This is a genomic window from Nocardia sp. NPDC060249 (assembly GCF_042728755.1).
Lineage (GTDB): Bacteria > Actinomycetota > Actinomycetes > Mycobacteriales > Mycobacteriaceae > Nocardia.
This window is the reverse complement of sequence record NZ_JBHXAQ010000003.1, coordinates 115,344-173,014: the sequence shown is the minus strand read 5'-3', so window position 1 is coordinate 173,014 and position 57,671 is coordinate 115,344. Positions and strand designations below refer to the sequence as shown.

50 protein-coding genes and 1 pseudogene (2 of these 51 cut by a window edge) are annotated in these 57,671 nt (G+C 66.8%); 30 read left to right on the top strand and 21 right to left on the bottom strand.

Translation table 11 applies throughout. The annotated features are described in order from the left end of the window. The 3 genes in view from nbtC to ACFWFP_RS14620 are tightly spaced (at most 43 nt apart) and all read left to right on the top strand, a layout consistent with a single transcriptional unit that may run on beyond the window. Positions 1-2,635, top strand: the 3' portion of a protein-coding gene (nbtC, locus tag ACFWFP_RS14630) for a nocobactin polyketide synthase NbtC (RefSeq protein ID WP_379295249.1). The gene continues 494 nt to the left of window position 1, outside the view; the window shows 2,635 of its 3,129 coding nt (coding positions 495-3,129); the start codon falls outside the window, past its left edge; it ends in the stop codon at positions 2,633-2,635. Positions 2,636-2,648: 13 nt separating this feature from the next. After that, the gene (locus ACFWFP_RS14625) at positions 2,649-7,790 is read left to right on the top strand and encodes an amino acid adenylation domain-containing protein (protein WP_379295248.1); all 5,142 of its coding nucleotides are present in this window, start codon (positions 2,649-2,651) and stop codon (positions 7,788-7,790) included. A 43-nt stretch (positions 7,791-7,833) separates the two neighbouring features. Further along, positions 7,834-12,564 carry a condensation domain-containing protein gene (locus ACFWFP_RS14620; protein ID WP_379295247.1) on the top strand — a complete coding sequence of 1,577 codons (4,731 nt, stop codon included), beginning with the start codon at positions 7,834-7,836 and terminating at the stop codon, positions 12,562-12,564. An 86-nt stretch (positions 12,565-12,650) separates the two neighbouring features. Here the strand turns inward: ACFWFP_RS14620 and ACFWFP_RS14615 are convergent, their stop codons facing one another. Further along, positions 12,651-13,481: an NAD(P)-dependent oxidoreductase gene (locus tag ACFWFP_RS14615; RefSeq protein WP_379295246.1), complete on the bottom strand. Its 831-nt coding sequence runs from the start codon at positions 13,479-13,481 to the stop codon at positions 12,651-12,653. Positions 13,482-13,494: 13 nt separating this feature from the next. On the opposite strand from ACFWFP_RS14615, the gene ACFWFP_RS14610 reads away from it, so the two are divergent. Continuing rightward, complete coding sequence (locus ACFWFP_RS14610) at positions 13,495-13,878, top strand: MerR family transcriptional regulator (RefSeq protein WP_379295245.1); 384 nt, start codon at positions 13,495-13,497, stop codon at positions 13,876-13,878. Between the two features lie 49 nt (positions 13,879-13,927). On the opposite strand, the gene ACFWFP_RS14605 is transcribed toward ACFWFP_RS14610, so the two are convergent. The 10 genes from ACFWFP_RS14605 to ACFWFP_RS14560 all read right to left on the bottom strand — a co-directional run bounded on the left by ACFWFP_RS14605 (position 13,928) and on the right by ACFWFP_RS14560 (position 25,251). Beyond that, positions 13,928-14,308, bottom strand: coding sequence for a VOC family protein (locus ACFWFP_RS14605; protein ID WP_379295244.1), 381 nt, complete (start codon positions 14,306-14,308; stop codon positions 13,928-13,930). Between the two features lie 29 nt (positions 14,309-14,337). Beyond that, positions 14,338-14,571, bottom strand: coding sequence for a hypothetical protein (locus ACFWFP_RS14600; protein WP_379295243.1), 234 nt, complete (start codon positions 14,569-14,571; stop codon positions 14,338-14,340). Positions 14,572-14,639: 68 nt separating this feature from the next. Next, entirely contained in the window at positions 14,640-14,915 is a 276-nt protein-coding gene (locus ACFWFP_RS14595; protein WP_379295242.1) for a hypothetical protein, read from the bottom strand. After that, on the bottom strand, positions 14,912-15,655 hold the full coding sequence (locus tag ACFWFP_RS14590) for a TNT domain-containing protein (protein WP_379295241.1): 744 nt from the start codon (positions 15,653-15,655) through the stop codon (positions 14,912-14,914). Before ACFWFP_RS14590 ends, ACFWFP_RS14595 begins: the two co-directional genes overlap by 4 nt. An 18-nt stretch (positions 15,656-15,673) precedes the next feature. Continuing rightward, positions 15,674-15,922 carry a hypothetical protein gene (locus tag ACFWFP_RS14585; protein ID WP_379295240.1) on the bottom strand — a complete coding sequence of 83 codons (249 nt, stop codon included), beginning with the start codon at positions 15,920-15,922 and terminating at the stop codon, positions 15,674-15,676. Positions 15,923-16,066: 144 nt separating this feature from the next. After that, entirely contained in the window at positions 16,067-21,952 is a 5,886-nt protein-coding gene (locus ACFWFP_RS14580) for a glycohydrolase toxin TNT-related protein (RefSeq protein ID WP_379295239.1), read from the bottom strand. Next, positions 21,952-22,272 (bottom strand): hypothetical protein, encoded by a 321-nt coding sequence (locus ACFWFP_RS14575; protein WP_379295238.1) that lies wholly within the window; start codon positions 22,270-22,272, stop codon positions 21,952-21,954. The genes ACFWFP_RS14580 and ACFWFP_RS14575 overlap by 1 nt, the downstream gene beginning before the upstream one ends. Beyond that, the gene (locus ACFWFP_RS14570) at positions 22,269-22,784 is read right to left on the bottom strand and encodes a YbaB/EbfC family DNA-binding protein (protein WP_379295237.1); all 516 of its coding nucleotides are present in this window, start codon (positions 22,782-22,784) and stop codon (positions 22,269-22,271) included. The genes ACFWFP_RS14575 and ACFWFP_RS14570 overlap by 4 nt, the downstream gene beginning before the upstream one ends. A gap of 100 nt (positions 22,785-22,884) precedes the next feature. Next, positions 22,885-24,234, bottom strand: coding sequence for a SagB family peptide dehydrogenase (locus ACFWFP_RS14565; RefSeq protein ID WP_379295236.1), 1,350 nt, complete (start codon positions 24,232-24,234; stop codon positions 22,885-22,887). Positions 24,235-24,273: 39 nt separating this feature from the next. Further along, complete coding sequence (locus ACFWFP_RS14560; protein ID WP_379295235.1) at positions 24,274-25,251, bottom strand: ABC transporter substrate-binding protein; 978 nt, start codon at positions 25,249-25,251, stop codon at positions 24,274-24,276. Between the two features lie 173 nt (positions 25,252-25,424). Between ACFWFP_RS14560 and ACFWFP_RS14555 the strand changes: the two genes are divergently transcribed. The 5 genes from ACFWFP_RS14555 to ACFWFP_RS14535 all read left to right on the top strand — a co-directional run bounded on the left by ACFWFP_RS14555 (position 25,425) and on the right by ACFWFP_RS14535 (position 29,007). Continuing rightward, positions 25,425-27,296 carry an ABC transporter ATP-binding protein/permease gene (locus tag ACFWFP_RS14555; protein ID WP_379295234.1) on the top strand — a complete coding sequence of 624 codons (1,872 nt, stop codon included), beginning with the start codon at positions 25,425-25,427 and terminating at the stop codon, positions 27,294-27,296. A gap of 267 nt (positions 27,297-27,563) precedes the next feature. Then, positions 27,564-27,932, top strand: a complete 369-nt coding sequence (gene rplN, locus ACFWFP_RS14550; protein ID WP_056818394.1) for a 50S ribosomal protein L14 — start codon at positions 27,564-27,566, stop codon at positions 27,930-27,932. A 2-nt stretch (positions 27,933-27,934) separates the two neighbouring features. After that, positions 27,935-28,252 (top strand): 50S ribosomal protein L24, encoded by a 318-nt coding sequence (gene rplX, locus ACFWFP_RS14545; protein WP_056818391.1) that lies wholly within the window; start codon positions 27,935-27,937, stop codon positions 28,250-28,252. Position 28,253: 1 nt separating this feature from the next. Next, positions 28,254-28,817, top strand: a complete 564-nt coding sequence (gene rplE / locus ACFWFP_RS14540) for a 50S ribosomal protein L5 (RefSeq protein WP_056818389.1) — start codon at positions 28,254-28,256, stop codon at positions 28,815-28,817. 4 nt (positions 28,818-28,821) lie between these two features. Beyond that, entirely contained in the window at positions 28,822-29,007 is a 186-nt protein-coding gene (locus ACFWFP_RS14535) for a type Z 30S ribosomal protein S14 (RefSeq protein ID WP_056818387.1), read from the top strand. 226 nt (positions 29,008-29,233) lie between these two features. Here ACFWFP_RS14535 and ACFWFP_RS14530 read toward each other — a convergent pair whose 3' ends face one another. Further along, complete coding sequence (locus ACFWFP_RS14530; RefSeq protein ID WP_379295233.1) at positions 29,234-29,668, bottom strand: YbaB/EbfC family nucleoid-associated protein; 435 nt, start codon at positions 29,666-29,668, stop codon at positions 29,234-29,236. Between the two features lie 69 nt (positions 29,669-29,737). On the opposite strand from ACFWFP_RS14530, the gene ACFWFP_RS14525 reads away from it, so the two are divergent. From ACFWFP_RS14525 to ACFWFP_RS14505, 5 genes and pseudogenes are all read left to right on the top strand, one after another. Beyond that, complete coding sequence (locus tag ACFWFP_RS14525; RefSeq protein WP_379295232.1) at positions 29,738-30,061, top strand: hypothetical protein; 324 nt, start codon at positions 29,738-29,740, stop codon at positions 30,059-30,061. Continuing rightward, complete coding sequence (locus ACFWFP_RS14520; protein ID WP_379295231.1) at positions 30,058-31,269, top strand: WXG100 family type VII secretion target; 1,212 nt, start codon at positions 30,058-30,060, stop codon at positions 31,267-31,269. Before ACFWFP_RS14525 ends, ACFWFP_RS14520 begins: the two co-directional genes overlap by 4 nt. A 54-nt stretch (positions 31,270-31,323) precedes the next feature. Then, positions 31,324-31,818, top strand: coding sequence for a hypothetical protein (locus ACFWFP_RS14515; RefSeq protein WP_379295230.1), 495 nt, complete (start codon positions 31,324-31,326; stop codon positions 31,816-31,818). A 91-nt stretch (positions 31,819-31,909) separates the two neighbouring features. After that, positions 31,910-32,227: pseudogene (gene rplE / locus ACFWFP_RS14510) on the top strand (50S ribosomal protein L5); the annotation flags it as partial. Positions 32,228-32,231: 4 nt separating this feature from the next. Beyond that, positions 32,232-32,417: a type Z 30S ribosomal protein S14 gene (locus tag ACFWFP_RS14505; RefSeq protein ID WP_056818387.1), complete on the top strand. Its 186-nt coding sequence runs from the start codon at positions 32,232-32,234 to the stop codon at positions 32,415-32,417. A gap of 88 nt (positions 32,418-32,505) precedes the next feature. Here the strand turns inward: ACFWFP_RS14505 and ACFWFP_RS14500 are convergent, their stop codons facing one another. Both ACFWFP_RS14500 and ACFWFP_RS14495 read right to left on the bottom strand, forming a co-directional pair. Continuing rightward, positions 32,506-34,074 carry a protein kinase gene (locus tag ACFWFP_RS14500; RefSeq protein WP_379295229.1) on the bottom strand — a complete coding sequence of 523 codons (1,569 nt, stop codon included), beginning with the start codon at positions 34,072-34,074 and terminating at the stop codon, positions 32,506-32,508. Between the two features lie 79 nt (positions 34,075-34,153). Further along, positions 34,154-35,986: a sensor histidine kinase gene (locus ACFWFP_RS14495; RefSeq protein WP_379295228.1), complete on the bottom strand. Its 1,833-nt coding sequence runs from the start codon at positions 35,984-35,986 to the stop codon at positions 34,154-34,156. A gap of 125 nt (positions 35,987-36,111) precedes the next feature. Here ACFWFP_RS14495 and ACFWFP_RS14490 point away from each other — a divergent pair, with 125 nt between their 5' ends. Further along, entirely contained in the window at positions 36,112-36,351 is a 240-nt protein-coding gene (locus tag ACFWFP_RS14490; protein WP_379295227.1) for a hypothetical protein, read from the top strand. Here ACFWFP_RS14490 and ACFWFP_RS14485 read toward each other — a convergent pair. Continuing rightward, on the bottom strand, positions 36,344-37,903 hold the full coding sequence (locus ACFWFP_RS14485) for an alpha/beta hydrolase (RefSeq protein WP_379295226.1): 1,560 nt from the start codon (positions 37,901-37,903) through the stop codon (positions 36,344-36,346). The genes ACFWFP_RS14490 and ACFWFP_RS14485 overlap by 8 nt on opposite strands. 459 nt (positions 37,904-38,362) lie before the next feature. Between ACFWFP_RS14485 and ACFWFP_RS14480 the strand changes: the two genes are divergently transcribed. The 10 genes from ACFWFP_RS14480 to map all read left to right on the top strand — a co-directional run bounded on the left by ACFWFP_RS14480 (position 38,363) and on the right by map (position 44,821). Then, on the top strand, positions 38,363-39,019 hold the full coding sequence (locus tag ACFWFP_RS14480; RefSeq protein ID WP_379295979.1) for a YoaK family protein: 657 nt from the start codon (positions 38,363-38,365) through the stop codon (positions 39,017-39,019). 267 nt (positions 39,020-39,286) lie between these two features. Beyond that, on the top strand, positions 39,287-39,685 hold the full coding sequence (gene rpsH, locus ACFWFP_RS14475) for a 30S ribosomal protein S8 (RefSeq protein WP_056818383.1): 399 nt from the start codon (positions 39,287-39,289) through the stop codon (positions 39,683-39,685). A 15-nt stretch (positions 39,686-39,700) separates the two neighbouring features. Next, positions 39,701-40,240 (top strand): 50S ribosomal protein L6, encoded by a 540-nt coding sequence (gene rplF / locus ACFWFP_RS14470; RefSeq protein WP_378632260.1) that lies wholly within the window; start codon positions 39,701-39,703, stop codon positions 40,238-40,240. Between the two features lie 2 nt (positions 40,241-40,242). Then, entirely contained in the window at positions 40,243-40,650 is a 408-nt protein-coding gene (rplR, locus tag ACFWFP_RS14465) for a 50S ribosomal protein L18 (protein ID WP_067448254.1), read from the top strand. Positions 40,651-40,681: 31 nt separating this feature from the next. Further along, positions 40,682-41,341 carry a 30S ribosomal protein S5 gene (gene rpsE, locus ACFWFP_RS14460; RefSeq protein ID WP_378598341.1) on the top strand — a complete coding sequence of 220 codons (660 nt, stop codon included), beginning with the start codon at positions 40,682-40,684 and terminating at the stop codon, positions 41,339-41,341. Between the two features lies 1 nt (position 41,342). After that, positions 41,343-41,522: a 50S ribosomal protein L30 gene (gene rpmD / locus ACFWFP_RS14455; RefSeq protein WP_056819257.1), complete on the top strand. Its 180-nt coding sequence runs from the start codon at positions 41,343-41,345 to the stop codon at positions 41,520-41,522. Positions 41,523-41,524: 2 nt separating this feature from the next. Then, complete coding sequence (rplO, locus tag ACFWFP_RS14450) at positions 41,525-41,968, top strand: 50S ribosomal protein L15 (protein ID WP_101464424.1); 444 nt, start codon at positions 41,525-41,527, stop codon at positions 41,966-41,968. A gap of 164 nt (positions 41,969-42,132) precedes the next feature. Next, complete coding sequence (gene secY, locus ACFWFP_RS14445; protein WP_101464423.1) at positions 42,133-43,455, top strand: preprotein translocase subunit SecY; 1,323 nt, start codon at positions 42,133-42,135, stop codon at positions 43,453-43,455. Beyond that, positions 43,452-43,997: an adenylate kinase gene (locus ACFWFP_RS14440; protein ID WP_379295225.1), complete on the top strand. Its 546-nt coding sequence runs from the start codon at positions 43,452-43,454 to the stop codon at positions 43,995-43,997. Before secY ends, ACFWFP_RS14440 begins: the two co-directional genes overlap by 4 nt. Positions 43,998-44,023: 26 nt before the next feature. Continuing rightward, the gene (map, locus tag ACFWFP_RS14435) at positions 44,024-44,821 is read left to right on the top strand and encodes a type I methionyl aminopeptidase (protein WP_379295224.1); all 798 of its coding nucleotides are present in this window, start codon (positions 44,024-44,026) and stop codon (positions 44,819-44,821) included. A gap of 224 nt (positions 44,822-45,045) precedes the next feature. Here map and dtd read toward each other — a convergent pair whose 3' ends face one another. Next, positions 45,046-45,489 carry a D-aminoacyl-tRNA deacylase gene (gene dtd, locus ACFWFP_RS14430; RefSeq protein WP_379295223.1) on the bottom strand — a complete coding sequence of 148 codons (444 nt, stop codon included), beginning with the start codon at positions 45,487-45,489 and terminating at the stop codon, positions 45,046-45,048. A 147-nt stretch (positions 45,490-45,636) separates the two neighbouring features. On the opposite strand from dtd, the gene ACFWFP_RS14425 reads away from it, so the two are divergent. Beyond that, complete coding sequence (locus ACFWFP_RS14425) at positions 45,637-45,849, top strand: hypothetical protein (RefSeq protein WP_379295222.1); 213 nt, start codon at positions 45,637-45,639, stop codon at positions 45,847-45,849. A 52-nt stretch (positions 45,850-45,901) separates the two neighbouring features. Here the strand turns inward: ACFWFP_RS14425 and ACFWFP_RS14420 are convergent, their stop codons facing one another. Next, positions 45,902-47,437: a hypothetical protein gene (locus ACFWFP_RS14420; protein WP_379295221.1), complete on the bottom strand. Its 1,536-nt coding sequence runs from the start codon at positions 47,435-47,437 to the stop codon at positions 45,902-45,904. Between the two features lie 220 nt (positions 47,438-47,657). On the opposite strand from ACFWFP_RS14420, the gene ACFWFP_RS14415 reads away from it, so the two are divergent. The 3 genes from ACFWFP_RS14415 to ACFWFP_RS14405 all read left to right on the top strand — a co-directional run bounded on the left by ACFWFP_RS14415 (position 47,658) and on the right by ACFWFP_RS14405 (position 50,855). Then, a complete protein-coding gene (locus ACFWFP_RS14415) occupies positions 47,658-49,613 on the top strand; it encodes a hypothetical protein (protein ID WP_379295220.1) in 1,956 nt (651 codons plus the stop codon). Then, a complete protein-coding gene (locus ACFWFP_RS14410) occupies positions 49,610-50,410 on the top strand; it encodes an ESX secretion-associated protein EspG (protein ID WP_379295219.1) in 801 nt (266 codons plus the stop codon). Before ACFWFP_RS14415 ends, ACFWFP_RS14410 begins: the two co-directional genes overlap by 4 nt. 124 nt (positions 50,411-50,534) lie before the next feature. Next, the gene (locus ACFWFP_RS14405; protein WP_301904962.1) at positions 50,535-50,855 is read left to right on the top strand and encodes a WXG100 family type VII secretion target; all 321 of its coding nucleotides are present in this window, start codon (positions 50,535-50,537) and stop codon (positions 50,853-50,855) included. 12 nt (positions 50,856-50,867) lie between these two features. On the opposite strand, the gene ACFWFP_RS14400 is transcribed toward ACFWFP_RS14405, so the two are convergent. Genes ACFWFP_RS14400 through ACFWFP_RS14385 form a run of 4 tightly spaced genes read right to left on the bottom strand, consistent with a single transcriptional unit; the run spans position 50,868 to position 53,314 of the window. Next, a complete protein-coding gene (locus ACFWFP_RS14400; protein WP_379295218.1) occupies positions 50,868-51,314 on the bottom strand; it encodes a hypothetical protein in 447 nt (148 codons plus the stop codon). Next, positions 51,311-51,796: a DUF6301 family protein gene (locus tag ACFWFP_RS14395; RefSeq protein ID WP_379295217.1), complete on the bottom strand. Its 486-nt coding sequence runs from the start codon at positions 51,794-51,796 to the stop codon at positions 51,311-51,313. Before ACFWFP_RS14395 ends, ACFWFP_RS14400 begins: the two co-directional genes overlap by 4 nt. Continuing rightward, positions 51,793-52,902, bottom strand: a complete 1,110-nt coding sequence (locus ACFWFP_RS14390) for a hypothetical protein (RefSeq protein ID WP_379295216.1) — start codon at positions 52,900-52,902, stop codon at positions 51,793-51,795. The genes ACFWFP_RS14395 and ACFWFP_RS14390 overlap by 4 nt, the downstream gene beginning before the upstream one ends. A 28-nt stretch (positions 52,903-52,930) precedes the next feature. Continuing rightward, a complete protein-coding gene (locus tag ACFWFP_RS14385) occupies positions 52,931-53,314 on the bottom strand; it encodes a hypothetical protein (RefSeq protein WP_379295215.1) in 384 nt (127 codons plus the stop codon). A gap of 376 nt (positions 53,315-53,690) precedes the next feature. Here ACFWFP_RS14385 and ACFWFP_RS14380 point away from each other — a divergent pair, with 376 nt between their 5' ends. After that, positions 53,691-57,671 carry the start of a hypothetical protein gene (locus ACFWFP_RS14380; protein WP_379295214.1) on the top strand. It continues 12,639 nt past the right edge of the window, so the window shows 3,981 of its 16,620 coding nt (coding positions 1-3,981); the start codon lies at positions 53,691-53,693; its stop codon lies off the right edge, out of view.

Sequence of the window (57,671 nt, the reverse complement as noted above, 5' to 3'; positions counted from 1 at the left end):
GCCCGCGTTGATGTTCCACATGACGGGGCTGGCCGCGGTGTGGCGAGCGGCGGGTGTGGAGCCGCACGCGACCGTCGGCCACAGTCAGGGCGAGCTCGCCGCGGGCGCGGTCTCCGGCGTGATGACGCTGCGTGACTCGGTGCTCGCGGTGACCCATCGCGCCTTGCTCGCGGACCGGCTGTCCCCGCGCGGCTATTCGATGGCGGTCTTCGGTATGGACCGCGAGAGTGTGGAAGCGCTGATGGCGCGGCATTCGGGGTGGGCCGAGCTCGCGGTCGTCAACTCGCCGCACATCATCGCCATCTCCGGTGAACGCGGCGCCGTCGTGGATCTGGTGGCAGCCGCGACCGCGCGCGGCCAGTTCGCGCGGGAGATCCGGGTGGCCTTCCCGGCGCACACCTCCATCGTGGCCGAGGTACGGACCGAGTTCGAAGGCTTCCTCGGCGACGAGATGAGCGCACCGACCTTCTCGGCCTCCGAGATCCCTTGCTACGGAGCGACTCTCGGCGAGATGATCACGCCCGACCTCAAGCAGGAGGAGTACTGGTACTGGAACCTGCGCAACCGCGTCCGGTTCGACCGGGCCGTGGTCAGCGCGGGCAGTGACGGCGTCGACCTGCTGATCGAGGTCGCCGAGCACCCCGTGCTGCAACTGGCCATCCAGGAAAACCTCAGCCTGGTCCCGAACCGTCCCGGCCTGCCCGCGCGGGACTTCCGTGTCCTCGGCACGTCGCTGCGCACCGCGGACGGGCTCTCGGAGTTCACCCGCAATCTCGCCCAGGTTGCCGTCCTCGACATCGACTACCGCTGGGACGCACTGCGAGTCGACGACTCGGTCACCCTCCCGCTGCGTGACTTCCCGCATACCGTCACCAATGCCAAGCGCCTGTGGGCTCCCCTCGGCGCCCATGAAACCCCCGCCGAACTCGTGGTCACCACCCCGAAACCGCAACGGCTGGTGGAACAGTGGATTCCGGTGCAGCGTCGCGCGCTGACCGCGCCGCGCAGTCTGCTCGTCGTCGACCACACGGGCGAATGCGCCGAGCTGGCCGCCGCACTGGTGGCCGCCGCGGACCGCCACGGCGCCGACGCGCGTGTCATCGGAGCCGTGGACACGACTTCGGCCCAGGACGACCGCGCTGTGGGGACCGCTGACTCCGTGGTCGTGCTGTTGCCCGCTGCCGCCGACGACGACAGTGCCGACGCGATCGACGCGCTGGCGCGGTTCTACGCCGAACGTGCGTGGGCTCCGGCCTTGTCCGCGCTGCGTCCCGGTGGCGAATGCTGGCTGCTGACCGTCGGCGGCGAGACCGTCCACGACGGCGACCCGATTCCCGGGCTGTTCCAGTCGGGCGTCAGCGCCGGATTCCGCAGTGTGGGTGTCGAGAACCCGGGAATCCTGTTCCGGCACCTCGATCTCGCCGCGAACGAATCCGCTCCCGCGCAGGCCGCCAAGATCGTCGGTGCGGTGCACTCCAGCGGTGAAGCCGAGCTGGCCCTGCGCGCGGGCAAGCTGTTCGTCAAGCGCCTGGTTGTCGACACGACCGGTGAAACCGGTTCGTTCGGAACAGATCTCGATCACGTGGTGATCGTCGGTGGAACCGGTCAGCTGGGACTGCGATTCGCCGATCAGCTGGCGCGCACGGGCGCGGGCCGCGTCACGCTGCTGAGCCGCAGGGGCGAAACCGAGGCGCTGGCACCGGAACTGGCCCGGTTGCGCGGTATCGGCGCGACCGAGATCGTGGTGCGCGCGTGTGATGTCAGCGAGGCCGACGCGGCGAAGGCGTTCGGCGCCGAGATCGCCGATCGCCCGGTCGACCTGGTGATACACGCCGCGGTCAATTATGTGGACGCCGAACTCGACCAGATCACCGACGATGCCGTGCGCACCGCCGCCGCCGCGAAGCTGCGCGGCCTGGACAACCTGATCGACGCGGTCGCGCTGACCGTGGACTGCCGGGTTCTGCTGTGCTCGTCGATGGCGGCGACACTGGGCGGACGCGGACAGGTGCTGTACGCGGTGACCAACCGCATGCTCGACGTGGCGGCCCGCAGGCTGCGCGCCCGTGGCATCGCCGCCGCGAGCCTGCAGTGGGGACTGTGGAGCGTGGCCGGTCCGCTCGACGACGCCGGGTTCGCCCGGGTCGAAGAGGCGGGCGTGTTCCCGATGGTGCCCGCCGACGCGATCGAGGCCGGGCTCGCCGCGCCGGCGCGCGACGGCATGATCATCGCCGCCGACTGGGACTTCCTGCGCGAGGTGCTCGGCGCGTTCGGCCAGGCCAGCGTGCTCACCGGGCTCGAATCCGCCACGCCCGCACCGCACGTCGCACCGGCGCCCGCCGAGACGGTGAGCGCGGCTCCGGCGGTGGTGGCCGCCGCGGCGCCCACCGACAGTTTCCCGCTCGACCTGCGCATGCGCACCGAACTGCTCAAGGTGATCGGCGGTGACAGCGCCGAAGCCATCGACGCCACCATGCCCCTGGTCGCGCTCGGCCTCGATTCCTTGCAGGCCTTGGATTTCCGCAAGCGCGTGAAGGCGGAACTGGATCGCGATCTGCCGGTCGCGGCGATTCTCGGCGGCGCATCGCTCGACGATGTCGTGCTGCTCATGGCACAGAACACCAACCAGGGCTGAGGGGCCGAAGAACATGTCAGACACCGAAGCCACCCTGTCCGTCGCCGAGCGCCGCAAACTGCTGCTGCAGCAGAAGCTGCGCGAACGCGGCATGTCCGTGGTGACCGCCGAACCCGTGGCCGTACCGCGTATTCCGGTGGGGGAGCGGCGTCCGCTCACCCCCGGCCAGCGCCGCATGTGGTTCCTGCAGACCCGCGATACCGACGACACCGCCCTCAACATCTGTGTCGCCTACCGCCTCACCGGCCCGCTCGACGCCGATCGTCTGCACGCGGCGTTCGATCAGGTGGTGGCTCGCCACGACATCCTGCGCACCACCTACGGCGCGGACGTCGACGGCACTCCGTACCAGGTGTTCGCCGCCGACGCGCGGGCCGAATGGTCGACCCACGACCTCATCGAGCTCGCGGAGGCGGGCCGTGACCTGCGGGTGGAAGTGCTGGCCCAGCGGGAGTTCGGTCGTCCCTTCGCGCTCGGCACCGAACTGCCGCTGCGCGCGACGCTGATCCGCACCGGGACCGACGAGCACGTCGTCCTGCTCGCCATCCACCACATCGCCTGGGACGACGACTCCTGGGCGGTGTTCTTCGCCGAACTGAACGCCGCGTACCGGGCCGGGCAGCCCAGCGCCTCGCCCGACGAAGCGAACGCGGCAGGCGATGCCACCGGCCGTGACACGGTGCAGTTCGCCGCCATCGCGTCGACCGCGGAACCCGCCGAGACCGACGTGGCGTTCTGGCGCGACGCCCTGCGCCCGCTGCCCGAACCCCTCGAACTGCCCGGCTCCGCCTCGGCCACCGCGGGCCGCAACGCCCAGCGCCGAACCCTGCGTCTCCCGGCCGAGCTCGTCACCCGCACCGAGCAGTTCGCCCGCGAACAGTCCGCGACCCCGTTCATGGTGCTGCTCGCCGGTTTCGACGCGCTGATCCACCGCTACACCGCGGCCGACGACTTCCTCGTCTCCATCCCGGTGACCGACCGCCCCGCGGGCACCGAACAGCTCATCGGCTACTTCGGCAACACCCTGCTGCTGCGCGCCACCATGGGCGACCACGCCGACTTCGCCCAGCTCGTCGCCTCGGTCCGCGACACCTGCACCGGCGCCTTCGCCCACCGCGGTGTCGGCATCGATCGTGTTGTCCGCGAAGCGAACCCGGATCGGGTGGCCGGCCGCGACGGCTTGGATCAGCTGGTCCGCCTCGGCTTCTCGGTGCGCAAGAGCGCCGACGGTTTCGCCATCGACGGCGTGCGCTCCACCCAGCTCGAACTCGGCGCGGCGAGCGCGCAGGTGCCGTTGGCGCTGGCCATCGTGCTCGAGGCCGACGGCACCGCGGTAGTGGAGGCCGAGTACCAGACCGAGGTGCTCGCCGAGGCCCTCATCGACCAGTTGCTCGCGCACTTCGGTCAGCTCCTCGACAGCGCGTTGCGCGAGCCGCGGCGCAGGCTCGCCAACCTCGACATGCTCGGTGCCACCGACCGCGCGGCCCTGCTCGATCGCTCGCACGGCGCCCTCGTCGACGAACCGGCGACCACCCTGGTCGCGCTGCTGGAATCGGCCGCGGCCGCCGCCCCCGACGCGCTCGCCCTGCTCTCCGACGACACCGAGCTCACCTACGGCGCGCTGCACGCGCGCGCGAATCGCCTGGCCCACTGGCTGATCGGGCAGGGCATCGGGACCGAGGACATCGTCGGCCTCCGCTTCGGCACCTCGGTGGAATTCATCGTCGCCGTGCTCGCCGTGCTGAAGGCCGGTGGCGCCTATCTCCCGATCGATCCGGCCTACCCGCAGGATCGCATCGAGTACCTGGTCGAAGACGCGAACCCTCGATTATTGCTCGGCGCAGTCGAATTGGCCGCCGCCGAGGAGATGGCGGCCGGGCTCTCCGCGACCGCGCCCACCGATGCCGAGCGCCTGCGTCCGCTGTTGCCCGCGAACCTGGCCTATGTCATCTACACCTCCGGCTCCACCGGCAAGCCCAAGGGTGTTCCGGTGCCGCACAACGCGATCGCCGAGCACATCGTCTGCTTCACCGCCGACTGGAACATGACCGCCGCCGACCGCCTGATGCAGTCGTCGTCGGTGAGCTTCGACGCCTCCCTGGTCGACATCGCGATCACCCTCACGGTCGGCGCGCAGCTGATCGTGCCCAAGCCCAACGCTTTCCGCGATATCCGCTACGTCGCCGACCTGATCACCCGCCGCCAGGTGACGGTGCTGCACATGGTGCCGTCCATGCTGAGCACGTTCCTGCTGCTGCCCGAGATCAGTGAATGGCAGTCGCTGCGCCAGATTCCCGTCGGTGGCGAGGCGCTGCCCGGCGAGGTCGCCGACCGGTTCTTCAACACCCTCGAGGCCGAACTCCGCAATCACTACGGGCCGACCGAGGCCGTGGTCTGCTCGACCCACATGCCGGTCGCGGGCCCGCAGGGCACCGGTGTGGTGCCGATCGGCATTCCCAACCGCAACGTCTACACCTATGTCCTCGACGAGGCATTGCAGCTGGTGCCCGACGGCGTTGTCGGCGAGCTCTACCTCGGTGGCGATCAGCTCGCCCGCGGCTACCTGGACCGTCCCGCGCTGAGCGCGCAGCGTTTCGTCGCCGACCCGTTCGCGGCGGCCGAGGGCGGCCCGGCGGTGGGCGCCCGCATGTACCGCTCCGGTGACCTGGTGCGCCGCAACACCTTCGGCGAACTCGAGTTCGTCGGCCGCGCCGACGAGCAGGTGAAGGTGCGCGGTTTCCGCATCGAACTCGGCGAGGTCGAGGCCGCGATCGCCGCGCATCCCGCCGTCGCCCACTGCGTCGTCGTGGTGACCGAGGACCCTGCCATCGGCGCGATGCTCGCCGCGTATGTGGTGCCCGCCGAGGGCACCGTCGACCTCGAACAGGTCCATGCCTTCGCGGCGGGCGGACTGCCGGAATACATGGTGCCCAGCGCGTTCGCGGTGATCCCCGAGATCCCGCTCACCGTCAACGGCAAGCTCGACAAGCGCGCCCTGCCCGCGGCGACCCCCGCCGTGGTGCGCACCCACCGCGCCCCGGCTACGGCGACCGAACGCAAGGTGTGCGCCCTGTTCGGCGCGCTGTTCAGCCTGGACGAGGTCAGCGCCGAGGACTCCTTCTTCGAGCTCGGCGGGCACTCGCTGCTCGCTGCCCGCCTGGTGGCGCAGGTCCGCGCGGAATTCGGCATCGAACTCGACGTGCGCGTCGTCTTCGACAGCCCGACCCCCGCCGCGCTGGCCGCCAACCTGGTCGCCCGCTTCCTGGCGGAGTTCGATATCGACCTCGACGCCGTCGACAACGAATTCGACGAGGCCCCCGCCGAGCACGCGACCGCGGACGTGGTGCCCGCGGAAACCGCGGCCGCCGGACCGGGCCGGGCCGCTCGCCCCGCGATCGGCGGACGCCCGCGCGGCGAGCGCGTTCCGCTGTCGTACTCGCAGCTGGCGATGTGGTTCCAGTACCGGATGGAGGGTGCGGGCTCGGTCGGCAACCTGCCGCTGGCCCTGCGTTTCGACGGCGCACTCGACATCGCGGCCCTGCGTGCCGCGCTCGATGACGTGGTCGCCCGGCACGAGTCGCTGCGCACCACCTTCCCCGAACACGACGGCGTGCCCTACCAGGTGGTGCACCCCGCGACTCCGGTCCCGCTGCCGGTGCGCGAGATCGCCGCCGACCACCTCACCGAGGCGCTCGCCGAGATCGCCGGCTACCACTTCACCCTCGACGGTGAGCCGCTGATCCGCGCCGAACTGCTCGTGCTCGACGCGGACACCCACGTGCTCTCGCTGCTGGTGCACCACATCGTCGCCGATCACGCGTCCTTCGGGGTGTTGCTCGACGACCTCACTGCCGCCTACCGGGCACGCGGTGAACAGGGCGGCGCCCCGAACTGGGCGCCGCTACCGGTCCAGTTCGCCGACTACGCGCTGTGGCAGCGTGAACTGTTCGACCAGGCCGCACCGAGCGCGTTCGCCACCGACCAGATCGAGTACTGGCGGGCCACGCTCGCCGGCGTTCCCGAGGAGATCGCGGTCGCCCACGATCGGCAGCGTCCGCCGGTGCTCGGCAAGCGCGGTGAAGTGGTGACCTTCTCGTTGCCCGCCACCGTGCGCTCCGGGCTCGAATCGCTCGCGGTCCGCAGCGGCGCCACCGAATTCATGGTGTGCCAGGCCGCGGTGGCCACCCTGCTGCACGCTCTCGGTGGTGGCACCGACATCACCCTCGGCACTCCCGTCGCGGCGCGCACCGATCCGGCCACGACCACCCTGATCGGGTTGTTCGCCAACATGGTGGTGCTGCGCAACGACCTGTCGAACGCGCCGACGTTGCGCGACACCGTGATTCGCGCACGCAATGTGGTGCTCGACGCGAACGCTCATCAGGAGCTGCCGATCGAGCGCCTGGTCGAAGCGCTCAACCCGCGCCGCTCGCGTTCGCGCAACCCGTTGTTCCAGAGCATGGTCCACTTCCGTGGCGCCGACTGGGCACCCGCCACGCTCCCGTTCGCGACCTCGGGGGACAGCACTGTCACCGTGCTGCCCGCCGACTTCGACGTCTCGTTCCTGGATCTGAACCTGAGCCTGAACGTGACCGCCGACGGCGGCATGGACGTCCGCGTCGTCGTCAACGCCGATCTCTACGACCCGGCCACGGCCGCGCTGATCGCCGACGCGCTCGCCGCCACGCTGCGCGCCTTCGCCGAAACGCCGGACCTGGCGGTCGCCGACCTGCGCGTGCTGCCCGCCGCGGATCTCGAGCGCCTGCTGGCCGCGCCCGCCCCGGTGGTCGCGAGCGCCGTCGCCGCCGGTGCGGCGACCGACTCCGACACCGAGCGCACCCTGATCGCGCTGATCGAGGAACTGCTGGAAATCGACGATGTCGAGGGTGATGACAACTTCTTCGCCCTCGGCGGTGACAGCGTCATCTCCATCCAGTGGTCGGCTCGCGCCGATGCCCTCGGCCTGCCGCTGTCGCCGCAGATGGTGTTCGAATGCGCCACGATCACCGAACTGGCCGCCGCCGTCGACGCGGCCGCCGGTGGCGCGACGCAAGCCGATGAGCCCGAACAGGTTTCGCACGCGCCGATGAGCGCGTCGGGCCTGGAATCCGACGCCCTCTCCGCGCTGACGGCCGCCTGGTCCGCGCAGGGATGAGCACGAACGTCGCCGAAGACCAGCAGTTAGGAAGGGACGCAGCATGAGTGCGCCGCAGATCGAAGACGTACTCGCGCTGAGCCCGCTGCAGGAGGGGCTGTTCTCGCTGTCCCGGCTGACGGGCACCGAGATCGACCTGTACACGATGCAGTTCGTGGTCGATATCGACGGCCCGCTCGACACCGGCCTGCTGCGTCGTAGCGCGCAGGCCATGCTGGACCGGCATCCGAACCTGCGCGCCGCGTTCTGGGACACCGATGTGCCCAAACCGGTGCAGATCATCCCCTCGCGCGCGGAGTTGCCGTGGGCCGAACGGGCCGCGCTCGCCACGGAATTCGACGCGATCGCCGAATCCGAGCGCCGCGTCCCGTTCGCGCTGAGCCGTGGTCCCGCGCTGCGGGTGCTGCTGCTCGACGTCACCGACGCACCCGAGCCGCGCAAGCGGATGATCCTCACCGCCCACCACATCCTGATGGACGGCTGGGCGGTCGCGGTGTTCTTCACCGAGCTGCTCGCCGTCTACCGGGCGGGCGGCACCCTCGACGGTCTGCCCGCGCCCCGTCCCTACCGTGACTACATCGGCTGGCTCGGCGCGCAGGACCACGACGCCGCGGCCCGCCGCTGGGCCGAGTACCTACAGCAGGTGAGCGCGCCGCTGGTGTTGGCCGACGGCACCGGCGATCGTGGCTCCGCCGTGCCGGAGACCACGCGACTGCGGCTGTCCGCCACCGAGACCGGGCAATTGCAGCAGTGGGCGCGCACCAACGGGATGACGCTGAACACCGCCGTCCAGTTCGCCTGGACGCTGCTGCTCGGCCGCATCACCGACCGTCGTGATGTCGTCTACGGCACCACCATCTCCGGCCGCCCCGAGAAGCTCACGGGCGTCGAAGGCATGGTCGGGCTGTTCATCAACACCGTTCCGGTCGTGCACCGCCTCGACTCCGCCGAGCCTGTCGTCGCGCAATGCGCGCGCCTGCAACGTGATTCGGCCACCATGCGCGACATCGGATACCTCAGCCTGTCGACCCTGCAGCGCGCGGCCGGTCACGGCGCCCTGTTCGACACCCTGTTCGTCTTCGAGAACGCCCCCATCGACGACGCCATCCAGACGGTCACCGCCCCCGACGGCGCCCGGTTCCGGCCGATCGAGATGGAAAGCCTCGCGCACTACCCGCTCACGGTCGTCTCCCACCTGAGCGATGGCGAACTGCTTGTCCTCGTCGAAGCGATACCCGCGCTCCTCGGCCATCTCGACCCCGCCGACCTCGGCGCTCGCATGCTCACCATTCTGCGCACGCTGCCCTCGCTCGACGCTGCCGCGACCACCGAGGCGATCGATCTGCTCACCGCCGCCGAGCATGCCGAACTCGTCAGCGCCGCAGCGGATCTCACCGAGGCCCCGACAGCCACCCCGTGGGAACTGTTCGAGCGGCAGGTGACCGCCGACCCGAACGCGATCGCCCTCACCACCACCTCCGGCGAGGTGTACACCTACCGCGCGCTGCACGAGCAGGCCTGCCGGATGGCGGGGGAGTTCGCCGCCCACGGCGTCACCCCGGAAACCGTTGTCGCCCTGATGCTCCCGCGCGGACCGCGCGCGATCATCGCGATCATGGCCACCTTCGCCGCAGGCGCCGCCTATGTGCCGGTGGACATCTCACTCCCGGCCGGACGCATCGAATCGATTCTGCGCCAATCGAACCCGACGCTCGCTGTCATCCTCGGCGCGGATCGCGCGCTGCTGGACGCGACGAACCTCGACATTGTGTCGGTCGACAGCGATGCGCCTCTCGGCGAGAAGATCGTCGAGACCGGACACGGTGACGGCGCGGTCGCGGGCGGCTCCGGAGGTTCGGATGCCGTCGTTCCGTCGCCGGCCGATCGGCGAGCAGTCCAGGTATTGGCGCTCGACCAGCCCGCCGTCCTGGCACGGATCGCGGCCAGGTCGGCCCAGGCACCTACCGTGCGTCGTGAACTCGACCACAGCGCTTACATCATCTTCACCTCCGGCTCCACCGGCGAACCCAAGGGCGTCGTCGGCACGAACGCCGCCCTGGCGGGTTACTTCGCCGATCACCTGGAACGCTTCTACCGTCCGGCGATGCGCAAGCTCGGCCGCCCACTGCGCATCGCGCACGCCTGGTCGCTCGGCTTCGACGCCTCCTGGCAGCCGATGGTCGGGTTCTTCGCCGGGCAGGCGCTGCACCTGTTCGACGCCGAGGAGATGCGTGACGCGCACCGCATCGTCTCCGGCATGGCCAAATTCGGCATCGACATGATCGACACGACCCCGTCGATGCTCGCCCAGCTGGCGGCAGCGGGCCTGCTCGATCGCGCACTACCGGTGCTGGCCCTCGGCGGCGAAGCGATCGACACCGCACTGTGGGCACGGTTGCGCGCGCTCCCCGCAACGGCCGTGTACAACTGCTACGGACCTACCGAGACCACGGTCGAAGCGGTGGTCGCGCCCGTCGCCACCTCCGAAATCCCCACCATCGGCACCGCCAACGGCGGCATGGTCGGCTACGTGCTCGACTCCCGGCTGCGACCGGTCCCGCAGGGCATCGTCGGCGAGCTCTACCTGTCGGGAGTGCAGCTGGCCCGCGGCTACCTCGGCAAACCCGCCATCACCGCGGACCGTTTCGTCGCCGACCCGACGCGCCCCGGCGAGCGCATGTACCGCACCGGCGACCTCGTGCGTCGACTCCCCGGCGCTCGCTTCGGTTACCTCGGCCGCGCCGACGCCCAGGTGAAGGTGCGCGGCTATCGCATCGAGGTCGGCGAGATCGAGACCGCGCTGCGGCGCTCGGCCGATATCGACACCGCCGCGGTGACCGTGGTGCGCCGTGCCGGTGGAGCGTCGCTGGTCGGCTTCGTCGTCGGCAAGGCCGGACGGACCGTGATCGTGAGCCGTGTGCGTGCCGATCTCGCGCAACGCTTGCCCGCGTACATGATTCCCGCGCGGATCGTCGTGCTGGACCAGCTGCCGGTGAACGTCAACGGCAAGCTCGACGGTCCCGCGCTGAACGAGCTCGCCGAGCAGTCGCTCTCGGTCGCCGACAGCTTCGCGGCCGCCGAGACGCCCACCGAGATCGCGCTCAGCGAGCTGTTCGCCGAACTCTTCGACGGCCGCGCCCCCGGCATCGACGCCGACTTCTACGAACTCGGCGTCGACAGCATCGTCGCGATCTCGCTGGTCAACAAGGCCCGTCGCCGCGGCCTCGCGCTCAATCCGCGCATGGTGCTGGCCTGCCCGACCATTCGCGAACTCGCCGCCGCCGTCGAGGACGCGCCGGTCGCCGCCGCGCAGTCCGGCGCCGACGCCTACGGTGTGGTCCCGCCGCTGCCGGTGGTGTCCTGGATGTACGAATACGGCAACTACCGCCGCTTCACCCAGGCCGCGCTCCTGCGTCTGCCCGCTGGAATCGACCGTGCGGCATTGGAATCCACCCTCCAGGCGTTGCTCGACGCGCACGACACCCTGCGCGCGGTGCTCACCGATACGCCGGACGGCCCGCGCATGGTCACGCGCGCGCCCGGCGTGGTGAACGCGGGCGACCTCGTCATCGAAGCACCCCGCGGGCTCGGCGGGGCCCAACTCGACACGGCCATCACGAAATACGCGCGGATCGCCAACGACGCGATCGACCCTCGGGCCGGGGACATGGTTCGGGCAGTGTGGTTCGCGGGTGCCGAGCCGGCCGATGCCGCCGAAGTCGCAGGCGCGACTGATCCGGCAGGCGTCCCGGGCTCCGGCTCCGGTGACGACATCCTGCTGCTCGCAGTACACCACCTCGCGGTCGATGTCGTGTCCTGGCACATCATGCTCGATGCCCTCGCCGCCGCCTGGCAGCAGATCCAAGCCGGCGTGACGCCGAAGATGCTGCCCGAGTTCACCTCCTACCGGCAGTGGTCCGAGGCCATGTGGCAGCGTGCGTCCGCACCGGAAGTCCTTGCCCAGCGCGACTACTGGGCCACGCAGGTCAGGGAGCCCGATGCCGCCCTCGGCTCTCGGCACCCGGCACCGGCCACCGACACCTGGTCGAGCCTGCGCGTCAGCACGGTCGCGACGCCGGTCGCGGTCACCGACCGGCTCCTCGACCGCGTCGGCAAGGACGAGGGCGTCCGCGAGTTCCTTCTCACCGCCCTCACCATCACCATGGCCTCGCTGCACGCCGACAACGGAAACGACCCGGCCGCGGGCGCCCTGATCGCCATGGAGGGCCACGGTCGCGCCGACACAACCCTCGACACCGACACGGCCAACACCCTCGGCTGGTTCACCAGCGTCTTCCCCGTCCGCCTCGGCGTCGGCGACAACGCGGTGGATATCGCCCGCGCACAAGCGGACCCGGCCGCCGCCCGCGCACTGCTCGACTCCGTCTCGACGCATCTGCGCGAAATCCCCAACCAGGGACTGGATTACGGCCTGCTGCGCTACGTCAACCGCGCGGCGGAACTCCGCGCCGCCGCCGAACCCCAGGTCGAGTTCAACTACCTCGGCCGAATCGACCTCAGCGGCAACGAATCCGACCCCTGGTCGTTGCTCGTCGGCAAGCACGACCAGGCCCTGCCCCTCGACCCCGAACCCGACCTCCCCCTGCGATACGCGATCGACGTCATCGCAGGCATCGGCACCACCCCCGAAGGGCCCGCCCTGACCACCAACTTCCGCTGGAGCGCATCCCTGTTCACCGAAAACCAGGCCGCGCGTTTCGCTGAACTCTGGGAGCAGGCGATCATCACGCTCGCCGACGTGGTGAACGGGTAGGGCGCCGATCGCTGGGCGATGTCGGTGCTGTGTGTCCGCATCGTCGTGTCTGGCACGCGGGCTACCTCTCGCTCACGCGGGGCAGGTCAGTCGCTGTGTGGCTTGGCGAACTCCTCGATCAACACGGGATACTGTTCACCGGCGTGACCTGCGGCGATAGACCGATCTGCCATGGCCTTGAACAACTTCGGCAGCTCGGCGTTGACGCCGAGCGCCTCGCACTCCTCGATCACGTGCGCCATCGTTCGCGCGTCGGTCTCCAGAGCCGCCACCTCGGCGGGATAGGAACCACTGTCGATCTGCTCGGCGTAGCCGGGCAGCCAGGTGGCCACCCCGGTCGCCATCATCTGCGCGAACGGGGCGTACGTCGCGGCGTCGACACCGGCGGTCCGGAGCATGGCGGTGCCTTGGAGCCACGCGTTGAGGACGCTCCACATCATGGTCAGACCCGCCACGTCGTACAGGGAGGCCAGGCCGTGGTCGGCGCCGAGATAGGTGACGGTGCCGAGTACTTCGAGGGTTTTCCGGTGTGCGTCGAAGTCGGCCTGTGGACCGCTGTGCAAAATCACCGCGTCGGGAGTTCCGATCGCCTGCGGGATGGCCATGATCGCGCCGTCGAGGTAGCGGGCGCCGCGCTGTTCGAACCAGTGGGCCGTTTCGCGGGCCTGGGCAGAGTCGCCCGAGGTGAGATTGAGCAGGGTCGTGCCGTCGACATCGCTCGCGGCGAACAGATCGCGCACGGCCGGGTAGTCGGTGACGCAGACGATCGTGATCGCGCTCGCCCGCAGGGCGTCACCGATGGCCGGCGCGAGTCGCGCGCCCTCGGCCACCAGGCGGTCGGCCTTGGCGGGCGTCCGATTCCAGACGGTGGTGGGATACCCGGCCGCGAGGAACGCGCCGGCGAGCGATCGACCCATGAGGCCGAGTCCGATGACCCGCACGGGCGTCAACGCCCACCAACTGCGCTACTACGAAGCCCAGGGCCTGATGGTCGCCGACCGCAGCCCGAACGGCTACCGCGAATACGACGACACCGCCCCGCTACGCGTGAAGCAGATCCGCCACCTGCTCGGCGCCGGCCTGTCCTCCGAAGACATCGCCTACCTCCTACCCTGCGCGGAAGGTGAAACCCCCACCCTCCCCGCCTGCCCAGACCTACTGTCCGCCATGCGAACCCGCCTGAACCGCATCGACGACCACATCGACCGCCTCACACAATCCCGCGAAGCCCTGGCCGTCTACATCGCCGCCGCCGAACGCACCACCGGCGACACCTACCCACCCTTCGACGGATCCGAACCGACCCCCGCCTGAGCGATGGTCGTCGGCCGGATCCGGTCGGCAGACCCGACCGCCGAGTGGCTCAGGCTGTCCCCACTCGCCGCCGCAGCAGGCAGAATTCGTTGCCCTCAGGGTCGGCCAGCACGTGCCAGGTTTCGTCGCCGGTCTGTCCGATGTCGACCTTGCGCGCACCCGCACCGAGCAGACGCTCGAGTTCGTCGTCCTGATCGCGGTCGGTGGCGTTCACATCGAGGTGCATCGGCAATTTCCCCCGCCTGGGGTCGGTGCTGACGCTGAACAGCAAAGTGGGCTGCGGCCCACCGAATTCGGTTCCCGGCGAGCCGATCTGGACGTCACTCTCGTCCCGATCCAGCACGACATAGCCGAGCACTTCGCACCAGAAGCCCGCCAGCAGTTCCGGGTCGGCGCAATCGATGACGAGTTCGGTGATCTTGCAAGCCATGAGGCGACCCTACGCCCGCACCCGGCACCTCACGCCTGATGAACACCGGCCTTGGGCCAGACCCCATCGTCCCGATGCCCCCGTATCGCCATCCCCGCCACCCGCACCGTCATGTGGTCGTTCCGCCCGTCCTCCACCCTGACCGAATAATCCACAGCATTGACCCTCAGCACCCGATCGAACCGGTGATCCGCCCCACCGAACTCATAGGTCACCCCCATCGAGTCTTCCGAAGACTTCCGAAAAACCACGTAGATCGCCACAGGCTCCTCCTTTCGGCAGTCGAATGTCGTTGGTCAGCAGCGCATTCGAGTCCGGACACAGCGGTGGCTTATGAGGTGGCCCGATTGAGGATGTCGGTGTAGAGCAGGCGCCCGCCGAGTAGCCGGAGGGCAGCGAGACGGGATTTGGCACGGCCGAGTTTGGTGGTTCGGGCGCCGCGTTCGTAGTAGAAGACGTCCCACCACCCGTCATCTCCCTCGATCAGACACCAAGCTTGTTCGCGCAGTTCACCTTCCGAGACAAGGGACGCGGGCGCATCGACATGGGAGAACCGAGCGAGTTGGGTGATCGGATTCGGGGAGAACACATCGTCGTTCGGAGTCATACCGCAATCTCCTCGATGAATCCCGCGCCGACCAGATCCACGACCGGCATCACGGTGAAGTATTGGTTGCCGCCACCTGGCCTGGCAAACCACGGAGCGACGGGGCCGGACCACACTGGCGTCGGTGTCAGGACTTTCCACCGTCGGTATCCGGATTCGGCGTAGTCGATCGGAAGCGAACGCGCGCCGAAGGGGGTTCCGATGTCGTAGAGCAGTCGAGTGAAGGTGGTGCCGAACGAGTCCATGATCCGACCCGGGGCGAGCCGAGTTGGTGTCCGGTCGGTGGGGGTCGCGAAGCCATCTGGATGGAGTATCGGATCGGGCCAGCGCAGTAGCCGTCTGCCCGCCGAGGCTCCGACGTCATCAGGAGCCACGAACTCCCGCGCCCATTGCGCTTCACGCATACCGCCGAACAGATCACCGTCATCGAGAATCGATTGAACAGCCGGACTGCTGATCGGCGCGCCGCCGACAGATCCGGCAGTACCGCGACCCGGTGCCAGTGGCTGTGACCCGTCGAGCGCTCCGCCGATCAACCCGAGGAAGCCGTAACACGCAGCGGCTTCGGTGTCGTATACGCACAGGTCGTGTGGGCCGCCACGTTCGTACCAAAAGGCTTCGAACGAGCCGTCTCGGCCTGGTACCAAGCAGTAATGGTCGTCGCGAAGTCTCCCGACCGAGGCAACCGAGTCGGGCACACCAAGTCCCCGCAAGATCATGGTGAGTTCGTCGATGTTCACGATGAAACCTCTTCTAGCTCAGTCGGAGAACGCGGCTTCGAGCTCGCTGTCGATACGTTCCTGCTCGGTATCGTCGAGCAGGACCGGCTCAAAACTGCGCGATCGGGCATGGTCGATGAACTCGGCGGGAACCGCGATTCCGTACTCCCGCACGAAGTATCCCCAGTATGTGGACCACACCCACGTGCCGTCGCTCGACATCCCGGTCGGTACGCCGTGGTCACGTGCCGGGTCGAGCGGGTCGGCCATCGACTGGGTCGTGACCAACGATTGACACTCCAGCAGGTAATGCGAAAGCGGTTCGCGGAGTTCGTTGTCCAGGCATCCGACGAGGTCGGCCAAGCTGACTTCCGGCCACCCGTCGATGCCTTCGCGAGGGTCCTCCGAAAAATTGGGCAGTAGTTTCAACACTCAGCCTTCCCACTCGGAACGGTCCAATTCCTCGACTCTGCCGTCGGGGTGGAATCGATGGCATGTGTCAGGCAATCGTGGTACTTGCCATGGGCTGATACTCCGCAGTCTGGCATCAACCCCGAGTCTGCCTCGGGACGTGTAGAGGTATCCATCCGGCGCTACCACCGGCGTGCCGAGCGCTTGGGCAAGACTTCGTGCGAAATTGCCGTCGAGCCGTCCGGTATTGCAGGACAACAACCGGATGGGAGTGCCGGGTACATAGTCCGATCGATGGCGGATCAAATTAGCCAGCTCTCGCGCAGACATTGTTCCTCCTCCGGTCGAGTCCATGTTCACGCTGTCCGGCCGCCCATGCGCAACAACATCGTAGTGCCCCGCAAGTGGCGGAACACTCTGTACGTCCTGGTAGAAGCGATCGGTCGCGGACATAATCGAGAACCCTGGGCGGTCGTCCGCGAACGGATGAGTGGTGGGAGACGCCGCGGGGTTGCCACGTTCTTCCAAGCCTTCGGCAGTCGGGACATCGACGTCAGAACCGGAAGTAGGTGCGTGAGGAAGGGGATCGACTTCTCTCAGATATCCGGCATCGATAAGTGCCTGCACGCTGACCGGAAGATGGTGCTGCGATCCGAGCCCAGGTTCTCCCATCTGGGGAGCGATGCCGCCCTGCCACACAGGCAATGGCCGTAGGACCTCGTATTGGTGGTACGACTCACCGTCGAGGTTGGTCGGCGGCAGCGCTCGTTGCGGGTACGGAACACCCGCAGGTGATGTGAACCTGCCAGAAGGCCCACCGAATCGGTCGATGACCTCGCCCGGTTGGAGCACGGCCGGGTGACGGTCGGTCGGGCTGGAGAAGCCCTGCGGATATAGATTGCCGTCCGCCCAAGCGGGATCGCCGTTCGGGCCGGCGATCGACCGCATCCAGGCGTCGCGGCCAACTCCGTGGAATGGGTCCCAGCCGTCGGGCAGCAGCGCGTCCACAGCGGGATTGCCGCGGCCGACGCCGGGCGGTGGATCCGGAAAGGCTCCCGTCCTGGTGCGGTGATCCCTCGCGATGGCCGACAGTTGGCTGTCGAGGGCTCGTAGTTGTTGAAGTTCGGCCTCGTCCATGTCTGGATGGACGAGCTCGTCGGTAGTTACCGGTAGTCCGTTGGGTTGAAAGTAATCGGCGACGGGCAGCGACGTGTCGCTGGTGTCGTGGCCTGCTACCGACGCGTTGTCCGAGTCCAGAGTCGAGGTCGTTCGGTAGTCGGTCGCCTGTGCGTCGATGTCGGTGGTGGATTCAGCCGCGTGTGCGAGCCAGGGTGGGAGGGAAGTCGGGACGAGCGTGGCACGGTCGATCTCGTTGCTGAGCTGTTGAAGATCGCTCGGCGAGAGGGTGCCGGCGGAACTCGGAGCCAACCCGAGCTGACCGCGCAGCTGTGACGTCAGAGCTGTGACGTCTGCGTTCGGGTGAGTGGTGCCGGGTCGCCCCGTGTCGTCCACCCTTACCTGCATCTCGGCATCGGCCGGGTTATCCACGGGAACGAGGTCGACCATGAACCATTCCCCGTTGGGGAACTGGCTGCCCTGGTTGAACGTGGTGTCGGTTGCTTGTTGTAGCTGTTCGCCGAGGTCCGCCAACGACTGGGATCCGACACCTGGCCCAGATGCGACGTTGACGTTGATGCGTGCGACTGTGACCGGCTGGCCGAGCGCATCGGGGTAGCGGTCGACTTGATACCTGCGGCCCCCGCTGGGTGCTCTGACTGTGACGGACCGTCCGATCTCGGGGGTCTCTGTGCGCAACAGTTCGCGTGCGCGGCGGGCCTGATCAGCCGGACCGTTCGTCGTGCTCGGACTGCCATCTGACGGCGCAGTCGAACCGGACAGTGCAGGGGTGACTCCGGTGTCCCTCGCTGCCGTTGCGTCGATTCCCGCATCGGCCGGGTGGCTCGCGTCCGACGAGTCGACTACACCTCGAATGTCTCCGTTGTCGGCCACGTGCCGTTGCGCTGCCGGCTCCACGCCGCCCTCGCGGCCACCATCGGTGCCAACGGTGTGTACGGAGTGGCTTCCAGGGTCACCTTGTCGATGGTCAGATTGAGGTCTTCTCTGGTCGGCGGGGTTGTCGCCAGCGATTCGACCGTCACCAGGTACTCGATCGTCTCCGGGTCTTGCCGGATCTGTTGGAGCGTCAGTCGATTCAGTGGGGGATAGATCTGTTCGGCTTGGATCGGAGTCCCGGTCTCGATCGCTGCGTCGTACATCTCGCCGATCGTCGTCAGTGCCAGGCTCGACTGCGTCGTGACCACTCCGGTCTCCTTGTCCACCGCGTAGCTCGCCAGGCCTAGACCCGTCCCCTCCGCGATCTCCGCCGGGGTCAGAATCTCGCGGCAGATCCAGGCGTGTCGGCTCTGAAGGAGACTGAACTCCCGCGCCGGGAATATCTGAGCCAGGTAGTCCCGCACTTGTTCCGCTGTTCGGAGTTGTGGCGGCTCCATTCGCTGCTCCCTGCTGGTCAACCGTCATGAATCTGAACGAAGAGGATTGAGACGTCAGGCTCGCCGGTGGAGAATCCGAGAACGTCCGCTGTTGTGGGTCCCACCAGACTGGACCGCTCGCACCGATCGGGTAGACGATAGCGGTTGCGTGCCCGCCGCCGCCCTGCCAGTCGTTGAGGACCAGTGCCGACGAACCGGGTCCCATCTGGCTGATCCAGTCGTGAAGGGCCTGAAACCGGTCCGGGACGGACTGGTTGGGGTTCGCGAAGGTCTGCCATTGGCCACCGAGCCATGCTGCGGCGCGATCTGGGCCGTTCCGTTCTCCTTGTCGGCTGACAGTTCCGTCGGGAAGCAAATCCACCGTTCGAGGTGCGGAGACTTCTGGTCGGCCGTTGAACGACGCCAGCGCGGCAAGCGAGGCGTCGAGGCAGTTGATATTTCGCCCGGTGACGTGTGGTCCGCCGTCGTTGATCAACCGCCCGTAGGGATTTGTTCTCGGATCGGCACCGACCATGAACCGGTTGCCGTCGCGTAGGGCGTCTTCGACCGCGTGCTGGTGCTGGGGGATTTCGACGCCGCGCAGGTAGCCGGGGGCGAACACTCGCGTCCCCGGCATGTCGGCCAGGGGCGACGGCGTGTTGGCTCGGGCGATGTCGTTGCTGATCGCGCGAAGGTCGTCGGGGCTCAGCGGTGTGTCCGGTGTGCTCCGCGGCAAGCCCATGTGCTCGCGGAGGTCGTTGGACAGGTCGAACGGGTGTTGCTGCAAATTGAGCCGCAGGTCGGCGGCAGCGGGGTCGGTCGTCAGCTCGAGGTCGACGAGGAACTGGTCGCCGCTGTGGAGGTCCTGTGCATGGTTGAAGGCCGCATCGACTGCGCGCTGGGCGAATTCGATCTCCTGGCTCAGTTCGGCTGGAGACATCAGGTGCGTGTTGGGGATGTGGGCGCGGATCGTGGCCACCGAGACCCATCGGTTGCCGACCTGGAAGCGGCGAATCCGGTAGGAGGGGCGCGGTTGGGTCGGATTCTTGTTCGCGCCGACGGTGGTTGTTCGGCCGTCGTGCGGCGGTTGATGGCGTAGTGCGTCGCGCAAGGGGCGGGCATCGGGACTGTAACCCGGGTCGGGTGATCCGTTTGCCGGGGCAGGCGTTGGATTCGAAGGTGTTGCAGGCGTGGTGTTTTGCGGTGTCGTCTGGGCAGCGTTGGTGGGAGTGGTGGTGCTCGGCCGGCTGTCGGGACTCGTCGCCGGGCGCGTTTCGGGGGTTGTCGGCGGGGTCGGTGGGGCCGTGGGTTGTGGGGTTCCGGTGGTTGCCGGGGGCGTCGTGATCGATCTGGGCGACGACGATGCTGATGGTGGGATCTGGCTGATCGGGGGCGTCGACGTGGGTGTCGGTGAGGCAGTGGGTGGCGGCGTCGACGTGGTGGGTGTTGCTGCGGGGTTCGCGGTTTGGGGCGCTGTCGCGGTGGTGGCGGTCGCTGTCGATGTGTCCGTCGTGGAGGACGGCCGAGTGATGTCGGCCGGGGTGTGGGTGGGATTGTTCGAAGGGGTTGCCGGTTGGGAGGTTGTGGAGAGCGGCGAACCGGTGGTTGCGGCGGGAGTCGAAGTCGGTGATTGCTGTGGGGTCGACTCCTGCGTGGGTGTCGATGTGTTCGGTTGTTGGGTGGTCGAATCCGGAGTGTTGGTGGGGGCTGGTGTCGTGGGTTGGGGATTCGCCGGTGATGTGGGGGTGGTGTCGGCTCGCGCGTTGTCGCTCGGCGTCGGGTTCTGTTGTCCGGTAGAGGTATTCGGGGCCGTATCGGTGGGGGCGTTCGGCTGGGTCGAGGAATCCTGGGTCGGGAGGTCCAGCGACGAGCCTGTGGGGTGGGGCGTTGGGGTGTCGCCTGTGGGCGATGTGTTCGTGGGGTTGTTCGAGGGCGAGGTTTCGCCGGCAGACGGTGTTTCGGTGGGGGCGTTGCTGTTCGGGGTCGATGGCGACTCGCCGGTCTGGGGTGTAGCGGTGGGGGTGTCGCTGCTCGGGTTCGATGGTGTGGTGTCACCGGTCGGTGGGGTCGGGTTGGACCCGTTGCCGTTCGGGCTGGACGGTGTCGTGTCGCCGGGGGAGGGGGATCCGTTGGACGAGGGCGCGGTTTGCCCGGTGTCGGTGGATCCGTTGTTGTTCGGGCTCGACGGTGTGGAGTCGCCAGTGGGCGAAGTGTCGTTCGCGCCGTTGCCATTGGGGCTCGAAGGTGCGGATTCTCCCGGTGCCGAGGTGTTGGGCGAACCGTTTTGTGGGGTTGCGCCGTCCCCGGTGGGAGCGGTGGATGCTGGGTTCGTCGACCCGCCGTTGTTCGGCGTTGCCGGCGCGTTCGGGCCGGTGTTGTCGGATGCGTTCGGGCTCTGATCACCGGACGGGGTATCGGTCCCCGCGGGCGTGGTGGAGCCGGGAACGTCGGTGCCCAGATCGGGAACGGTGGGGGCCGTGCTGTTTCCACCGTGGCTGCTGGATTCCAGCGCGCTCTGGACGCCACCGGCGCCAGCACTGGTGAAGGTGTCCACGCCTACATCCAGTTTGAATTCCTGGCCGAGAAAGGCCGCGCCGACTCCCGCGGTGGCGACCTGGGCGGAGAGGTCGGCGCCCAGTTCGGTGACGGTGCCGCCGACGACCTTGCCCGCGAGTTTGCCCGCGGTCGAGGACGCGACATCGCCGAGCGCGCCGGTGCCGCCGCCGAGCAGGCCGCCTGCCGCACCGCCGACCGCGCCGCCGAAAGTAGCCAGGCCCAGATCGGTCCAGCCGAACTTGTCGGTGGAGCGGTCGCCCTTGGCTACCTGGATCAGCCGTGCGCCGAGATCGGTGCCGCCTTCCTCGAGTGCTTCGAACGCGGCGCCGCGCAGCGCTAACCGGGCGGCTGCCTTGGCGGCGCCGCGGGTGAGCATGCGGGCGATGAGCTGCTTGATCGCCACCCGCACCGCGACCTGGGCGGCCACCCGGGCGGCCACACCGGCGACGGCGCCGACACCTGTCCACGAGGTCGCGATCGCCGCACCGATCTCCACCGCGGCGATGACCATCGTCGCGATGATCACCAGTTTGGTGTGCTCGATATCGTTGGCGCCGTCTTCGAGTAGTTCGGCCTGTTTCGCACACCACTGGCGAACAGCGGTGAAGGTTGCTTCGTCGCCCGACAGCAGCTTGTCGCGGTAAGCGGTGATGGCGGTGTGGGTTTCGCCTTCGGACAGCGCTGTCAGGGCGGCGTTCAGTGCGAGGGCGGCGTTGTCGTCGACCGTGTCGAGGGTGTTGGCCATGGCGGTCCATCCGTCGGCGACCCGGCGCATCGCCGTTTCGTCACCTTCGGGCCAATCACCCGCGCCGAGAATATATTTGGCCACCCAGGCGAGCTCGTCGGGGATCTCGATGCCCACTACAGCGACCCCGTGGCCTTGTCGATCTCACCGGCGCGCGTCGTGTCCTGAGTCTGTAGTGCTTCGGCGACTGTGACCATGTTCTCGCCGAGTTGGGTCATCACCGTCGCCAGGCCGGTCACCGCCTTCTGGCCGGGCTCGACGCCGGGAGTGTAGTTCTTGGCGAACGACTGGCCGATCTCGTCGCTGCCCCAGCACTCACCCTCCGCCGCGATCATGGCCGCCAGCTTCTGGGCGCCGGTGGTGATCGTGTCGGCGACCGAGGTGAACGACGGCTGTGTGCCGCGCAGCGCTTGCGGGTCGGCTTTCAGCGAGCTCATCGGAGGTATCCGCGGTTGCGGAAGTATTCGCCTTCTTCGTCGTCGGTGTCATCGACGAGGCTGTGAGGTGAGTCGGTGACCGGTTCGGGGGCCGGTGGCGGTGGCGGCGTCAGCTGGGCGATGAGGTCTTTCATGCTGGGGGCGCCCGGGATCAGGTCGGGGAGGTCCGGCATGTTCGCGCTCAGATCCGACAGCGGGGCGAGGGCTTGCTCTTGGATCTGGGCGGCTTGCGCGGCTACCTGAGCTATCGCCTCGGTTACCGATCGGCCGAGCGACTCCGGGGTCGACCGTTTGAAGGCGTCCGGCTCGATGTGGACCTCGGAGATCCCCGCGATGGTGCCGGAGGCGCGGACCAGCCCGTCCGCCGACCAGGCGGTCGCGAGCTGGGTGGCCTGGGACCGGGCGTCGAGCAGAGCCGCCTTCTCAGCGGTGAAGGTATCCAGCATCGAATCGATCTGCGCACGCAGAGCGTTGTTCGATGCCTGTGTCGGCGCCGACCAATCGTCGTTCATGAGACCCTCGATCTGTCAGGAAGCACGTCATGAGTTTGGACGCGCGGCAGACGCCGGAGGTTGCATGATGTGACGTAGGTCTCACCATATGGCGGTGAGGTCAGGGGGCGGGGGAGCCGATGATGATGCTGCCGACGTTGCACTCTTCGAGTTCGTCGAGGCCGGTGGCCGCGGCGAAGGCGGAGGTGTCGCTGAAGCCTTGGGCGACGACGCCGAGGTGCATGGCGGTCGCGGCGAGGTAGACGGTCTGCATGAGGACGCCGACGTGCTTGAGGATGTTGGCGTAGGCGACCTGTTCGTAGCTCCACATGACCCGGCCCGCGCGGGCCGAAACCAGCAGCAGGACTTGTGGTTGCGCGCCGCCTGCCAGGGTCGCCGAGGTGGATTTGAGGAGCTTCTGGACGGCGGGGGCGTCGGCGGGCGCGACGGGGCGCAGGGCGTGGGCGGCCGAATCGTAGTGGTACATGCCGTTTTCCAGTCCCACGACATTGCGCACCACTGGGTAGATCTCGAGTTCGTAGGCGCCGCCGCCGGAGGGGTAGGGGCGGGAGCCGTCTTCGCGGGTGCGGGCGGTGCGGAACAGCAGTTCGCCCAGCTGAACCGAGGTGATGGGGGCGGCGTCGTCGAAGGCGCGGGTGGAGACGCGGTCTTCGATGGTGGCGGCCAGGCTCGGATCCGACACGCGCAGCGACACCAGATCCGGCGACGCCAGGGCGACCGGCTCGCCATCGAATGACGCACGGCGCAAGGGCAATTCGGGGAACTGGCCGTCGGCCCAGCGGGTGGGGCCGAAATCGTCCCAGGTCACCGTGCGGGCGCCGAGCGTGCTGCGGCGGTGGAACCACAGGTCGGGGGTGTTCCAGGAGCGGGTGGTGAACTCGCGCTCTTCCTCGTCGCCGTCGACCAGGAAGCCGCACCACTGCAGGTCGGCCATGAACTGGGTCTTCACGGCGGCGGGCACGGGTGAATCGGCGGCGAGGGGGCCGTCGAGCAGGGCGAGCAGACGCGGGTCGTGGATGCGCAGGTCGCACCACGCCCGGGGGTGTTCGAGGACGAAGCCCTGGTTGTCACGGTGCAGGACAGCGAACTTCGACAGGGTCGCCGACCAGGTGGGCAGCGCCACGGTCGGGCGCGGGGCGGGGTCGGCGAAGGGGCGGATGCTGTAGAGGTCACGGCCGCCGTCGCGGACTGTCACCGAGAGCCAGCCGCCGTCGGTGAGCTTGCGCATCAGGGCGGTGATGTCGTCGCCGGCCGCCGCGGTCGCCATTTCCGCCGCGGTCGCCGGGCCCTGGTTCAAGGTTTTCAGCGCTTGCAGCGCCCCCGCGCCCAGCCCGGTCAGCTTCTCGTTGCGCGGCGGATTGAGCAGCACCGCACCGGCGGGCGTCGTCAGGCAGGTGACGCCCGCACGCAGGGCGAAGCGGGTCTGGGCGGGGTAAGCGGAGGCGAGCACGGTGAAATCCTCAGGGGTAGAACCGGTCTGGGGCGGAGCCTATTTCGCGGCGGCGGCGAACGCGGGCTCCAGCTTGTCCAGCATGTACGGCACCGACAGTGCGCTGGGCTGGTTGATCGCGCTGATCTCCTGTGTGGTCAGGAACACGACCGAACCCTTGCGCACCGACGGCAGATCGGCGTAGCCCGGCAGCTGCCGGTACTTCTCGTCGAGGCCGGGGGAGTAGCCGGCCAGCAGCAGGTCGGCGGTGAGCTCGTCGACCTTCTCCGGCGACAGTGCCAGGCGGCCCTGGTTGGCGGGCAGCGCGGTGAGGTTGGCCGGGATGCCCATGCCGAGGGCGGTGAACACCTTGGCCGAGCCGTCGTTGGGGTCGGTGAGCACCATCAGCTGCGAGGGGCTCGCGAGCCAGGTGCTGGCGAAGGTCTTGCCCTTCAGGCCGGGGTTGGCGGTCGCGATGGCGGCGACCTTGTCGTCGACCTTCTTGATCACCGCGCTCGCGTCGGACTCCTTGTGCAGCACCTTGCCCAACGCGGCGACCTGGTCCTGCCACGGGGTGACAGCGTCCTTGGTCAGCGCGGGCAGGGTCGGAGCGACCTTGGACAGATCGTCGTAGGTCTTCTGGTCGGCGATGAACGGGTCGGCCAGGATCAGGTCCGGCTCGAGCGCCGCGACCTGCTCGGCGATATTGCCGGTGGTGTTGAGGGCGGTGGCCGTCTTCAGGGACTCCGGCGTCCACGGCGGGGTGCTCTTGGACACCGCGGAGACGTTGTCGATGTAGCCGACGGGGACCACGCCGAGCGCCAGCGAGCTGTCGAGCCACTGGTTGCCGAGGGCGACGATCTTCTTCGGGGTACCGGGGACGGTGGTCTCGCCGCGGGCGTGGGTGATGGTCACCGCTTCGCCACCGGTCGAGGATTCGTCGGACGAGCTACAGGCCGTGATACCACCGAAGGCGAGGGTGCTCGCCAGCACGGCTACCGCCGTGCGGCGCCACCCGCGTGAAGTCCGAGCAGTCATCGTTGCGTCCCTTCTACCTCGAGGAGAGCTCCTCGAGCGGCCCTGAATGGCCTGTTCCAGCATAAGTCAGCCAAGGCTAACCTACGTCGGTTTGCGGTGGTCAATCGATGCGCTGAGCCGCAGCCCGGCGGAGACGGGTTCGGCGGGTTAGACTGCGCCGAATTTCGGCCGTTATGGGATGGGATGCGTGCGTGGAGACGTCTAGAGACTGGAGCGTCGAGTGGTTCGAGAGTCTGAAATGGCTCGGGATCGCCTTCCTCATCACCGCGGTGGCATTCGTGGTCGTCGCCGCACTGTTGCTCAGGCTGACGAAATGGGGTCGCCAGTTCTGGTCCGTCAGCGGTGACTACTTCCGTGGCGCGGGAGCGTGGCGCACCTGGCTGTTCATCGCTGCCCTGCTGCTGATGGCCCTGCTGACGGTGCGATTGAGCGTGCTGCTCAGCTACTGGGGCAACGACATGTTCGCCTCGTTCCAGCTTGCCGCGTCCGCGTTGAAATCCGGCGACGACGCGTCGCTCTCGGAAGCCAAATCCGGGTTCTGGGACTCGGCCAAGCTGTTCACCCTGTTGATCACCATCTGGACGGTCAAAGAGCTGGTGTATCTGTACGCCAAACTGGCCTTCGATATTCGCTGGCGGGTGTGGTTGACCGATCGTGTCACCACGGACTGGATGGCAGGCAGCGCCTTCTATCGCGCTCGGTTCATCGACAGCACGATCGACAACCCTGATCAGCGAATCCAGGCCGACACCATCACGTTCACCGAGCAATCCCGCACGCTCGCGCTCGGCGCGGTGACGGCCATTGTCTCTGTCGTGTCGTTCACCAAGGTCCTGTGGGATCTGTCGGGTCCGATGACCATCCTCGGCGTCACGATTCCGCGGGCAGCGCTGGTCATCGTGCTCGCCTATGTCCTGGTGTCGACCGTGATCGCCTTCTGGATCGGTCACCCACTGATCCGGATCAACTTCCTGCGAGAGCGTACGACCGCCGACTTCCGCTACGCGCTCGTCCGGGTGCGTGACGCGGCGGAAAGCGTCGCGTTCTATCGAGGTGAGAACGTCGAACGGGCAGGCTTGCTCAGCCGGTTCGCCGAAGTGATCCGGGTCCAGTGGGCCTATGTCTACCGGATGCTCAAGTTCGTCGGCTGGAACTTCGTCGTCACCCAGTCCGCCTACCTGTTCCCCTATCTCATCCAGGCGCCACGCTTCTTCAGTGGTGCGATAACCCTGGGCGGGATGAACCAGACGGCGACGGCATTCCGGGAAATCCAGGACTCGCTGTCCTTCTTCCGTGATTCCTACGACGACTTCGCCGAGTACCGAGCCTCCCTCATCCGTCTCGACGGCCTGCTGATCGCCAGCGGCGAATCCCGGAACCTGCCCAAGCTCGCCGCCGTCGATCTGGACGATGCCGTGCGCCTCGACAAGGTCGATGTCCGCAAGCCCGACGGTGAAGTGCTCATCGACGACCTCACCCTGCGGCTCGTCCCCAGTGACGCGTTGGTCATCAAGGGTGCCTCCGGTAGCGGGAAGACCACGTTGCTGCGCGCGCTCGCGCAGATGTGGCCCTACAGCGACGGCGAGATCGGTCGTCCGGCCGGCACGTCGACGTTGTTCCTGTCCCAGCTTCCTTATCTCCCGCTCGGCGACCTGCGGACCGCGGTCGAGTACCCGGCCGAGTCCAACGACTTCACCGACGACGCGATTCGCGAGGTTCTCACCAAGGTCCACCTGGGCCACCTCGTCGACCGCCTCGACGAAGACGCCGACTGGGCGAAGATTCTGTCCCCGGGCGAGCAGCAGCGCCTGGCCTTCGCGCGCATCCTGTTGACGCGCCCCAAGGTGGTCTTCCTCGACGAGGCGACCTCCGCCGTCGACGAGGGTCTGGAGTACTCCCTCTACAACCTGCTGCGCACCGAGGTGCCGGACACCGTCGTCGTCTCGGTGGCCCACCGCAGCACCGTCGACCAGCACCACACCCAAATGCTCACCCTCGACGGTGACGGTGCCTGGCAACTCGGACCGGTATCGCTCCAGAAGTAAGAAGTAAGAAATCGGCCGGCTTCCCACTCGGGCAGCCGGCCGATCTCGTTGGACCAGCTACTACCCTTCCGACCCCTGGTTTGGGTCGACCAGCGGGTTCACCTACACTAGAACGGTTGCCTGCGGGAGCTGTGCCCCCGCAATCCGGCAGTGAACCCCCAGTGGAAGGTATTTCCGCTGGCAGGCGCGCGTCCGGAGGGTGACTGACCATGTGCGTCGGGTCGGCAATCCGGCGTACGTATACATCCAGGTCCAGGAGGTGCTGAAGTGATTCAGCAGGAGTCGCGACTGCGCGTCGCCGACAACACCGGGGCGAAGGAAATCCTTTGCATCCGCGTGCTCGGTGGCTCGTCGCGTCGCTATGCCGGTATCGGTGACATCATCGTCGCCACCGTGAAGGACGCCATCCCCGGCGCCAACGTGAAGAAGGGCGACGTCGTCAAGGCTGTCGTCGTTCGCACGACCAAGGAGCGTCGTCGTCCGGACGGTTCCTACATCAAGTTCGACGAGAACGCTGCCGTGCTGATCAAGCCGGACAACGACCCTCGTGGCACCCGCATCTTCGGCCCGGTCGGCCGCGAGCTGCGTGACAAGCGCTTCATGAAGATCGTTTCGCTGGCCCCGGAGGTGCTCTGACTATGAAGGTGCACAAGGGTGACACCGTGCTCGTCATCTCGGGCAAGGACAAGGGCGCCAAGGGCAAGGTCATTCAGGCTTTCCCGGCGACCGGCAAGGTTCTCGTCGAAGGCGTGAACCGCATCAAGAAGCACGTCGCGGATTCCGCGAACCAGCGTGGCGCGTCCTCGGGTGGCATCGTCACCCAGGAAGCCCCCATCCAGGTTTCCAACGTGATGGTCGTCGACTCCGACGGTAACCCGACTCGCGTCGGCTACCGCACCGACGAAGAGTCCGGCAAGCGCGTCCGGATCTCCCGTAAAAACGGGAAGGACATCTGACATGACCACCTCTGAGCAGACTCAGCCCCGGCTGAAGGCGCGCTACCGCGCCGAGATCAAGGACGCGCTGAACGGCGAGTTCGAATACGCCAACGTGATGCAGATCCCCGGCGTCGTCAAGGTCGTCGTGAACATGGGTGTCGGCGACGCCGCCCGTGACGCGAAGCTGATCAACGGTGCCGTCAAGGACCTCGAGCTGATCACCGGCCAGAAGCCCGAAATCCGTAAGGCCACCAAGTCGATCGCGCAGTTCAAGCTGCGTGAGGGCATGCCGATCGGCGCGAAGGTCACCCTTCGTGGCGACCGTATGTGGGAGTTCCTGGACCGTCTCGTGTCCATCGCGCTGCCCCGTATCCGCGACTTCCGCGGCCTGTCGCCGAAGCAGTTCGACGGCAACGGCAACTACACGTTCGGCCTCAGCGAGCAGTCGATGTTCCACGAGATCGACGTGGATTCCATCGACCGCCCGCGCGGTATGGACATCACCGTGGTCACCACCGCGACCAACAACGAAGAAGGCCGCGCGCTGCTGAAGCACCTCGGCTTCCCGTTCAAGGAGAACTGAGCACATGGCTAAGAAAGCACTGCGCATCAAGGCGGAGGCCAAGCCTAAGTTCGCCGTCCGCGCCTACACCCGCTGCCAGCGTTGCGGTCGCCCGCACGCGGTCTACCGCAAGTTCGGCCTGTGCCGTATCTGCGTCCGCGAAATGGCGCACCGCGGTGAGCTCCCGGGCGTGCACAAGAGCTCCTGGTGAGCTTGCGCTCCTCGTGAGCGCACCTGCCGCCTAGGCGAATAACGAAGCAAGGCACGGACTCTCAACCGAGAGTCCGTGCCTTCGCGCGTTAAGAAGCCCCATTTCTCACGACGAACGTCTCGCGGTGATGGTGCGGCTACTGAGTCCCGCATCTCCGAGAGTTGGGCGTTGTAGGTGCGTTGAAGGATTGGATCAGACCAGACAACCCCGGTCGGGTGGATTCGATCTAGCGAAACCACCCCTGGTTGCGGCGCTCGTTGAGTTCTATGAGCTCTTCCTCGCTGAGCTCATCTTCTGGAACATACTGCTGCGCAGTCATCCTTACCGGACTCGGTGTGGGCTGTTCGGAAGCGATTTCAATCGACTCGACCGCTGCGGATATGCGTGGGTCCGCCGTCAGTTCGTCGAGGCGTTCACGCACGTTACTTCGAGCCTTGTCCAAGGCATCGTGTGCGAGGGTCGTGATGAGCTTGCCGAGTTCGACCCCGTACGGCGTGACGCTCTCATCGATGCGCACCGCTTCAAGCGTTCCATCCGCTCGGACATCGACCGCCACGCCGTATCGTGACTCGGTGAATCGATCCGTGAGTAGCGCACGACGCACGGCGTTCATCCGATCGGTGATCGGGTCAATATCACTGTTGCTCGGATACGACGGCAAGGCACACTCCCCATGTGGTCGGATGACCGTGCTAGCGTAGCAAAATCGCCGATGGGGGAGAGGATCGCGATGGCCGACAATCTATATGTAGAGCAAGCCGCACTTGAAGGAATGATCGGTGCGTTCAATGGCTCCCAGGGGGTCCTCAACACCTTGTCGACCGAGGGCTTCATTGCTGCGATCGAGCCCGCGCTGCCGGGTTCCGGCCTGGGTGCTGCTTTTATGAGGGCCGGTGTTCGCGCGAGGCTCAGTGTACGAGGAGTTGCCGTGCAGCTCAAAGAGATCAACGATGCCGCGACCGCGAGCATCGCTGCTTACAACGCACAACAAGCAGAGCAATCGAAGGCGCAGGCCGAGTTGGCCGAGGCCGGTCCGATGGATGGGCCCAGATGAGTTCGCTACCTCCGACGAAGTCGGAGATTCGTCAGTGGAACTTCGATTCGCTGACTGAGCAAGGTAATGAGTGGGCCCGCGGCGCGGAGGCGGTTACGACCGAACACAGCGCCATCAATCAGCAGCTCGCCGACTCTCCTGGATTTTGGCGTGGTGACGCCGGGGATGCTATGCGCGTCAAGGGTGAGGAAGCCAAGACCTCGCTGTCCAAGGTGGTAACGGCCTTTGACAATGCTCAGCCAGCCGTCGTCCAGATCGTCCAGGTCCTTGGTTTCGCGAAGTTGTCGGCTGTGAATGCCATCAAGGCTGCCGAGGATGAGCGATACACCGTCGCGGAAGACGGGACAGTCAGCTATTCCAACGATGTTGTCTCGTGGCTGGCTGCGGAGGAGGGGAAATCGCTGGAGGTGGCGAAGGCTGCCCTTGACCAAGGGCAGCGTCAGCACGAAGACGCGATCAAGAAGTCGCTGAGGGAGGCCGGCGATGCTGCGACGTCCGCTGGCGATGCGATAATCAAGGTTTTTGCCGATGTTCCCATTCCTCTTGGTGCGGACCTCGAGATGATTCTCTACACGTACCAGGTCAACCCTGATCAACAGAAAATGACAAAATGGCCTAGCGAAGACTTTATCAAATGGGCAAACCGGTTCAATCCTGGCTCAGACATCGCACAGAAGGACGTGACTGTCAGCGAGGCGGAGATGTTGAACAATTTGAGCCTCATGGACCAGTACAAGTTCTACCGGATCAGTGAGGACGCCAGCGACACCGCAGAGAGCCTGTTTCCGGACAAGAAGGTGGAGGACCAGTACGACGGGAATTTCCAGGATAACCACGCCGACGCTTTCCGGCACGCATATTGGAACGCAATGCTAACCGAGGAGTTCGGCGCGGAGTGGACCGAGGAGTACACATCCAAGCATGAGGGCCGAGAAGATAACCGTATGAGTCGTGAGGCTATGGATCTGTACAACAATGAACTCGGCCGAAGAATTGCGACTGAGAATCCGGGCCTCAGTTCTGTTGGATTGCAGAACAAGATCATTGAATCGTGGAACCATGGTGATGGGGTCGTGATCGATCAGAACGGCAACCTCGCCAGGCCGAAGGGAACCACTCTCGGGTACGAACCACCTACCGAGTTGATTGATCAGCAGCAGTCACTGCCAGGCTCCCTGATTCCGGACAACAAGCCGTCTCCCAAATGACCTGGACCGCGTGTGTCGAACCGCATAGGAGTATCGGTGCGTACTAGGAAACGGATGAGGGGCCTGCTGCTGGCCTTCGTGGCGACTGCAGCCTTCGCCCCGGCCGCCGGGTGTGGTTCCGCATCGGACGGTGAACAAATCACCGTTCAGGACGAGAACCCTGCATTGACGACGGCTTTCGCTCGACTTTTGGACGAAAGGAGAAGCGCCCGGCTGGGCGATATCGTCGCAGCATCCGGTGCCCACATCGGTCCGTGGGATCGTATGTACAGCTTCAGCTCCCCCAATACGAGTGACAAACTCAATCGAATCCTGGGAACAGATGAAGCAAAGTGGAACGGGTTGCATACCCACTCCGAATCTACAACACAGGTCTTCATGCACGATGGCAAAGTTGTCCTTGCCTACGACGACAGGGAACGGGGACCGATTGTCAAGCGGCTGACCTATGCCACACCGGACTCGATCGTGAGTCCGAAGTCGGCTGTAACTAAAGGCATCGGCGGCGACCAGACTATCTGGTACCTGGAGGTACAGGGATTCTCGTGAGCGAGCACTCCCTGAAGGGCCGGCTATTCCATCGGCCTTCGACATCGGACGTCGGTGTAATCGGGCCGTCTGCCCCGGTTCGGCGCGGCCGCAGTTCAAGCTGCGTGAGGGCATGCCGATCGGCGCGAAGGTCACCCTTCGTGGCGACCGTATGTGGGAGTTCCTGGACCGTCTCGTGTCCATCGCGCTGCCCCGTATCCGCGACTTCCGCGGCCTGTCGCCGAAGCAGTTCGACGGCAACGGCAACTACACGTTCGGCCTCAGCGAGCAGTCGATGTTCCACGAGATCGACGTGGATTCCATCGACCGCCCGCGCGGTATGGACATCACCGTGGTCACCACCGCGACCAACAACGAAGAAGGCCGCGCGCTGCTGAAGCACCTCGGCTTCCCGTTCAAGGAGAACTGAGCACATGGCTAAGAAAGCACTGCGCATCAAGGCGGAGGCCAAGCCTAAGTTCGCCGTCCGCGCCTACACCCGCTGCCAGCGTTGCGGTCGCCCGCACGCGGTCTACCGCAAGTTCGGCCTGTGCCGTATCTGCGTCCGCGAAATGGCGCACCGCGGTGAGCTCCCGGGCGTGCACAAGAGCTCCTGGTGAGCTTGCGCTCCTCGTGAGCGCACCCGCCGCCTAGGCAAAATATCGACGAAGGCACGGACTTCCGACGGAAGTCCGTGCCTTCGTGCGTTCAGTTGTAGACGCGTAGGTGGGTCAGTACTGCGAGGACGCGGCGGTGGTCGTCGGGTTCTGGCTGGAGGCCGAGTTTGACGAAGATGCTGCGGACGTGGGTTTCGATGGTGCGTTCGCCGAGGAAGAGGGCGGCGCCGATCGCGCGGTTGGAGCGGCCTTCGGCCATGAGCCGCAGGACTTCTCGCTCGCGGGGGGAGAGCTCGTCGAGTGGGAGGGCGCCGTGGTGTGGCCGCGAGACCAAGCGGCAGACCAGGTCGGGATCGATCGCCGAACCGCCCGCGGCGACCCGCTGGAGGGCCGTCACGAATTCGTCGATATCGGAAACCCGGTCTTTGAGCAGGTAGCCGAGGCTGCGCGCGCCGCCCGAGAGCAGGTCGAGAACGCTCTCGGTTTCGATGTACTGCGACAGCAGCAGCACCGCCGTCTCGGGAAAGTCGCGACGGATGGCCACGGCGGCATCGATGCCCTCGGTGGTGCAGGTCGGTGGCATCCGAATGTCGACGACCGCGACATCGGGGCGGTGCGCGCGGACCAGGCTCAACAGTGCCGTGGCATCGCCCGCCTGCCCGGTCACTTCCATGCCCTCGTCCTCGAGCAATCGGGCGATTCCCTGCCGGAGCAGCGCCGAGTCGTCGGCGAGCACAACGCGCAGGCGGGATCGATCGTGCTGGGGGACGTGTTCGGGGACTGTCGGAAGTTCCGCGGTGGCGTCGACCGCCGCGGTGAGCACCGCGCGCGTGTCCGCGGCGAATTCCCCGCAGTTCGGATACCGGTCGGCCGGATCCTTGGCCATCGCCCGCGCGATCACCGCGTCGAAGGCCTTCGGCAGCGACGGCAGCTGGGCGCTCGGTAGCGGCACCGGTGCGTTCAGATGGCCGTTCATGATGGCCGCCGGGCTCGGCCCCGGATAGGGCGGACAGCCGGTGAGCAGGTGGAACAGGGTGCAGCCCAGGGAATATTGGTCGGCTCGATGGTCGAGGGTTCGCCCTTCGAGCTGTTCGGGTGCCGCGTAACGCAGCGTGGCGACCATCATTCCGGCGGCGGTGAGGTGCACGTTGTCATCGAGCGCCTTCGCGATGCCGAAATCGGTCAGCAGTACTCGTTCGGCCTCGCCGGGCTGGGTAGCTTCGGCCAGCAGGATGTTCGCCGGGTTGACATCGCGGTGGTACACACCCGCCCGATGCGCGTAGTCGAGACCGGCCGCGACCTGTTCGATGATGTGCACGGCGCGTTCCGGCGCCACCGGCCCCTCGCGCACCAGGTGGGCCGCATCGGTTCCCGGCACCAGCTGCATCGCGATCCACAGGCGATCGCCCTCGCGGCCACGGTCGTAGACCGCGACGATGGCGGGGTGGTCGAGCCGAGCGCCGTGATCGGCTTCGAATTCGAACCGGGTGCGGACGTACTCGTCACCGGTGAGGAAGGGATGAAGCACCTTGAGTGCCACGGTGCGTGGCAGCGTCGGGTGCTGGGCGGCGTAGACGGTGCCCATGCCGCCCGCGCCGAGCGTTCGCTCGATGGTGTAGCCCGCGAACACTGTTCCTGGTTCCAGGTCGAACCCGCTCATGCGGCACCTCCTGGTCTCCGCGAGTGTTCCTCGAGCACCCGCCGCGTGTGCGCCGCCGGCGACGATGACCGAGGGGCGGTCACGACGTGTCCTGCGTGCGCAGTGGAAGGGTGGCGGTGAGGACCGTGCCGGCGCCGGGCGGGCTGTCCACCCGCAGGTCGCCACCGAGTGCCGCGGCCCGATCACCCAAGCCACTGAGTCCGCCGCCGGGACTGACATGGGCGCCGCCGCGGCCGTCGTCGGCGATCACGAGCTGCACGGCCTCGTCGACGATGCCTGCCTCGATATCGACATGCGTACCGCCGGAATACTTCGCCGCGTTGGTGACGGCCTCGGCGGCGATGAAGTACGCGGCCAGCTCCACGCCTGCCGGTGGCCTCGGCGTCAGCGCGCCGTGGATCCGTACGGCGATCGGGGCGCGTTCGGCGAGCGCGGTGAGCGCGGCCGTCAGACCGCGTTCGGCGAGGATCGGTGGGAACACGCCGCGGGCCAGCTCGCGGAGCTCGCTGAGCGCGGTGTCCAGTTCGGCGGCGCCCAGCGTCACCAGATCGCCACGGGTCTCGGTGTCCGCGGCGCGCTGGGCCCGGCGCAACAGCAGCGCCGCGGCGACCAGACGTTGCTGTGCGCCGTCGTGCAGATCGCGTTCGACTCGGCGGCGCTCGGCATCGCCCGCCGCCACGATGCGTTCGCGGGAGCGGCGCACCTCGGCGAGCTGAGCGGCCAGATCGTTGCGCAGGCGCTCGTGGCCGAGGGCGAGCTCGGTCGCACCGCGCACGGCGGCCAGCAGCTCGGGTTCGGTTTGCAGCTGTTTGTCGTAGACAAGGGCGGCCGCCGCGGCGCCGTCCAGTTCGAGGATCGTCGCCCTCCGGTGATCGGTGCCGGGCGGTAGTTTCCGGAGCGTGCCGTCGCAGTCGACGTAGCCGCCCTGGTCGGCATGGAAGCTCCACAGCTCGAGCGTGGGGTCGTGCAGTGCCCGGCGCAGTGCCTCCACGAAGCCCGCGTTGATCGGGGTGGCCCCGATCTCGACCATCGCGTCGCCGACCGCCGCGCGCGCCATGCGATAGCGCACCTGTCCGTACGCGATGGCCATGGGCAGCAGCACAATCGGGATATAGCGCAGGTCGAGCGTCCAGCTGTGCAGGGAACCCGGGGACAGGACCGCGGTCGACAAGATCCACAGGATGATCAGCCCGGCGATCGTGGCGAAGACCAGAACCGGTGCGAACCCGGAGCGATAGGCCGCGGTCCCCGACCGCCAGCGCACGATCACGACCGTGATGAGCACGACGCCGATCAGGAACGCGAGCGCGCCGACGGTGAGCTGGATTCGATCGGCCAGGACCGGATCGTGGCGGATGAGCAACAGATTCACCGAGGTCGACCGGTGCGGCGCGGGTACCTGCCTCGGATCGAAGAACATCCACTCGGCCCACACTCCGAACACGGCCAGCGCCCAGCACGCCCGCACACACCAGCGTTCCCACGAGCGGTTCAGGCGTCCTGACGGGAAGCCGAGCAGCACCGGAATCATCACCGGCAGATAGATATTCGTCAGGACCGCGCCCGCGGTGAACAACACCGGGTCGCTCGACCGGCGGACACCGCAGGCCAGCCACACCAAGCCGGCGACCACGAAAAGGGGTCCGGCCAGGTCGTGCGGCCGGTTCGTCCAGGTGAACAGTCCCGATGCGACGAACGAGGCCCCGGCCAGCAGGAACAGCATGAGCTCGACCCGCCCGAACACCGGCGAATGCTGCGCCGCCGAGAACGCCTCGCGTGGTCCGAGCAGCAGGATCCGGGCCGGGTCGTAGAGCGCGGCCTCCGACCAGTCCACCGACAGCACCACAGCGACGCTCAGCGCGGCGGCACATGCCGTCACCCCACCGATGAGCGCGATCGTACGAGGTGTCATCGAACAGCCTCCAACTACCGACCTATTTCAGGATCCTCTGCTGGAAACCGGTGCACAACCACCCGCGCGATCCGTGTGGTGAGTTGTCACGAGGTTGGATGAAATGTTTGCGTTTCACTGCCGGCGTGGCTGCTGATGTGTTCTCTTGGCGCATGAAGAAGTTCGCCACAGTCGCTGTTCTCTCCGTCGCGCTCCTCGGGGCGCCTGCTGTCGCATCCGCCGCCCCCAGCGCCGGTTCCGGGTCCGGGGGTGGGTCGGGGTCGTCGGAGACGGAGTTGATCTGTTCGCCGATCGCGCAGTTGTTGTTCGCCACCGGAAGTGTGGAGAAGCCGCCGCTCTACGACCTGCTCTGCCTGCTCAGCTGAACGGAGAGCGGTCGATTCCGCAGCTGACGCCGGCGGGCGGTAGTTGACCGGTGAACAGGTAGTCGCGTTTGAGGTGTTCGGCGCAGGTGCTCTGGACGTACATGGAGCTGTGGCCCGCGCCTTCGATCACGACTACCTGGGCCCGGTTCAGTTGGGCCGCACCGGCTTTGGCGCCACGCAGTGGGGTGGCGGGATCGTATCGGCTGTTGAGGACGAGGATCGGGGCGGCGGTTTCGCGGTTCCATGGACCGGTGTAGCGGTCTCGGTCCTCGGCCTGCCAGAAGGCGCAGGGGGTGGCGTTGAAGACGGCGATCCGGCCGAAGTAGCGCGACTGGAGATCTTCGGCGGCGGCCACCCGGCTGTAGACAGCGGGGTCGGTGGGGACGGTGCTGTCGGAGCACTGGATGGTGTAGAAGGCCTCGACGCGGTTGGCGGGGTGGTTCTCCGCGAAGAGGGCGTCGGGGACTCTGGCGGGCAGGACGGTTGCCGCGTCGAAGAGGTTCTGGAGCAGGATCGCCAGATCGGGGTAGGTGTCGGGGCGGGAGAGGCTGCCCGCGGCGCTCACGATCTGGGAGAAGGTCCACGGCGTGCCCGCGACCGTGATGGGCGCGAGGCGGGCGCGTTCGGCGAGTGCGATCCACTTGAGTTTCGGGTCGCCCGCGGCGAACGCGCAGTGTGGACCCGCGGCGGAGCAGTCGCGCAGGAAGGTGTCGAAGGTTTCGGCGATGCCGGCGGCGACGCCCTGGCGGGTGTCGAGCGGCAGATTCACGCCGTCGGCGCCGTGGCCGTTCACATTGCCCTCGAAGTCGAGGGAACCGTCGAACGCCATCGCGCGGACCCGGCCGGGGAACATGTTGGCGTAGACCGCGCCGACCTGGGTGCCGTAGGAGATGCCGTGGTAGGTCAGAGCCTCGTCGCCGACCGCGCGGCGCAGCAGGTCGAGGTCGCGGGCGGTGTTGGCGGTGGAGGCGTGGCGCAGGATCGGCCCCGCGTGCTGGGCGCAGCGGGTCGCGATATCGGCCGAAGCGGCGAAGAACGCGGGCTCGTCGCCCGGATCGGTCGGTGTGCCGGGGAAGGAACCGAGGTAGGCAGCCTGCTCGTCGGCGCTCGGGAAACATTGCGTGCCCGCGCTGCGCGAGACCGCGCGCGGATCCCAGGAGACCAGGTCGAAGCGGGCGCGCAGCTCGTCGGAGAACAGCCACGGCCAGCGGGCCCGCTCGCGCAAGCGGTCGACGCCGGAGGGGCCGGGTCCACCGAAGTTGACGAACAGGGTGCCGATGCGGCGTGCGGGATCGGAGGCCGGCAACTTGATGACAGCCAGGTCGATCTGCGTGGCCCGCGGGCTGTTGTAGTCCATCGGCACTTGGGCCAGCGCGCATTCGAACCCGTCCGCGCAGGACTCCCATGCCAGTGCCGGGGTGGCGGCACCCTCGGCGAGCTGGTCGACGTAGGGGTCGGCCCAAGCACGCGCGGGCGTGACGAGCGCGCCGATCCCGAGCAGTACGGCGAGCAGATAAGCCGAGCTCCGGCGGCGTGCACAGTGGGAAGACAACAGCCGAGCCTCCTGCGCGGATCCGACGAACCTCGCGAAGCTACCACATTCGTGAGCAGCGCTTACTAACGCAAAGTGGTTGGTATCGAACACAATTCGATCGATGGGCTCGGACCGGACGGCATCGCGTGGCGGCATCGTCGCAGGTCGCCGCCTTCTTCGTGCGTCGGTGGAAGCGGTCGTCCACGGAATTGTCTTCGGATTTTCACGGTTACCGCGGCATTACCGGCTCCTCATATTCCTGTGTCTTTCCCGAGAATGTGATCTCCAGGCTGGTCGATAATTTATTTCGTGGCTACTGTCGGGGTCGTTGCATGACAATGCGGCGTGCAGATGGGCGTCAGTGTCGATCCCTTGCCGAGTGAATGCAGAGGATGTGAGTTCGTGACCCTGACCACAGAAAACAAGCCACGTGACGTGGCCCACCGGGTGTCTCTTCGGGGAATTCCCGCCGGCGCCATGCCGATGGTCGCGTTTCTTTCTATTTTGGCCGGATTTATCGGAGCGGCCGCTTATACGCATTCCGCCGGCTATTTCGTGACATTCATGACCGGTAATACCGAGCGCGCCGTTCTCGGCTGGTTCGACAATGACCAGATACTGGCCACCGGGGCGATCACGCTGCTTTTCTCGTTCGGCCTCGGGGTGTTCGTCGCCTCGCTGCTGCGACGGCGGCTGTGGCGGCGCGGTCACTACGGTGCGTCCGTGGTGACCACCGTGGCGCTGGCCGTGGCCGCGGTGGTCGACTTCGCCCTCGACCGCACCGGCGGCCAGGAGGTGGGGTTCATCCCGATCGCGTTCGTCGCGTTCGCGGTGGGCGCGCTCAACACCGCGTTCGTCAAGAACGGCGAGACCAGCGTTCCGCTCAGCTATGCCACCGGAACGGTCGTGAAACTGAGCCAGGGCATCGAAAGTCATGTCAGCGGGGGTAGTGCGCGCGATTGGCTCGGCTACGGCATGCAGTACGCGGCGTTCGCCGTCGGCGCCCTGCTCGGCGGCTTGATGAGCACGGTGGTGGGTGGTGAGATGATGCTGATCGTCGCCGCCGTTGTCTCGGCCGCGGCGATCCTGATCACCTACAAGACGGGTGGGAGGGCGGCCCACACCGCCGCGTGACGGAGATCGCCCCGGTCGGTCGCCCCCCGGGTTTGGTCCTGACCACGGCGTTGCCTACACTAGAGCGGTTGCCTGGGCAGATCTGTGTCCGCTGCGCGCTTCGGCGCGGGTGGGACCGTGCCAGGCGCCGAGAGCTCGCAAGAGAACTCATCCGGTCGGTAAGTGCCGACCGGACCAGCCGAATTGTTGTAGGCCCACGGTCGACCGCGCGAGAGTGCGGGAGATGTTGCATGGGAACCGCAGCGAGAAAGGTGTCGAGGTCTAACCATGACCATGACTGATCCGATCGCAGACTTCTTGACGCGTCTGCGCAACGCCAACTCGGCGTACCACGATCAGGTGAAGGCGCCCCACTCGAAGATCAAGGTGAACATCGCCGAGATCCTCAAGCGTGAGGGCTACATCGCCGATTACCGCACCGAAGACGCGACCGTTGGCAAGGCCATCGTCGTCGATCTGAAGTACGGCCCCAGCCGTGAGCGCAGCCTGCAGGGCCTGCGTCGCGTCTCGAAGCCGGGTCTGCGTGTGTACGCGAAGTCCACCAACCTGCCCAAGGTCCTCGGCGGCCTCGGCGTGGCGATCATTTCCACGTCGACCGGTCTGCTCACCGACCGTCAGGCGGCCAAGCAGGGCGTCGGGGGCGAAGTCCTCGCCTACGTCTGGTAAGGGAGGTCAGGACTAATGTCGCGTATTGGTAAGAAGCCCATCGAGATTCCGGCCGGCGTCGACGTCAACATCGACGGCCAGGTTGTCACGGTCAAGGGGCCCAAGGGCACCCTGTCGCACACCGTGGCCGAGCCCATCATCGTCACCAAGGGTGAAGGTAATGAGCTCGAGGTTGCTCGTCCCAACGACGAGCGCGCGAACCGTTCGCTGCACGGCCTTTCCCGCACCCTGATCGCCAACATGATCGAGGGTGTCACCAAGGGCTACGAGAAGAAGATGGAAATCTTCGGCGTCGGTTACCGCGTTCAGGCCAAGGGTTCGAACCTCGAGTTCGCCCTCGGTTACAGCCACCCGGTGCCGATCGAGGCCCCGGCAGGCATCACCTTCGCGGTGGAATCGCCCACCAAGTTCTCGGTGTCCGGAATCGACAAGCAGAAGGTCGGTCAGATCTCCGCTGTCATCCACGGACTGCGTAAGCCCGACCCGTACAAGGGCAAGGGCATCCGCTACGCCGGCGAGGTCGTTCGCCGCAAGGTCGGAAAGACGGGTAAGTGATCATGGCGCAAACTGCTAACCAGAAGGCGAAGCGGATTCCGCTGGGCAAGGACGCTTCCACGAAGCGTCGCCTGTCGAAGACCCGCCGTCACTTCCGTCTTCGTAAGAAGGTCGAAGGCACCACCGAGCGTCCGCGCCTGGTGGTCAACCGCTCCTCGCGGCACCTGCACGCGCAGCTGATCGACGACTCGGTGGGCAAGACCATTGCCGCCGCTTCCTCGATCGAGGCCGACGTGCGCGCCCTCGAGGGCGACAAGTCCGCCAAGGGCGCGAAGGTCGGTCAGCTGATCGCCGAGCGTGCCAAGGCTGCCGGTATCGAGGCGGTCGTGTTCGACCGTGGTGGTCACGACTACCACGGCCGTATCGCGGCGCTGGCCGATGCCGCTCGTGAAGGTGGGCTGAAGTTCTGATGACTGTTATTTCGAACGGAAGGAACGTCTGATGCCGGGACGTCAGCGGCGTGACGGCGGCAACGGACCCGCCGGACAGAACAACAACACCAACAGCAACGCCGGAGGCCCCGAGGGCAACCGTCGTGGCGGTGGCGATCGTCGCGGTGGCGGCGACCGTCGTGACAACGCGGCCGAGAAGAACCAGCTCGAGCGCGTCGTCGCGATCAACCGTGTCTCCAAGGTCGTGAAGGGTGGTCGTCGCTTCAGCTTCACCGCCCTCGTGATCGTCGGTGACGGCAACGGTCTGGTCGGCGTCGGCTACGGCAAGGCCAAGGAAGTTCCCGCGGCCATCCAGAAGGGTGTCGAGGAGGCTCGCAAGAGCTTCTTCCGCGTCCCGATGATCGGCTCGACCATCACCCACCCGGTTCAGGGTGAGGCGGCGGCCGGTGTGGTCATGCTGCGTCCGGCTTCGCCCGGTACCGGTGTGATCGCGGGCGGCGCGGCTCGCGCCGTGCTCGAGTGCGCGGGCATTCACGACATTCTGGCCAAGTCGCTCGGTAGCGACAATGCGATCAACGTCGTTCACGCGACGGTTGCCGCGCTCAAGATGCTCCAGCGTCCCGAAGAGGTTGCCGCGCGTCGCGGTCTGCCGATCGAGGATGTCGCTCCGGCGGGCATGCTGCGTGCGCGTGCAGGACAGGGAGCCTGACATGGCTGATCTCAAGGTGACTCAGATCAAGAGCACGATCGGTGCCAAGTCGAACCAGCGCGACAGCCTGCGGACGCTTGGTCTGCGGAAGATCCGCCAGTCGGTGGTTCGTGAGGACAACGCTCAGAACCGCGGTCTGATCAACGTCGTGCGCCACCTCGTAACAGTTGAGGAGGTCTAGACATGACCATCAAATTGCACCACCTGCGTCCCGCCCCTGGCTCCAAGACCGAGAAGACCCGTGTGGGTCGCGGTGAGGGTTCCAAGGGTAAGACCGCCGGTCGCGGTACCAAGGGCACCAAGGCACGCAAGAACGTCCCCGCGGCGTTCGAGGGTGGCCAGATGCCGCTGCACATGCGTCTGCCGAAGCTTCGCGGCTTCACCAACCGCTTCCGGGTCGAGTACCAGGTCGTCAACGTTGGCCGCATCGCCGAGCTGTTCCCGCAGGGCGGCGTCATCGGTAAGGCCGAGCTCGTCGAGGCCGGCGCCGTTCGTAAGAACGAGCTGGTCAAGGTTCTCGGCGACGGCGAGATCGGCGTCGCCATCCAGGTGACCGCCGACAAGGTGACCGGCTCCGCCAAGGAGAAGATCACCGCAGCCGGTGGCACTGTCACCGAACTGGCCTGACGGTACTGTAGTCAGCAGCTGACACCGGACGAGTCGCGAGCTCGTCCGGTGTCACTGTTAGAGTTCCAAGTGTTGTCTGCCAAGCTCGTCATCGGCTGACGATTCCACATGCTGTCCAGTGGTTCAGTCGCATGGCATGACCATGTCGTTCGCCAGGAGGATTTGTGCTTTCCGCCTTCGTATCGGCCTTCCGGACTCCGGACTTACGGCGGAAGATTCTCTTCACGCTGGGGTTGATCGCGCTGTACCGGTTGGGTGCCGCGCTGCCGTCCCCCGGTGTCGACTACCAGAACGTCCAGGAATGCGTGAAGCTGGTCTCCGGCGGTGAATCCGCCGGTATCTACCAGCTCATCAACCTTTTCTCCGGTGGCGCGCTCCTGCAGCTGTCCGTGTTCGCGATCGGCATCATGCCGTACATCACCGCGAGCATCATCATCCAGCTGCTGACCGTCGTCATCCCGCGGTTCGAGGAACTGCGCAAGGAGGGCCAATCCGGCCAGACCAAGATGACGCAGTACACGAGGTACCTGTCGGTCGCGTTGGCGATTCTGCAGGCCACCGGTCTCGTCGCGCTGGCCGCTCGCGGTCAGCTACTGCAGGGCTGCAACGAGCCGATCCTCGCCGACACCAGCATTTTCGGCATGATCATCATCGTGCTGGTGATGACCGCCGGTGCGTCGCTGGTCATGTGGTTCGGCGAGCAGATCACCGAGCGCGGTGTCGGCAACGGCATGTCGCTGCTCATCTTCGCCGGTATCGCCGCGCGAATTCCGCTCGACGGCAAGGCAATCCTCGACACCCGAGGTGGCCTGGTCTTCGGTCTGGTGTGTGTCGCGGTGCTGGCAATCATCGTGGCCGTGATCTTCGTCGAGCAGGGACAGCGCCGGATTCCGGTGCAGTACGCCAAGCGTGTGGTGGGTCGCAAGATGTACGGCGGCTCCTCCACCTATCTGCCGTTGAAAGTCAATCAGGCCGGTGTCATCCCGGTGATCTTCGCGTCCTCGCTGCTGTATCTGCCCAACCTGGTTGCGCAGCTCACCTCGTCGAGCACCACGACGGATCCGAGTTGGTGGCAGGAGATCATCCAGAAGTATCTGGTCGACCCGACCAATCCGGTCTACATCGCCATCTACTTCGGCTTGATCGTGTTCTTCACCTACTTCTACGTCGCGATCACCTTCAACCCGGAGGAACGTGCCGACGAGATGAAGAAGTTCGGTGGCTTCATTCCGGGCTATCGTCCGGGTAAGCCGACTGCCGACTACCTGAATTATGTTCTGAGCCGCATCACCCTGCCCGGCTCGATCTACCTCGGCGCGGTCACCGTCCTCCCGAGCTTGTTCCTCGGCGCGGGCAGCACGGGCCAGTCGGCGAACATGGCCTTCGGCGGTGCCGCGGTGCTCATCATGGTCAGTGTTGGTCTCGACACGGTCAAGCAGATCGAGAGCCAGCTGATGAATCGAAATTACGAAGGGTTCCTCAAGTGAGAGTTGTTCTGCTCGGTCCGCCGGGTGCCGGCAAAGGTACTCAGGCCGTCCTGCTGTCGGAGAAGCTGGGCGTTCCGCACATCTCCACCGGAGACCTCTTCCGCGCGAACATCAGCCAGCAGACCGCCCTCGGTCGCGAGGCACAGAAGTACATGGACGCGGGCGACCTGGTTCCCAGCGACGTCACCAACCGCATGGTCGAGGCGCGCGTCGGCGAACCCGACGCCGCGAACGGTTTCGTGCTCGACGGTTACCCGCGCACGGTCGATCAGGCCGACGCGCTGAAGAAGATCCTCGAGCACAACGGCACCACGCTCGACGCCGTGCTGTGCTTCGTGGTCGCCGAGGACACCGTGGTCGAGCGGATGCTCGCCCGTGGGCGTGCCGACGACACCGAGGACGTCATCCGCAACCGGCTGCGGGTCTACCGCGAGGAGACCGAGCCGCTGCTCGAGCACTACGACGGTCTGGTCGTGACCGTCGACGGCATCGGCGAGGTCGATGAGGTCAACGCCCGGGCGCTCGCGGCGCTCGGTCAGTAATCAGCGGATCGGAGTACTGAGGCCGGATGGTCTTCAACCGTAAGAAGAAGGTCGTGCCGTTCCGCTCGGCGGGCGAGCTGGATGCCATGCAGGCAGCCGGCGCGATCGTCGGTGCGACGCTGGTCGCCGTTCGCGCGGCGGCCAAGCCCGGCGTCTCGACGCTGGAGCTCGACGAGGTCGCCGAGGCCACGATCCGCGACGCGGGCGCTGTCCCGTCGTTCAAGGGCTATCACGGGTTCCCCGGCTCGATCTGTTCTTCGGTCAATGATCGTGTGGTCCACGGGATCCCCTCGGCGAGTGACATTCTCGCCGAGGGCGATCTCGTGTCCATCGACTGCGGCGCCATCCTCGACGGCTGGCACGGCGACTCGGCATGGACCTTCGGCATCGGCACCATCATCGAGGCCGATCAGTTGCTGAGCGAGGCGACCAGGCTCTCGATGGAGACCGGCATCGCGGCGATGCTGCCGGGCAACCGGCTGACCGACGTCTCGCACGCCATCGAGCTGGGGACGCGAGCGGCCGAGCAGGCGCACGGTCGCCAGTACGGCATCGTCGACGGTTACGGTGGCCACGCCATCGGGCGCGAGATGCACATGGATCCGTTCCTGCCCAACGAAGGCGCGCCCGGTAAGGGCCCGCGCCTGGTGGTCGGGTCGGTGCTGGCGATCGAGCCGATGCTCACGCTCGGTACCACCGAGACCAAGACTCTCGATGACGACTGGACCGTGGTCACCACCGACGGGACCCGCGCGGCGCATTGGGAGCACAGCGTCGCTGTCACCGAGGACGGGCCGCGCATCCTCACGCTGCGCCCCGAGTAGTTCACCGACGACTTTTTCGGTGAAGTAATCGTTCTAATCTGTCTAGCCGCCTCGGCCCTGCTCGGCGGCCGGACGCGCGCTATACGGGATCGGGCAACCCGATCCCCACCGAATTCCTCGGCATGCTGCCCTACATCGTCACCCTGGTCGTGGTCGCCGGATTAATCGGAAAGGCGGTCGCGCCCGCGGCCGACGGCATCCCGTACCGGCCGGGCGACGAGTAGTCAGCCTTCGAGCAGAACGGTGACCGGGCCGTCGTTGGTGAGTTCGATCCGCATGTGGGCGCCGAATTCGCCGGTGGCGACGGTGGCGCCCAGTTCGCGCAGTGTGTCGGCGAAGGTGTCGACGAGGGGTTCGGCGAGGGAGCCGGGCGCCGCGGCGTTCCAGGAGGGGCGGCGGCCCTTGGCGGTGTTGGCGTAGAGGGTGAACTGGCTGACCACCAGGATGGGGGCGTCCAGGTCGGCGGCGGAGCGTTCACCGTCGAGGATGCGCAGGCGATATGCCTTGTCGGCCAGGGCTTTCGCGTTGGCCGCGGTGTCGGTGTGGGTAGCGCCGACGAGAGCGAGCAGGCCATGGGGGACACCGGTCGCCGCCGGATCGATGCGTCCCACGACCTGATCGTCGACGCTCACCTGGGCGCTGGTCACACGTTGCAGCAGTACTCGCACAGCTCCGATCATGCCGGGTGACCGCGCTGTGCGACATTCCGGGGGCGACCTATTCATTCCAGCGGTGTGCAGTATTCAGAATGACAATTGTAATTCCTTGTGGTGCAGAAATTTACGTTCTCGCGCCGGTGGGATAGTTTGACATTTATGACGGAAGATCAAGTGCAGCAACGTAAGAATCTGTTCATGGGGGGTATTGCCGCACTGGGGGGCGTCGGCCTGTTCATTGTCTTGTTCTCGGTGTTCGGCGTGGAGCCGAGCGGTCTCACCGGTGCGATCACCACGGGTCTGCTGGTCGCGGCGGCGGGCTGTTTCGGTAGCGCGGCCAGGATCAAGCGGGACGCGAGACGCGACTCCTGACCGACGAAGCCGCTGCCTCCCGGTGGGGAGACAGCGGCTTCGCTGTGCCGATTCAGTCCTTGCCGAAGAAGAGGATATTCGGGCCGTAGTCGGTGAGCGGGGCCTTCTCCGCGGACTGGCGGATGCCCGCGCCGGGGAGCTCGGTGACCTTGGCGAACATTTCGGCGTTGCCGAAGGCGGCTCTGACCTGGGTTTCGGAGGCGTAGTCGGCGCCGTAGTCGGCCAGGGTCGCGAAATCCAGGGGGGCCAACGGGGCATCGAGGGGTGCCTGACCCGCGGGCCTGCCGAGGGCGGCGTACTGGGTGGCGACGCCGTTGTCGTACAGGCACAGTTCGTAGGAGATCTTCTCGATGGTGGCGACGGTGAGGACCGGCCATTTCATCGAGAGGGCCACGGCGAGTGGGTGTTTACCGAGTGCGCCGATCTCCCAGTTGAGGCTTTTCACCGAAATCCAGCTGCCCGAGGACTTTTCGACGAGCACCACATCGGCGCCCAGTTCGATCTCAAGGTTGGTCTTGGGTTCTTTGACGCCCCAGTGCTTGTCGTGCACCCCCGCGAAGCGGCCCGCGTCGACCGGGTTCGCGCCGTCCTGGGCGTATGCGGCGACGATCGCGGCGCGTACCTGATCGAGCGCGTCCGGCGCCGAGCACCGGACGGCGATCGCGCCGTAGGTCGCCGAGATCTCCACCGGCCGCGACGGCGGCTCCGGCATCGCCCCTGCCGCAAGGGGCTTGAGGCCGACCAGAGCCAGTCGCCAGTTGATCTCGTCGATCGTGGCCAGGTCGCCACCCGACTGGTACAGGATCTGCTGCTGCGTGAGCCGTCCCGCGCGTTCGAGGGTCGGTGCGCCCAGTTTCACCAGCGCCTGCGTGGTCTTGACCGTGAGATCGAGTTCCTCGACCCGGGTTTCACGCAGTTTCGCCGTGCTCGCGGTGGTGGTCACCTCGGAGTACAACGTGCGGTAGGTCGCGATGGCCTGCTTGCGCGAGCGCCCCACCATCAGGGTGCGCAGCAGGGTGCTCAGACTCGCCAGGTACTTGCCCGGTTGCTCGGAAGCGCGCGCGTACATCGCGGCCCGAATCCGGACCGCCGACTCGCTGGCCGCCACCGCCGCGTCGTGGTCGAGCCGCATCAACCACACGCCGCACTTGGACAACCCGTCGGCGCACATGGCCGAGACATCCGGGTAGTCCTGCGCGACCTGCCGATACGCCGAGCAGGCGCTGCGAATGGTGTTGGTCGCGAGCTGCCGATGCCCGACCAGCCGCGTCGCCTGCTCGAACAACCGCAACGCGTCCTGCAACGCGCCCGCGTATTCGTATGAGACGTAGCCCCCGACCAGCCAGTGCAGCCGGATCGCCACCGCTTCCTGCGCGGGCTCCAGCGCCTCGGCCGTGCGGTCGCGGCCCGACGGATCGTCCCTGGTCGTGAGCAGACCCTGCGCGAGCTCGGTCAGCGATCCGGCCAAGCGCAGGTAGTCGTCGGCGTGCTGGCTGCGGGTGTTGGCGCGATTGGCTGCCACGCGCCGTTCGAGGCCGCTCAGATCGGTCATGAGCAGTTCCGTCGCGACGTCAAGCTGGGCACCCATCGTTCGTTCGTTCATGGCCGTCCGGCGGCCGCTAGCGCTTTGATCGAGTCTGTCACAGATCGGTGTCGGCTGCCGGATCGTTGGCCGGAACCGGCTGTTCATTCAGCATCGGTGCCGGTGTTTCCTTGCTGCTGTGCATATTTCGCATTGCTCACTAGAATGCGATGCGATCGAGTCGGCTGCGAGGGTCGGCGGTGGGGTGCTTCGAGGAGCGGTTAGCGTGGGCGATTCTCCCTGGTCAGGACTGGCCAGTAAGGCAAAAGTCAAGGTCGAGACGGGAGCCGCGCTCGAGGCGGCCAAGGCGTGCAGTACGGCGATCGAAGTGTTCAAGGGTTGCCAGAATCTGTTCCGCGACCACGACCTCAACAACTACGACGAGTCCAAGCTGGGCGGCAGCCAAGTCGATGCGGGACCGCCGCTGCGGACCAAGTTCATCTCCGAGGCCACCCAGGCCAAGGACCTGCTGGGGCGCTATATCGACTCGCTCGAAGACCTGGTCTCGATGTTCAAGGCCGCGGGTGAGTCCTACACCGACACCGACAAGGGCTCCGGCGACAACATCGCCGCGCTCAAGGGCGATCTGAAGAATGTGAACTCCTCGCCGGGTGCCAAGGATATGAAGGGCGAGGTCTCCCAGGCCGGTGGTTACACGCCGGCTCACTGGGAAGTCGATGTCAAGGTGCGGCAGGGCACCGGCATGGAAATCAAGATGGAGAAGCACAACTACGACATCGAGACCGCGAACGTGCCCAAGCACGCGGGCACCGCGACGGCGGAATCGGTCGGTGTGCGGATACCCGTCCGCGCCGCGGACAACATGTCCTGGCGTGACATGTACGACCTCGGTCAGCGGCTGTCCTGGCAGGAGGTGGCCAACGACGCTCCGATCTGGGAGGCGATGGCACATGCCGTGCACGGCGCCGCCTACAACCTCGAGCAGAAGCTCGGTGAGATCACCCGCGACCGGTGGGAGAGCCAGGGCGGTGACGCCGCGTTCGCCGCGATCTCCACGTTCGGCAAGTCGGCGATGACCGCGAGTGACTCCTTCACGATGATGCAGCAGAACCTCGAGTACACCGCGAACTGGTTGTACGCGACCAAGGTGTGTATGCCGATCGACAAAGAAGACAAGTGTGACGACGATCTGCAGGAGAACCGCGATCGGTACAAGCGCCACTACGTCGACGGTGTCGGGCAGACCGAGAAGCTCTTCCCTGCGGCCGCGGAGCCCGCGGCGCCGAAGGGGCCGGTGAAGCCGCCGGAGAACAACAACAACAACAATAACAATAACAATAACAATAACAATAACAATAACAATAACAATAACAATAACAATAACAATAACAATAACAATAACAACAGTAATAACAATACCGGCGGCAACAACAATTCCGGTGGCAGCGGAAACTCCGGCGGCAGCGGCAATTCCGGGGGTGGGAGTCAACAGCAGGCGACGTCGCCGGCCGCCGTGGCTGCCCAGCAAGCGGCGCAGCAAGCTGCCCAGCAGGCGGCCGCGGCGCTGCAGCAGAACGGCACCAACGGTTCGCAGCAAGGCGCGAACGGTCAGACGGCGGGTTCGATCGGATCCACCGGATCCACCGGATCATCGGCGGGGTCGAGCGGTTCGGGGTCCGGCGACATGGCCGGCATCCTGTCCTCGGTGATGTCGGCGGTGACGTCGGCGGTCTCCTCGCTCACCCAGGCACTGCCCTCGCTGGCCACCGCCCTGCAACAGGTGTCCGCGGACACCAGCGGTACCGGCGCCACGTCGGGTCTGCCCGATTTCACCCAGCTCGGCAACCTGTTCGGGCAGTTCCCCGACCTGACCGAACTGCTGTCCCAATCGCCCGAGATCAACCAGTTGATCGCGGACAACCCCGCCCTGTCACCGCTGGCGCAGTTGCTCGGCATCGACACCGTGACGACCGCCGTCGACGGAGCGGGCGTGCCGGAAGAGAGCACCGAAACGGCTGCGGACGAGGCCTTCCCGCGCGCCTCGCTGCCCGACTTCTCCAACCTCGCGAGCCTGGACGAGGTCGTCACCCCGCTCACCGGCCTGCTCGCCGAGTCGATGGCGACCGAAGCGCCGGCTCGCGTCGTCGAAGCGCCGGTCGAATCCGTGGAAGTCGGCAGCACCGACTCGCTCGCGCACGCGCGGCCGGAGGCGCGGGCGTGACACGCAAGTGGGAACTCACCGACATCGAATTCCGGGTGCTGTGGCAGCGATTCGTCGGCACCGATCTGCCGCGTCCGCTCACCTTCCAGACCAGGACCCGGCTGCACGAGGAGTACGAGGAGGAGAAGTACCAGGTCTGGCAACGCTTGCAGCACACGGTGGATCCGACGCTTCGTTCGGTCTTCGATGTGCTGGAGCGGCCGGAAGTGTATGTGCGGCTGCGTGGCTGGAACGATCGTGCGCGTGACGACGCAGACCAGTGGCTCAAGGCCAGGGCCGCACGGGCCGGTGCCAACGGCTACCTGGTCTACCAGCTTCCCGGTGAAACCCCTACCCACAGTGGTGGTTACACCGTGGTCGACATCGGCCCCCACGGCCTGGCCGACGCCATCGTCGACCTGATGCCGGCCGTCGGTGCCGGCACGGGCGGGATGATCCCGCTCGCCACCGACGCGAGCTCCGGCACCGGCGACGAGTACGGGCAGCGATCCTCGATGTTCTTCGAGGAAGCCGACACCTCGATCGTCGAGCGCAGCACCGAGTTCTTCAACCGTTGCGCCGATCGCACCGGAACCATCAACATCCTGCAGAATCAGTCCATGTTCGGCTCGCGCGGCATGCATCGCGACATCCTGGTGTGGCGCGATCTTCCCGACGACGGACGCTATGTCATCGAACTCCCCAGCGAGAATCCCATCGCCACCCCGATGTCGCGATCGGACCTGATCGAGAAGGTCAACACGTCCATCCAGCGGATGATGTCGCGTGTGGAATCACATTGGGAAGCAAGCGCATAGGGGCCGCGAAGTCCCCACCGTTCACAGGGGTTTCATCCCGGGTTCGTTCCGTCGTGCGAGGCTGTTGCGTACGCGAAAGAGTTGTGGTGTGCTCGAAGCCACCACTCGTGGAGGGATGAGGGCGATGGGCACCTTCGAGTACGACGCCGACGATTTCCGGACCGCGGCCGGAAAATCGCGCAACGTCAGCACGCAACTCACCGGCATCATCAACACGCTGAACAGCTCGCTCAACGGCCGCGGAAATGTCTGGGGCAACGACAAACTCGGCCAGAGCTTCAACGACGGCCCCGGCGGCAACGACGGCTACGACTCCTCGTGGACCAACACCAGCGACAACGTCAAGACGATGGCGAAGTCCATGGGCGAGTTCGCCGACGGACAGACCGAAAGCGCCGACTACATCGACAAGATGGAAAAGGGCAACCGCGACGGCTTGACGTAACCGCGCAGCCGGTCAGCTCGCGTCCGGGATGCCGAGGCCGGGCAGATGCAGGTTGGCGTTTCCGGCCCGCTCGACCCAGCCCTGGTAGACCAGCGTCAGCGGGGAGTCGATGCCGAAGCCGTCGCGGAGTCCGGTGACGGTGATCGCGGCGAGCCGCTGGTAGGCGTCGGTGTCGACCGGCCAGGGGAATTCGGCCCACCAGTTGTCGCAGTGGTCCTGGTCGGGTTGGCGCCAGCCGGCCCGGGTGATAGCTCGCCAGCCTGCGTCGTCGGGGCGGGATTCCGGGTCGAGCCACGCGTTGCCGGGGAGTTCGGCCAGGACCGATTCGCTCGTCTTGCGAAATTGTGCGAAGCGGCGCGAACTCGATGGTGCCGCTTCGCCGATCACCAGAACTGTGGTGTCGGGGACGGCGGCGAGCTCGTTTGCCAGCCCACGGGCGAATTCTTCCCAGTCGGTCACAGCAGGCCCTGGTTGTCGAGTTGGAGGTTGCGGTCGTCGGCGGCGAGGCGGGTATTGGTGACCAGGTTCAGCCAGATCGACGCGGTGGAGAGGATGAGGACGACGGTCGTTTCGGCGCCTGCCCATCGAATTTGCGGGGTCGATGCTGTGACCTGTGCGGTCGGCTCACCGAGGCGCTCGCTGATCGCCTGCGCGTAGTCAGTGAAAGCTGTTTTCACAGCGGGCTTTTCGCTGGGTTCGGCGTAGTCGGTGAGTTGCAGCTCGATGCGGGTCACCTCGCCGTTTTTGGCTTGGATGGTCCCGCTGTCGGGGCCGAATCCGGTGTCGAGCATGATGCGGCGCGGTCGGCTGGAGATGGTGTGCCAGCCGAATTCTTCGACAATCGCGGGGGCATCGTCGATGTTCCATGACCAGTCGAGGTCGGCCAGTCGGTCGGCGAGATCGGCGGCGTCGGCGGATGGCATCGTTCGCCATGCGGTCATTCGCTTGCCTTCCTGTTGTCTTGGAGCGCGAGGCCGGTCATCGGAGCCGCGAGTGCGCCGTCCTCATCCCATTGTCGGCGGAGTAACAGCCGGTGGTGTTTGTCGTAGTGGTGTTCTTCGCTGATCCGGCCGTCGGGGCGGTACCGGTACCAGGATCCGATGGGGCCGGTGGGGCTGTTGACACCTTCGCGGCGGAGCTGTCCCTTGGCTGACTCGGTGTAGAGGCCGTCGGGATAGCCGTCGCGATAGTCCTGGACGTGGGTGGGGGTGTGGACTCGTCCGGTGAAGGGATGACCGTTGTGCTGGAGGGCACCGGATTCGGCGGTTGTGAGCGCGGGATCGTCGTGGGCCAGGTCGGGGTGGGTATCGGCGGGGTAGTCGGTGAGCTCGCCGTTGTCGTCCCAGCGCTGTCGGCGCAGGGTCTTCCCGGAGTCGTCGGCGATGTCGCGGTGTCGCGGGGTGCCGTCCTGGTTCCAGGTGATCTGGAGACCGATGGGGTTTCCCCGGTGGTTGACCCAGGCGTGGTCGCGTGCGCCGTCCCAGTGCCACGCGAATTCAGGCCCGTCGCGGTAGCCGTCGAGGTGCCATTCGATTTCCACGATGGGCCCGTCCGCGTAGTCGTAGCCGTATCCGACGGCTTGGCCGGTGAATGGTTGACCGCGGTAGGTGTTGAGACCGTCGTGGTTCTTGTCGTAGACGAGTTCGGGGTCTTTGTGGTTGACGGCGCTCGGGAGGAGAGGTTTGGCAAGGGCCGCGGCGTCGAAGTCTTCGATGAGAACTCCGGCGGAATCCCAGCGTTTGCGGTGTTGGAGATAGCCGCTCGTGTCGAAGCTGTCTTCTTGGATGAGCGTGCCGTCGGGGGACCAGTAGCGCCAGTCGTCGTACTTGAATCCGCGCCTGTACCAGCCCGAGTGCCGCCGTGTTCCGTCCGGGTACCAGGCGGTGCAGCTTTGTTCGCGGTAGCCGTTCTCATAGGACGTGTTTTCGATTTCGGTGAAGTCGGGCAGGTATTCGACTGTTTCACCGGTGAACGGTTCGCTGCGGTAGTAGACCCGTCCGTCCACGGTGGTCAGTTCGGGGTCATTGATGTCGATGAACAGCGACACGCGACGTTCCTTCCCGCTCGTTCGCTTCTCAGAAATAGGACAGGAACGCCGCGTCGAAATCGGGGTCGCGGGTGTCGAAGTTCTGGGGGACGTAGTCCAGGGCGCGGACGTGTTCTATGAACTCGGTGGGGAGGACGAGGGCCTGCTCGGCGAGGTACTTCAGCGAGTCCTCGCGCCAGATCCAGACGCCGTCGGAGTACAGGGAGGGGCCGCCCTCGATGTCGGTGTCCCTGGTGAACAGGTCGGGGGATTCGCCCATGACATCGAAGATGGCGCGGACCTTGCGCATGTAGTTCAGAATCCGGTCGCGGTCGCCCTCGACGGTTCCGGTGGACGCGTCGAATACCGAGGGCAGTTCGTCGTGCCCGCGCTCGTACATCTCGCGGTACATGGCCACCGGCTTCAATTCCATTGCGTGCGTCCCGTTCTCGATTTCATGGAGTCTGTGCCGGGCTTTCCGTGCCAGTCGGTGTGGGTGCCCGGTCGCGTCTGCACTTCGGCGAGCCGCCGACCCCGATCCTTCGCCCGCACCGGCTGGTCGTCAAGTCGCCCGGCGGGAGGGGGCGGTGCGGGGTGTTCCAGCCGCCTGGCGTTCATTTCGCCGTCACCGCGGCTTGGCCGGTGCCTGACACTGTTGTTGCGGAGGCGAACGAGTTGTGGTGTGCTCGACCGGGCATCACTATTGAGGGATGAGGGGCGATGGCGACGTTCACGGGCTCGAGTTGGTGACGTAGCGCTCCATGATAGATCTCCCATCTGGGCTGCATTGGCTCTCGATTCTTGCCGGCATGGAGTGGCCGGAGGGCAATGAAGACGAGATGTGGGCCATGGCCGAGGACTGGCGCACGGCCGCAGATGGTCTTCGTGGCCTGGTAGACGACGTCGACGCCGCCAAAGATGCTGCGTTCAAGGCCTATCCGCAGGGCGACGGCGTCGAGGACATGCTCAAGGCCTTCGAGGGGATGGCCCGCGGCGACCAGTCGGTGACCAAGCTGGCCGAATTGTTCGACATCCTCGGCGATTCGGTGTATCAGACCGGCACCGAGATCGAATACACCAAGATCATGTTCCTGTCGTCGCTGGGCTTGCTGGCGCTGGAAATCGCTGCGGCGTGGGTGTTTCCGCCGACCGCGCCCGCGGTGCAGGCAGCCGCGATCGGCGTGACCCGCATCGTCGCGCGGGGAATTTTCGGGCGTGTGCTGGCAGCGATCCTGCGCCACGGCGCGAAGGCCGTGATCACCCGGGTCCTGAAGTTCGTCGGCCAGCACGTCGCGATCGACACGGCCCTTGGCACACTGCAGGAACTCGGCGTGCAGCAGTGGCAGGTCGATCAGGGCCACCGCAAGGAGGTCGACTGGAACCAGGTGAAGGCGGCCGCGGTCTCCTCGGCCGCCGGTGGTCTGGCGGCCGGTCCGTTCGGCAACTTCCTCGGCAAGCGGCTCGGCGACGGCATGTCGCCGTGGCTCAAAGGCGCGATCACCGGCACCGGCGCCGGTCTGGTCGGCGCGGGCGGCGGCATGCTCGGCCAATTCGGGTACGAGGGTGTGACCCAGGGATGGGATCAGGCCTGGAACAACCTGAAGACCGCGGCCTCCGACCCGCTCATGTGGAGTGCGGGCGCCACCAACGGCGGCCTGTCGGGACTGAACAAAGCCGGAGCGAATTCCGCGTGGTCGGCGATGAAGCCCGGGTTGTTCGAACGGCCCAGCTTCAGCTCCCAGGTTCGCGATGCCATGCCCGGCCACGACCTCGGAACCTTCGGGCAGAACGACGGTGCGGGCGGCGACGGGTCGTCCAACCGGCCCGGTGGCGAGGGCGAGAACCGGGCAGGCGCCGATGACGAGACGACTGGTGCCGGTGGCGACGACGGCGTGCGCGCGGGTGCGGGCGACGACACCATGGACGGCGAGGGTTCGGGTGAGTCGCGGGCCGGTGCCGGTGACGACGGCCAGTCGATGCGCCCCGCCGGTAGCACGCAGTCGCCCGAGGGTGAAGCCCAAGGACCGACGAATTCCGACGAGGGACGGGCGAATCAGCAGTCCGGCGACGACGGGCAGTCCTCGGCCGAGGGCGGCGCGGGAGCTGGGCGCCAGGATTCCAAGCCCGAGGTGCAGGCCGGCGAATCACCGGCGGGTGACGGCGGACGTCAGGACAGCGGTGGTCGTGCCGAAGGGGAAAGTCCTGCGGCGCAGTCGGATTCCGGGCAGGACACGTCGCGGGCGGGCGAGGCCGAGGGCGCCGACGGCGCGAGCGTCGGCGAGGGCACGCGCACCGACGCGCAGTCGAGCGGCCAGCCGGTCACGCAGGTCAACGACAGTCCGGCGACCAACCGGGACACCACGACGCAGGCCGGGGCGCCGGTCGCCGCGGGTATGGCAGGTGCCGGGCCCGCGGCGACGGCGGGGCCGTCGCCTGCCGCGACCAGTCAGGCGCCGGTCACCAATCAGGCCACGACGCCGACGACCGGGCAGCCCGCTGCGAGTCCGACTCAATCCCCGGCTGCGCCAACACAATCGACGCCGCAGCAGACCACCCCGGGCCAGCAGGCGACGCCCGCGCAGGGTTCGCAGCCCGCGGCCCGTCCCGGCGCCCCGGAAGTCCGCGCGGGGTTGACCGACGGCGTGCAACCAGGATCTGACATTCGTTCCGGCGCACCGGAAGTCAGAACTGACAACCCGTCTGTCGATGAGTCGCGGGTGGCCGACCCGCAGGGCACCGCCGAAGATCCCGGTGCGACGACTCGCCCCGACGGTGAAAGCCGCGCGGGTGTCGGCGAACAGCGCGGTGCCGGTCTGGCCGAGACGCCGCTGCAGGGGTTGCAGGCCGCGCCGGGCGAAGCGCCGCCGACCCGCGCGGGCGAGCCCGAGGCAACCGCCGACCGGACTCGTGCCGGGGATTCCGAGGTTCGGCCGCAGGCCGATCCGCTCGCCGATATTCCGCCGGTGGTGCCGATCGTCGGCGCGGATCCGGGTGCTAGCCCGGCCAGGCCGGGTTCGGAGACGGGTCGTCCCGGGCGACCGGGGGCCGACGACTCCGCCTCGCCGCGCGACCGCACCGACACCGGCGATGATCGCAGGCAGCCACAGCCCGACGACAACGACAGCGGCCCGGTTTACGACACCCGGCTGCCCAACGGCCAAGGCGTCGTGCACCATCCGACCGGTACGGCCATCGGTGAGGACGCCCGCACGCACCGGGTGAGCGAGAACGTCCGCAACGACGGCTCCCACGACGTGGTCGTGCACGGGCGGCGCGACGGTTCGGTGACCCCGAGCAACGGGGACCCGGTCCACCCGCGTGACATCGTCGACGCGATCCGCAGCAACCCGAATTACGTTCCAGGAACGCCTATTCGGCTGCTCGCCTGCCACGCGGGCAACAGCAAGGGCTGGGCGCAGTACATCGCCGACCAGCTCGGTGTCGACGTCACCGCGCCGACCGATCGCGTCGGTGTGCGGCGCGAGCCCGGCTCCGACCCGGTGATCGATCGCGGCGGCAAGTGGCGCACGTTCAGCCCGGAGTCCGCGACGGCGCCCAGCGACACCCCTTCGCCCAGAACGGATTCCGATTCCTCCGATCCTCGCGATCGCGACAGTCTCGACGGTGACGGTCCGCCACTGGATCGCGACCTGGTCGACTTCATGAGCGACCAGGACCCGCCCACGCGCCCGGCCGCGATGTCGTTCCTCGAACCCGGCGACGGGACCGTCAACGCACCGTTCAACCGGACGCCCGGTGTGGACGCGCGTCTGCTCGGCGTGCTGGATCCGAACGACCCGATGGTGCAGACCGCGGGCGATCCGCCCCGGATCACCCATGTCGGCGGGGAGCCGATCGACGAGTTCTCCCACCGGCTCAGTGCCGAGCGTGGACAGGCGTTCGTCGACGCGTCCACGCCGGACGCGGCCCTGGTCGCCGACTACGAGCAGCACAAGGCCCAGCAGAAGGCGCTGGAAACCGCGAAGTCCGACAAGGGCCGGGCGGTGCGCGATGCCGCGATGGCCCTCAAGGACGCCCGGGCGGCACACACCCGCGCCGTCGAGGCCGCCGCGGACGCACGCAACCGCGGCGCCGAGGACGCCGACGCGCTCGGCCGCGCCGCCGAGGAAGCCGCGGACGGGGTGCGACGCGCGGAGGACGGCGTCACGCACGCCAAGGAGCAGGCCGCCGCGGCCAAGACCGCCCTCGACAACTTCCTGGCCGCCGACGCGGCCGAAACCGCGGCAGGCGATTCGCCCGCCAAGCGCTTGGAGAAGTCCGAAGCCGAGCGGCTGCCCGCGAAACGACGGGGCCACGTCACCTCCATCACCATCGACCGCCTGACCGGTCGCGTCTACGAAGCCGCCAACGGCACCTCCGATCAGCTGATCCACCCGTCCAAGCTGCACCCGGCGCTGTACGACAACATCGTCCACTACCAGTACCCCGAGCACGCCTACCACCACGGGCGTGACCCGGCGGTGTTCCCCCACGCGGACAACCCGCTGGGCCACGCCGAGGTGCGCGGCACCAACGCCGCCCTGCACGACCGGGAACTGCTCAACCAGCAGCGCGGTCCGGATGACCAGCTGCCGACCGATTTCGACGGCCTGGCCAGCATTCTCAACTCGCCGTTCGTCCCCAGCCGTGGCGTCGAAGCGCCCTGCTGCGCCAACTGCACCCGGGTGGTGCAGGGCACCGAGAGCACCGCGGGCCACATCATCGACGAAGGCGCTCCTCGCGTCGACCCGCTGCGGCACGCCGATCTCGAACAGGCGGCCCGCGACGGC

What these genes read in the sequence shown, in the direction of transcription:
- ACFWFP_RS14625 (WP_379295248.1), top strand. Translation starts at nt 2,649, where the DNA reads ATGTCAGACACCGAAGCCACCCTGTCCGTCGCCGAGCGCCGCAAACTG.
- ACFWFP_RS14620 (WP_379295247.1), top strand. Translation starts at nt 7,834, where the DNA reads ATGAGTGCGCCGCAGATCGAAGACGTACTCGCGCTGAGCCCGCTGCAG.
- ACFWFP_RS14615 (WP_379295246.1), bottom strand. Translation starts at nt 13,481, where the DNA reads ATGGGTCGATCGCTCGCCGGCGCGTTCCTCGCGGCCGGGTATCCCACC.
- ACFWFP_RS14610 (WP_379295245.1), top strand. Translation starts at nt 13,495, where the DNA reads ATGACCCGCACGGGCGTCAACGCCCACCAACTGCGCTACTACGAAGCC.
- ACFWFP_RS14605 (WP_379295244.1), bottom strand. Translation starts at nt 14,308, where the DNA reads ATGGCTTGCAAGATCACCGAACTCGTCATCGATTGCGCCGACCCGGAA.
- ACFWFP_RS14595 (WP_379295242.1), bottom strand. Translation starts at nt 14,915, where the DNA reads ATGACTCCGAACGACGATGTGTTCTCCCCGAATCCGATCACCCAACTC.
- ACFWFP_RS14575 (WP_379295238.1), bottom strand. Translation starts at nt 22,272, where the DNA reads ATGAGCTCGCTGAAAGCCGACCCGCAAGCGCTGCGCGGCACACAGCCG.
- ACFWFP_RS14570 (WP_379295237.1), bottom strand. Translation starts at nt 22,784, where the DNA reads ATGAACGACGATTGGTCGGCGCCGACACAGGCATCGAACAACGCTCTG.
- ACFWFP_RS14560 (WP_379295235.1), bottom strand. Translation starts at nt 25,251, where the DNA reads ATGACTGCTCGGACTTCACGCGGGTGGCGCCGCACGGCGGTAGCCGTG.
- ACFWFP_RS14555 (WP_379295234.1), top strand. Translation starts at nt 25,425, where the DNA reads ATGGGATGGGATGCGTGCGTGGAGACGTCTAGAGACTGGAGCGTCGAG.
- rplX (WP_056818391.1), top strand. Translation starts at nt 27,935, where the DNA reads ATGAAGGTGCACAAGGGTGACACCGTGCTCGTCATCTCGGGCAAGGAC.
- rplE (WP_056818389.1), top strand. Translation starts at nt 28,254, where the DNA reads ATGACCACCTCTGAGCAGACTCAGCCCCGGCTGAAGGCGCGCTACCGC.
- ACFWFP_RS14535 (WP_056818387.1), top strand. Translation starts at nt 28,822, where the DNA reads ATGGCTAAGAAAGCACTGCGCATCAAGGCGGAGGCCAAGCCTAAGTTC.
- ACFWFP_RS14525 (WP_379295232.1), top strand. Translation starts at nt 29,738, where the DNA reads ATGGCCGACAATCTATATGTAGAGCAAGCCGCACTTGAAGGAATGATC.
- ACFWFP_RS14520 (WP_379295231.1), top strand. Translation starts at nt 30,058, where the DNA reads ATGAGTTCGCTACCTCCGACGAAGTCGGAGATTCGTCAGTGGAACTTC.
- ACFWFP_RS14515 (WP_379295230.1), top strand. Translation starts at nt 31,324, where the DNA reads ATGAGGGGCCTGCTGCTGGCCTTCGTGGCGACTGCAGCCTTCGCCCCG.
- ACFWFP_RS14505 (WP_056818387.1), top strand. Translation starts at nt 32,232, where the DNA reads ATGGCTAAGAAAGCACTGCGCATCAAGGCGGAGGCCAAGCCTAAGTTC.
- ACFWFP_RS14500 (WP_379295229.1), bottom strand. Translation starts at nt 34,074, where the DNA reads ATGAGCGGGTTCGACCTGGAACCAGGAACAGTGTTCGCGGGCTACACC.
- ACFWFP_RS14495 (WP_379295228.1), bottom strand. Translation starts at nt 35,986, where the DNA reads ATGACACCTCGTACGATCGCGCTCATCGGTGGGGTGACGGCATGTGCC.
- ACFWFP_RS14480 (WP_379295979.1), top strand. Translation starts at nt 38,363, where the DNA reads ATGCCGATGGTCGCGTTTCTTTCTATTTTGGCCGGATTTATCGGAGCG.
- rpsH (WP_056818383.1), top strand. Translation starts at nt 39,287, where the DNA reads ATGACCATGACTGATCCGATCGCAGACTTCTTGACGCGTCTGCGCAAC.
- rplF (WP_378632260.1), top strand. Translation starts at nt 39,701, where the DNA reads ATGTCGCGTATTGGTAAGAAGCCCATCGAGATTCCGGCCGGCGTCGAC.
- rplR (WP_067448254.1), top strand. Translation starts at nt 40,243, where the DNA reads ATGGCGCAAACTGCTAACCAGAAGGCGAAGCGGATTCCGCTGGGCAAG.
- rpsE (WP_378598341.1), top strand. Translation starts at nt 40,682, where the DNA reads ATGCCGGGACGTCAGCGGCGTGACGGCGGCAACGGACCCGCCGGACAG.
- rpmD (WP_056819257.1), top strand. Translation starts at nt 41,343, where the DNA reads ATGGCTGATCTCAAGGTGACTCAGATCAAGAGCACGATCGGTGCCAAG.
- rplO (WP_101464424.1), top strand. Translation starts at nt 41,525, where the DNA reads ATGACCATCAAATTGCACCACCTGCGTCCCGCCCCTGGCTCCAAGACC.
- map (WP_379295224.1), top strand. Translation starts at nt 44,024, where the DNA reads ATGGTCTTCAACCGTAAGAAGAAGGTCGTGCCGTTCCGCTCGGCGGGC.
- ACFWFP_RS14425 (WP_379295222.1), top strand. Translation starts at nt 45,637, where the DNA reads ATGACGGAAGATCAAGTGCAGCAACGTAAGAATCTGTTCATGGGGGGT.
- ACFWFP_RS14420 (WP_379295221.1), bottom strand. Translation starts at nt 47,437, where the DNA reads ATGGGTGCCCAGCTTGACGTCGCGACGGAACTGCTCATGACCGATCTG.
- ACFWFP_RS14405 (WP_301904962.1), top strand. Translation starts at nt 50,535, where the DNA reads ATGGGCACCTTCGAGTACGACGCCGACGATTTCCGGACCGCGGCCGGA.
- ACFWFP_RS14395 (WP_379295217.1), bottom strand. Translation starts at nt 51,796, where the DNA reads ATGACCGCATGGCGAACGATGCCATCCGCCGACGCCGCCGATCTCGCC.
- ACFWFP_RS14385 (WP_379295215.1), bottom strand. Translation starts at nt 53,314, where the DNA reads ATGGAATTGAAGCCGGTGGCCATGTACCGCGAGATGTACGAGCGCGGG.